This is a genomic window from Pseudomonas sp. PA27(2017) (assembly GCF_001945445.1).
Lineage (GTDB): Bacteria > Pseudomonadota > Gammaproteobacteria > Pseudomonadales > Pseudomonadaceae > Aquipseudomonas.
This window is the reverse complement of record NZ_MSXW01000005.1, coordinates 1-57,671: the sequence shown is the minus strand read 5'-3', so window position 1 is coordinate 57,671 and position 57,671 is coordinate 1. Positions and strand designations below refer to the sequence as shown.

Annotated in this window: 42 protein-coding genes, 1 tRNA gene and 1 pseudogene (1 of these 44 running past the window's edge); 24 read left to right on the top strand and 20 right to left on the bottom strand. The window is 63.3% G+C overall.

Features of this window, described 5'->3' with window-relative positions; translation table 11 throughout:
* A protein-coding gene (locus tag BVH06_RS01995; protein ID WP_075933007.1) for an ABC transporter substrate-binding protein crosses the window boundary here: on the top strand, positions 1–78 show its final stretch. It extends 1,521 nt beyond the left edge of the window; only the last 78 of its 1,599 coding nucleotides appear in the window; its start codon lies beyond the left edge, outside the window; it ends in the stop codon at positions 76–78.
* A 264-nt stretch (positions 79–342) separates the two neighbouring features.
* On the opposite strand, the gene BVH06_RS01990 is transcribed toward BVH06_RS01995, so the two are convergent.
* Positions 343–1,572: a Xaa-Pro peptidase family protein gene (locus tag BVH06_RS01990; RefSeq protein ID WP_075933006.1), complete on the bottom strand. Its 1,230-nt coding sequence runs from the start codon at positions 1,570–1,572 to the stop codon at positions 343–345.
* 188 nt (positions 1,573–1,760) lie between these two features.
* Here BVH06_RS01990 and BVH06_RS01985 point away from each other — a divergent pair, with 188 nt between their 5' ends.
* The 8 genes from BVH06_RS01985 to BVH06_RS01950 all read left to right on the top strand — a co-directional run bounded on the left by BVH06_RS01985 (position 1,761) and on the right by BVH06_RS01950 (position 12,659).
* A complete protein-coding gene (locus BVH06_RS01985) occupies positions 1,761–2,327 on the top strand; it encodes a cupin domain-containing protein (RefSeq protein ID WP_075933005.1) in 567 nt (188 codons plus the stop codon).
* Positions 2,328–2,503: 176 nt separating this feature from the next.
* On the top strand, positions 2,504–4,099 hold the full coding sequence (locus BVH06_RS01980; RefSeq protein ID WP_075933004.1) for an ABC transporter substrate-binding protein: 1,596 nt from the start codon (positions 2,504–2,506) through the stop codon (positions 4,097–4,099).
* 212 nt (positions 4,100–4,311) lie between these two features.
* Entirely contained in the window at positions 4,312–5,907 is a 1,596-nt protein-coding gene (locus BVH06_RS01975; protein WP_075933003.1) for an ABC transporter substrate-binding protein, read from the top strand.
* Positions 5,908–5,976: 69 nt separating this feature from the next.
* Positions 5,977–6,987 carry an ABC transporter permease subunit gene (locus BVH06_RS01970; RefSeq protein WP_074881438.1) on the top strand — a complete coding sequence of 337 codons (1,011 nt, stop codon included), beginning with the start codon at positions 5,977–5,979 and terminating at the stop codon, positions 6,985–6,987.
* 360 nt (positions 6,988–7,347) lie between these two features.
* Positions 7,348–8,256, top strand: a complete 909-nt coding sequence (locus BVH06_RS01965; RefSeq protein WP_070884376.1) for an ABC transporter permease subunit — start codon at positions 7,348–7,350, stop codon at positions 8,254–8,256.
* 57 nt (positions 8,257–8,313) lie between these two features.
* Entirely contained in the window at positions 8,314–9,288 is a 975-nt protein-coding gene (locus tag BVH06_RS01960; protein ID WP_075933002.1) for an ABC transporter ATP-binding protein, read from the top strand.
* Positions 9,288–10,259 carry a peptide ABC transporter ATP-binding protein gene (locus BVH06_RS01955; RefSeq protein ID WP_075933001.1) on the top strand — a complete coding sequence of 324 codons (972 nt, stop codon included), beginning with the start codon at positions 9,288–9,290 and terminating at the stop codon, positions 10,257–10,259. Before BVH06_RS01960 ends, BVH06_RS01955 begins: the two co-directional genes overlap by 1 nt.
* Positions 10,260–10,424: 165 nt before the next feature.
* A complete protein-coding gene (locus BVH06_RS01950) occupies positions 10,425–12,659 on the top strand; it encodes a TonB-dependent receptor domain-containing protein (protein WP_075933000.1) in 2,235 nt (744 codons plus the stop codon).
* A gap of 86 nt (positions 12,660–12,745) precedes the next feature.
* On the opposite strand, the gene BVH06_RS01945 is transcribed toward BVH06_RS01950, so the two are convergent.
* The 7 genes from BVH06_RS01945 to rtcR all read right to left on the bottom strand — a co-directional run bounded on the left by BVH06_RS01945 (position 12,746) and on the right by rtcR (position 23,504).
* Entirely contained in the window at positions 12,746–15,268 is a 2,523-nt protein-coding gene (locus tag BVH06_RS01945; protein WP_075932999.1) for a sulfite reductase flavoprotein subunit alpha, read from the bottom strand.
* A 158-nt stretch (positions 15,269–15,426) separates the two neighbouring features.
* Positions 15,427–17,649, bottom strand: a complete 2,223-nt coding sequence (locus tag BVH06_RS01940) for a TonB-dependent siderophore receptor (RefSeq protein ID WP_075932998.1) — start codon at positions 17,647–17,649, stop codon at positions 15,427–15,429.
* Between the two features lie 143 nt (positions 17,650–17,792).
* Complete coding sequence (locus BVH06_RS01935) at positions 17,793–18,887, bottom strand: alpha-hydroxy acid oxidase (RefSeq protein ID WP_075932997.1); 1,095 nt, start codon at positions 18,885–18,887, stop codon at positions 17,793–17,795.
* Between the two features lie 2 nt (positions 18,888–18,889).
* Positions 18,890–19,570: a Fe2+-dependent dioxygenase gene (locus tag BVH06_RS01930; protein WP_075932996.1), complete on the bottom strand. Its 681-nt coding sequence runs from the start codon at positions 19,568–19,570 to the stop codon at positions 18,890–18,892.
* A 148-nt stretch (positions 19,571–19,718) separates the two neighbouring features.
* Complete coding sequence (locus BVH06_RS01925) at positions 19,719–20,183, bottom strand: hypothetical protein (protein WP_139315540.1); 465 nt, start codon at positions 20,181–20,183, stop codon at positions 19,719–19,721.
* A gap of 186 nt (positions 20,184–20,369) precedes the next feature.
* The gene (gene gdhA / locus BVH06_RS01920; RefSeq protein ID WP_075932994.1) at positions 20,370–21,704 is read right to left on the bottom strand and encodes an NADP-specific glutamate dehydrogenase; all 1,335 of its coding nucleotides are present in this window, start codon (positions 21,702–21,704) and stop codon (positions 20,370–20,372) included.
* A gap of 195 nt (positions 21,705–21,899) precedes the next feature.
* Positions 21,900–23,504, bottom strand: coding sequence for an RNA repair transcriptional activator RtcR (rtcR, locus tag BVH06_RS01915; protein ID WP_075932993.1), 1,605 nt, complete (start codon positions 23,502–23,504; stop codon positions 21,900–21,902).
* Between the two features lie 276 nt (positions 23,505–23,780).
* On the opposite strand from rtcR, the gene BVH06_RS01910 reads away from it, so the two are divergent.
* From BVH06_RS01910 to rtcA, 6 genes are all read left to right on the top strand, one after another.
* Positions 23,781–24,170, top strand: coding sequence for a zinc-ribbon domain-containing protein (locus BVH06_RS01910; RefSeq protein ID WP_075929261.1), 390 nt, complete (start codon positions 23,781–23,783; stop codon positions 24,168–24,170).
* A 4-nt stretch (positions 24,171–24,174) separates the two neighbouring features.
* Positions 24,175–25,401 (top strand): RtcB family protein, encoded by a 1,227-nt coding sequence (locus BVH06_RS01905; protein WP_075932992.1) that lies wholly within the window; start codon positions 24,175–24,177, stop codon positions 25,399–25,401.
* A gap of 5 nt (positions 25,402–25,406) precedes the next feature.
* A complete protein-coding gene (locus BVH06_RS01900; RefSeq protein ID WP_083651826.1) occupies positions 25,407–26,759 on the top strand; it encodes a HEAT repeat domain-containing protein in 1,353 nt (450 codons plus the stop codon).
* Positions 26,760–26,806: 47 nt separating this feature from the next.
* The gene (locus BVH06_RS01895; RefSeq protein ID WP_075932991.1) at positions 26,807–27,385 is read left to right on the top strand and encodes a hypothetical protein; all 579 of its coding nucleotides are present in this window, start codon (positions 26,807–26,809) and stop codon (positions 27,383–27,385) included.
* Positions 27,386–27,401: 16 nt separating this feature from the next.
* Positions 27,402–28,190 carry a nucleotidyltransferase domain-containing protein gene (locus tag BVH06_RS01890; RefSeq protein ID WP_075932990.1) on the top strand — a complete coding sequence of 263 codons (789 nt, stop codon included), beginning with the start codon at positions 27,402–27,404 and terminating at the stop codon, positions 28,188–28,190.
* A 141-nt stretch (positions 28,191–28,331) separates the two neighbouring features.
* Entirely contained in the window at positions 28,332–29,357 is a 1,026-nt protein-coding gene (gene rtcA / locus BVH06_RS01885; protein WP_075932989.1) for an RNA 3'-terminal phosphate cyclase, read from the top strand.
* A 472-nt stretch (positions 29,358–29,829) separates the two neighbouring features.
* Here the strand turns inward: rtcA and ettA are convergent, their stop codons facing one another.
* Complete coding sequence (ettA, locus tag BVH06_RS01880; RefSeq protein WP_075929266.1) at positions 29,830–31,494, bottom strand: energy-dependent translational throttle protein EttA; 1,665 nt, start codon at positions 31,492–31,494, stop codon at positions 29,830–29,832.
* Positions 31,495–31,887: 393 nt separating this feature from the next.
* Here ettA and BVH06_RS01875 point away from each other — a divergent pair, with 393 nt between their 5' ends.
* Entirely contained in the window at positions 31,888–36,057 is a 4,170-nt protein-coding gene (locus tag BVH06_RS01875; RefSeq protein WP_139315539.1) for an EAL domain-containing protein, read from the top strand.
* Positions 36,058–36,179: 122 nt separating this feature from the next.
* Positions 36,180–37,433 carry a serine hydroxymethyltransferase gene (gene glyA, locus BVH06_RS01870; protein WP_075929267.1) on the top strand — a complete coding sequence of 418 codons (1,254 nt, stop codon included), beginning with the start codon at positions 36,180–36,182 and terminating at the stop codon, positions 37,431–37,433.
* 216 nt (positions 37,434–37,649) lie between these two features.
* Here glyA and BVH06_RS01865 read toward each other — a convergent pair whose 3' ends face one another.
* Positions 37,650–38,033, bottom strand: coding sequence for a hypothetical protein (locus BVH06_RS01865; protein WP_075929268.1), 384 nt, complete (start codon positions 38,031–38,033; stop codon positions 37,650–37,652).
* A gap of 189 nt (positions 38,034–38,222) precedes the next feature.
* Here BVH06_RS01865 and BVH06_RS01860 point away from each other — a divergent pair, with 189 nt between their 5' ends.
* Positions 38,223–39,851: a hybrid sensor histidine kinase/response regulator gene (locus BVH06_RS01860; protein ID WP_075932988.1), complete on the top strand. Its 1,629-nt coding sequence runs from the start codon at positions 38,223–38,225 to the stop codon at positions 39,849–39,851.
* Positions 39,852–39,999: 148 nt separating this feature from the next.
* On the opposite strand, the gene BVH06_RS01855 is transcribed toward BVH06_RS01860, so the two are convergent.
* The 9 genes and pseudogenes from BVH06_RS01855 to BVH06_RS01820 all read right to left on the bottom strand — a co-directional run bounded on the left by BVH06_RS01855 (position 40,000) and on the right by BVH06_RS01820 (position 49,200).
* The gene (locus BVH06_RS01855; RefSeq protein ID WP_075932987.1) at positions 40,000–40,653 is read right to left on the bottom strand and encodes a response regulator transcription factor; all 654 of its coding nucleotides are present in this window, start codon (positions 40,651–40,653) and stop codon (positions 40,000–40,002) included.
* Positions 40,654–40,823: 170 nt separating this feature from the next.
* On the bottom strand, positions 40,824–41,423 hold the full coding sequence (locus BVH06_RS01850) for an acyltransferase (protein ID WP_256575111.1): 600 nt from the start codon (positions 41,421–41,423) through the stop codon (positions 40,824–40,826).
* A 118-nt stretch (positions 41,424–41,541) separates the two neighbouring features.
* The gene (gene egtD, locus BVH06_RS01845; protein ID WP_075932985.1) at positions 41,542–42,504 is read right to left on the bottom strand and encodes an L-histidine N(alpha)-methyltransferase; all 963 of its coding nucleotides are present in this window, start codon (positions 42,502–42,504) and stop codon (positions 41,542–41,544) included.
* A 2-nt stretch (positions 42,505–42,506) separates the two neighbouring features.
* Positions 42,507–43,790, bottom strand: a complete 1,284-nt coding sequence (egtB, locus tag BVH06_RS01840; RefSeq protein WP_075932984.1) for an ergothioneine biosynthesis protein EgtB — start codon at positions 43,788–43,790, stop codon at positions 42,507–42,509.
* A gap of 536 nt (positions 43,791–44,326) precedes the next feature.
* The gene (locus tag BVH06_RS01835) at positions 44,327–47,146 is read right to left on the bottom strand and encodes a metallophosphoesterase (protein ID WP_168172876.1); all 2,820 of its coding nucleotides are present in this window, start codon (positions 47,144–47,146) and stop codon (positions 44,327–44,329) included.
* An 82-nt stretch (positions 47,147–47,228) separates the two neighbouring features.
* The gene (locus BVH06_RS26180) at positions 47,229–47,453 is read right to left on the bottom strand and encodes a lysozyme inhibitor LprI family protein (RefSeq protein WP_371915261.1); all 225 of its coding nucleotides are present in this window, start codon (positions 47,451–47,453) and stop codon (positions 47,229–47,231) included.
* A pseudogene (locus BVH06_RS26175) lies at positions 47,442–47,630 on the bottom strand (nuclease); the annotation flags it as partial. The pseudogene BVH06_RS26175 and the gene BVH06_RS26180, both read right to left, overlap by 12 nt.
* Positions 47,631–47,808: 178 nt before the next feature.
* Positions 47,809–48,930, bottom strand: coding sequence for a Fic family protein (locus tag BVH06_RS01825; protein WP_075932982.1), 1,122 nt, complete (start codon positions 48,928–48,930; stop codon positions 47,809–47,811).
* Between the two features lie 193 nt (positions 48,931–49,123).
* Positions 49,124–49,200, bottom strand: a tRNA-Ile gene (locus BVH06_RS01820).
* A 234-nt stretch (positions 49,201–49,434) separates the two neighbouring features.
* Here BVH06_RS01820 and BVH06_RS01815 point away from each other — a divergent pair.
* The 5 genes from BVH06_RS01815 to argE all read left to right on the top strand — a co-directional run bounded on the left by BVH06_RS01815 (position 49,435) and on the right by argE (position 54,714).
* Complete coding sequence (locus BVH06_RS01815; protein WP_139315537.1) at positions 49,435–50,973, top strand: diguanylate cyclase; 1,539 nt, start codon at positions 49,435–49,437, stop codon at positions 50,971–50,973.
* A gap of 170 nt (positions 50,974–51,143) precedes the next feature.
* On the top strand, positions 51,144–52,445 hold the full coding sequence (locus tag BVH06_RS01810; RefSeq protein WP_075932980.1) for an NAD(P)/FAD-dependent oxidoreductase: 1,302 nt from the start codon (positions 51,144–51,146) through the stop codon (positions 52,443–52,445).
* On the top strand, positions 52,445–52,870 hold the full coding sequence (locus tag BVH06_RS01805) for a RidA family protein (RefSeq protein WP_073262277.1): 426 nt from the start codon (positions 52,445–52,447) through the stop codon (positions 52,868–52,870). Before BVH06_RS01810 ends, BVH06_RS01805 begins: the two co-directional genes overlap by 1 nt.
* 10 nt (positions 52,871–52,880) lie before the next feature.
* On the top strand, positions 52,881–53,558 hold the full coding sequence (locus BVH06_RS01800) for a DUF1028 domain-containing protein (RefSeq protein WP_027903048.1): 678 nt from the start codon (positions 52,881–52,883) through the stop codon (positions 53,556–53,558).
* Entirely contained in the window at positions 53,551–54,714 is a 1,164-nt protein-coding gene (gene argE, locus BVH06_RS01795; protein WP_075932979.1) for an acetylornithine deacetylase, read from the top strand. Before BVH06_RS01800 ends, argE begins: the two co-directional genes overlap by 8 nt.
* Before the next feature lie 205 nt (positions 54,715–54,919).
* Here the strand turns inward: argE and BVH06_RS01790 are convergent, their stop codons facing one another.
* The gene (locus BVH06_RS01790) at positions 54,920–55,843 is read right to left on the bottom strand and encodes a LysR family transcriptional regulator (protein WP_075929294.1); all 924 of its coding nucleotides are present in this window, start codon (positions 55,841–55,843) and stop codon (positions 54,920–54,922) included.
* A 290-nt stretch (positions 55,844–56,133) separates the two neighbouring features.
* On the opposite strand from BVH06_RS01790, the gene BVH06_RS01785 reads away from it, so the two are divergent.
* The gene (locus BVH06_RS01785; RefSeq protein WP_075932978.1) at positions 56,134–57,186 is read left to right on the top strand and encodes an ABC transporter substrate-binding protein; all 1,053 of its coding nucleotides are present in this window, start codon (positions 56,134–56,136) and stop codon (positions 57,184–57,186) included.
* Positions 57,187–57,671 lie beyond the last annotated feature (485 nt).

Sequence of the window (57,671 nt, the reverse complement as noted above, 5' to 3'; positions counted from 1 at the left end):
CCGATGAGCACCCGGGTGAAGGACTTCAAGATCAGCCCGTTCGGCATCAACTCCTTCTACGGCGTGAGCATCGAGTAAACCAGCTGCATGAATGAAAACGCCCGGCCAATTGGCCGGGCGTTTTCGTTTCCAGGAGCCTGTTCATGATCGTGCGGATCGGCCCTGCAAAGTGGCGCAAGCGGCCGCCCGTAGGATGGACGACGCTTCACCTACGCGGCCCGACCCGTTCACCGCCCCGAGATCGCAGTGGTGGATGAAAAGAGCGTCATCCACCCTACGTTTGCCTCTGCCTTGCAGCAGTGTCTTTCATGTCGCCCGAAAAAAATCAGTTCCAGAGACGCTTCAGGCATTCAGCCCGAACGGGTCGTCCACCGAGTGGCTCGGCTGGGTAAACCAGCACGGGCCTTCGGACGTCATGTAGAAGTGATCTTCCAGGCGGATGCCGAACTCGCCCGGCACGCAGATCATCGGCTCGTTGCTGAAGCACATGCCCTCGGCCAGCGGCGTGTCGTCGCCACCAACCAGGTAAGGGCCCTCGTGAATGTCCAGGCCGATGCCATGGCCGGTGCGGTGCGACAGGCCCGGCAGCTTGTAGCCGGGGCCCAGGCCGGCGGCTTCCAGGCTGCGTCGGGCGGCGGCATCCACACTGGCGCACGGGGCGCCGAGCACGGCGGCTTCGAAGGCAGCCTGTTGGGCAGCCTTTTCCTTGTTCCAGAACTCGCGCTGGCGCTCGCTCGGCGTGCCGAAGACGTAGCTGCGAGTGATGTCCGACAGGTAACTGTGCACCTGGCAGCCGGTGTCGATCAGCACCATGTCGCCGTCCTTGAGGGTCTGCGCATGCTTGACGCCGTGGGGGAAAGCGCTGGCCGGACCGAACAGCACGATGCAGAAGATCGAGCCCGGCGCGCCGACCTTGCGGTGCGCCTGGCGGATGAACTCGGCGACTTCGGTGGTGGTGATGCCTTCGTGAAGGATGCTCGCCGCGGCCTTGTGCACCTCCAGAGTCATGTCCTTGGCACGTTGCATCAGGGCGATTTCGGCGGCAGATTTGCGCTGCCGGCACGCAGCAGTAATCACCCCGGCGTCGACGAAACGGTAACCGTTGGTCAGCTTGCGGATGCCTTCGAACATGAAAAAAGGCAAGGAAGAACAAAGACCTACCTGAGGCGGCGCACCATCATCGGGCATCACGCCGAGGCGCCGCAGGCACCTGAGCAGCAATGCATAGGGGCTCTCATGCTCCTCCCAGGTATTGATGGTGCCTGGCACCACCTGAAAGTCGCACACCGTGCCTTCCTCGAAGGTCGGCGCCAGGTATTCCAGCGCGCCACTGGCCGGCAGGATCGCCCCGACCATGCGCTCGCTGGGGTTCCATTTGACCCCGGTGAAGTACTGCAGATTGCTGCCCGCGGCGACGAACAGCGCGTCGATGCCCTGCTCGCGCATCAGCGCCTGGGCCCGCTCGATGCGCGCCTGATACTCCGCTTCGCCGATCGGCTGCGTGCCGGCCGTCATGTCCTGCAGGCGCGCCAAGGCCTGCTCCGGCGTGCTACCGCCCACTCCCAGTGTCATCTGCACATCCTCGTCTGGCGACGGCAACGGATATCGTTGCCGGGTCATTCACTGCGGCAAAATTTAAGTGCAACTTAAATTACGGTCAAAGCATTTTTCAGTGGGACTTAAAAAATGCCGTCAACTTCCGGCTGAAGTCCCTACTCGCCATCGGTATACTCCGCCCATTCGAACAGCGAACCTTACCCATGACCGCAGATCGCATCGGCGAACGCCTGCGCCGCTACCGGCGGGCCGCCGGCAAGACTCTCAATCAGGTGGCGGCGGACGCCGGCCTGACTGCCAGCTTCCTGTCCCAGGCAGAGCGCAACCTCACCGGCGTGTCGATCTCGTCCCTGGCGAGCATCGCCAAGTCCCTGAACGTGCCGCTCAACGCGCTGTTCGACCAGCCCGAGCAGGCGCAGCCCGACTCGCACGTCAACGAGCGCGTACGCTATACGGTCGGCGGCCAGTTGCTGGCCTACGAGCGGCTGTCCAGCTCGTTTCCCGGCAACTCGATCAATGCCGTGAAGATGAACATTCCGGTGGGCTACGAATCGGAGTTGATCGCCCATGAAGGCGTGGAGTTCTCCTACGTGCTGGCCGGGCAGATCGTCTATACCATCGAAGGCCGTGACTACCCGCTCGGCCCTGGCGACTCGGTGCACTTCGATGCCGGCAAGCTGCACCGCCTGATCAATGCCGCTGACGAGCCGGCCGAGGTGCTGACCATGACCACCATGGCGTTGTTTGGCGATCACCCTGCCAATAGCTGATTTTTTGCTCCAATTCAGGGCAAATATGCGCAATGTTAGTGCCGCTTAATTTTTGTTGACCGAAATTTCAGCATGACTTAATTTCGAGCCCGACCCGGTGAGTGAGCTATCCGCTTTCACCGCATTCCGAGCTCGCGCTGAACCCAAGCGCGAACAAAAAGAAAAAAGAGGTTCGCATGCGCATGTCTCTCCTGTGCAAGGCTCTGCTCACTGCAGGTCTGCTCTCCAGTGTTTCGCTCGCCCAGGCCAGCAATCTGGTGTATTGCTCCGAAGGCAGCCCGGGCGGTTTCGATCCGGGCCAGTACACCACCGGCACCGACTTCGATGCGGCCTCGGAAACCATCTTCAACCGCCTGGCCGAATTCGAGCGTGGCGGCACCAAGGCCCAGCCGGGCCTGGCGACGTCCTGGGACATCAGTGAAGACGGCCTCACCTACACCTTTCACCTGCGTGAAGGGGTCAAGTTCCACACCACCGACTACTTCAAGCCGAGCCGCGAATTCAACGCCGACGACGTGCTGTTCACCTTCCAGCGCATGCTCGATCGCAATCACCCGTTCCGCAAGGCTTACCCCAGCGAGTTCCCGTACTTCACCGATATGGGCCTGGACAAGAACATCGCCAAGATCGAGAAGACCGGTGACCACACCGTGGTCTTCACCCTCAAGGAAGTGGACGCCGCGTTCGTGCAGAACCTGGCGATGAACTTCGCCGCCGTCCATTCCGCCGAGTATGCCGACCAGCTGCTCAAGGCCGGCAAGGCCGCGCAGATCAACCAGCAGCCCATCGGCACCGGCCCGTTCGTGTTCAGCCGCTACCAGAAGGACGCGGCGATTCGCTACAAGGGCAACAAGGAATACTGGGCGCCTGATCAGGTGAAGATCGACAACCTGATCTTCTCGATCAATACCGACGCTTCGGTCCGCGCCCAGAAGCTGCGTGCCGGCGAGTGCCAGATCACCCTCAATCCGCGTCCGGCCGACCTCAAGAGCCTGCAGGCGGACAAGAACCTCAACGTGCCGACCGCCCCGGGCTACAACCTGGGCTACATCGCCTACAACGTGACCCGCGCGCCGTTCGACAAGCTCGAAGTGCGTCAGGCGCTGGACATGGCGGTCAACAAGCAGGCGATCATCGACGCCGTCTACCAAGGCGCTGGCCAACTGGCCGTCAACGGTATGCCGCCGACCCAGTGGTCTTACGACGAGTCGATCAAGGACGCCCCCTACAACCCGGAAAAAGCCAAGGAACTGCTCAAGGCCGCTGGCGTGAAGGAAGGCACCGAAATCACCCTGTGGGCCATGCCCGTGCAGCGCCCCTACAACCCCAACGCTCGTCTGATGGCCGAGATGCTGCAGGCCGACTGGGCCAAGGTCGGCGTCAAGGCACGCATCGTCAGCTACGAGTGGGGCGAGTACATCAAGCGCGCCCACGCCGGCGAGCACGACGCCATGCTGATCGGCTGGACCGGCGACAACGGTGACCCCGATAACTGGCTCGGCACCCTGTACGGCTGCGCTTCGGTGGACGGCAACAACTTCTCCAAGTGGTGCGATGCCGAGTACGACAAGCTGGTGGTGGCCGCCAAGCGCGTGACCGATCAGAACGAGCGCAGCGAGCTGTACAAGCAGGCTCAGGTAGTGCTCAAGCGTGAAGTGCCGATCACCCCGATCGCCCACTCCACCGTGTACCAGCCGATGCGCACCAGCGTGAAGGGCTTCCAGATCAGCCCGTTCGGGCGCAACAGCTTCATCGGTGTCAGCAACGACTGATTGGCGTAAGGGCCGCCTCGTGGGCAACCGCGAGGCGACCTGCCAGCCGACAGGCCCGAGTGTCGGGGCGCATCGAGCGCTCAGGTCTCGGGCTTATCCACTGGCTGAGCACGCCGCACGACCGATGATGCACGCATCCTTCTGACCACGGCTCACGGCCTGCCCCTTGCAGGCCGTACGTCTATGCTGACCTCATTCGCGAGGGATATCCGATGAAGACACTACCGCTACGTGCAGCGCTGGCCGCCCTGGTTCTCGGCGCCGCCGGCAACCTCGCAGCCAAGCCACTGGTGGTGTGTACCGAAGCGAGCCCCGAGGGCTTCGACATCGTTCAGTACACCACCGCGGTGACGGCCGATGCCTCGGCCGAGACGGTATTCAACCGCCTGGTCGACTTCAAGCCCGGCACCACGGACATCCAGCCGGCCCTGGCCGAGCGCTGGGCGGTCAGTGACGATGGCCTGACCTACACCTTTCACCTGCGCAAGGGCGTGAAATTCCACACCACCGATTACTTCACGCCGAGCCGCGACCTCAACGCCGACGACGTGCTGTGGAGCCTGAAGCGCCAACTCGACCCCAAGCATCCCTGGCACGCCAAGGCCAGCGTCGGCTATCCCTATTTCGAGAGCATGGCCTTCCGGCAACTGCTCAAGTCGGTGACCAAGACCGACGACCACACCGTGGTAATCACCCTGACTCGCCCGGAGGCGCCGTTCCTGCGTGACATGGCGATGGCCTTCACGTCGATCTACTCAGCCGAATACGCCGATCAGCTGCTCGCAGCCGGCAACACCGCCGACCTCAACAGCAAACCGATCGGCACCGGCCCCTTCGTGTTTCAGCGTTACAACAAGGACGCCCAGGTCCGTTTCCGGGCCAACCCCGATTACTTCCGCGGCAAGCCACCGGCCGACCCGCTGATCTTCGCCATCACCACCGACAACAACACGCGCCTGCAGAAGCTGCGCGCCAACGAATGCCAGGTGGCGCTGTATCCCAAGCCCGACGACGTGCCGGCGATCAAGGCCGATGCCAGGCTCAAGGTCGACGAGATCGAGGCCATCGTTACCGGCTACATCGCCATGAACACCGAGCACCAGTACCTGAGCGACGTGCGCGTGCGCCAGGCGATCAACCTCGCCTTCGACCGCCAGCGCCACGTCGAGCAGCTGTTCGGCAAGGGCAACGCGCTGGTGGCGGTCAACCCGTACCCGCCAACCCTGATCGGCTATAACGACGACAACCGCAACCCGCCCCGCGACCTCGACAAGGCCCGCGCCCTGCTCGAGGAAGCCGGCGTGCCGAAAGGCACCGTGCTCACCCTGTTCACCCGCAGCGGCGGCGGCCAGACCAACCCCAATCCGCGCCTGTCGGCAGAAATGCTGCAAGCGGATCTTGCCGAGATCGGCCTGAAGGTCGACATTCGGGTGATGGAATGGGGCGAAATGCTTCGCCGCGCCAAGAATGGCGAAGGCGATCTGGTATCCGCCGGCTGGGCTGGCGACAACGGCGACCCGGACAATTTCCTGGGCCCGCTGCTCAGCTGCGATGCGGCAAAAAACGGCGAGAACTATGCACGCTGGTGCAACCCTAAGTTTCAGGAACTGATCACCAGGGCCCGCGGCGTGACCGACAACGATGAGCGTGCCGCCCTGTATCGCCAGGCCCTGGCACTCTACGCCGAGGATCAACCCTGGATCAACGTGGCCCACCCGAAGCTGTTCACCGCCATGCGCAAGGACGTCGAGGGCTATCGGATCAGCCCGCTGACCACCAACAACTTCGCCACCACCCGAGTGAAGTGAATAAAAACACACCGCCGGCGCTACAGACGCCGGCGGGCTGCCTGACCGGCCAATGAGGTACCTACCACGATGTTGAGTTTTATAGCCCGGCGCCTGGGCCTGCTGATACCCACGTTCTTCGGGGTCACGCTGCTTACCTTCGCGCTGATTCGCATGATTCCCGGCGACCCCGTGGAAGTGATGATGGGCGAGCGTCGCGTCGATCCGCAGATGCACGCCGAAGCCATGGAGCGACTGGGCCTCAACAAGCCGCTGTACGCCCAGTACTTCGACTACATCGGCCAGTTGGCCCAGGGTGACCTGGGGGAATCGCTGCGCACCCGTACCCCGGTGTGGGACGAATTCACCACCCTGTTTCCCGCCACGCTCGAGCTGACCCTGGCCGCGCTGCTGTTCGCCGGCACGCTGGGGCTGATCGCCGGGGTGATCGCCGCTCTCAAGCGCGGCTCGCTGTTCGATCACGGCGTGATGGGCATCTCCCTGACCGGCTACTCGATGCCGATCTTCTGGTGGGGTCTGCTGCTGATCATGTTCTTCTCGGTGTGGCTCGGCTGGACGCCGGTATCGGGGCGTATCGACCTGCTCTACGACATCCAGCCGGTGACCGGCTTCATGCTGATCGACACCCTGCTGTCCGACGAGGAAGGCGCCTTCGTCAACGCCCTGCGCCACCTGATCCTGCCGGCGATCGTGCTGGGCACCATCCCGTTGGCGGTGATCGCCCGCATGACCCGTTCGGCGATGCTCGAAGTACTGCGCGAAGACTACGTGCGCACCGCCCGCGCCAAGGGCCTGTCGCCGGGCCGCGTAGTGTTCGTGCACGGCCTGCGCAATGCACTGATTCCGGTGCTCACCGTGTTCGGCCTGCAGGTCGGCACACTGCTCGCCGGCGCGGTACTGACCGAAACGATCTTCTCCTGGCCGGGCATCGGCAAATGGCTGATCGAGTCGATCGGCGCCCGCGACTACCCGGTGGTACAGAACGGCATCCTGCTGATCGCCTGCCTGGTGATCCTGGTCAACTTCGTGGTCGACATCCTCTATGGATTGGTGAACCCACGTATTCGCCACCAGCGCTGAGAACCGGCCATGACCTGCTGCGCGTCGGCGATGCCGCGTCAAAATCCCTCTCGAGATGCTCATTGGCTACAGCCAACTCCGCTCTCTCGACGAATTTTTCCTTGCCTCGCGCTAGCTCGCGAGGCCATGAACCGATTCTCCGGAGTCATGAATGGCAACTGATACCAACACAACCGTAGGGTGGATGACGCTTTTCTCATCCACCATGACCGCGCCGCGGTGGACGGATAAAGCGTCGTCCACCCCACAAACTACTTCCGTAGCCTGGGTTGAACAGCGCGATACCCAGATCGCTCTTTCCCGGGTGTCGATTCGCTCGACCCGGGCTACGCCAAAATCAGCTATCCATGAGGTGCGAGCATGACCTCGACCACTACCACGCCGCTCGACCAGAGCCTGGTCTACCCCTCGCCGCTGAAGGAATTCTGGCGCGCGTTCAGTCACAACAAGGGCGCCGTTGCCGGCCTCGGCTTCATGCTGCTGATGGTGTTCTGCGCACTGTTCGCGCCGTGGATCGCGCCCTACTCGCCCAGCGAGCAGTTCCGCGACGCCCTGCTGACCCCGCCGGTGTGGCTGGACGGCGGCCAGTGGCGCTTCATTCTCGGCACCGACGAAGTGGGCCGCGACCTGCTCTCGCGACTGATCCACGGCGCGCGCCTGTCGCTGCTGATCGGCCTGGCCTCGGTGGTCATCTCGCTGATTCCCGGCCTGCTGCTGGGGCTGGTCGCTGGCTTCTTCCCGCGCCTGATGGGCCCCTCGATCATGCGCCTGATGGACATCATGCTGGCCTTGCCCTCGCTGCTGCTGGCCGTGGCCATCGTCGCCATCCTCGGCCCAGGCCTGATCAACACCGTGATCGCCATCGCCATCGTCTCGCTGCCTTCCTACGTGCGCCTGACCCGCGCCGCGGTGATGGGCGAGCTGAACCGCGACTACGTCACCGCCGCCCGCCTGGCCGGCGCCAGCCTGCCGCGGCTGATGTTCATCACCGTGCTGCCCAACTGCATGGCGCCGCTGATCGTGCAGGCGACCCTGAGCTTCTCCTCGGCGATTCTCGATGCCGCCGCCCTGGGTTTCCTCGGCCTCGGCGTACAACCGCCAACGCCGGAGTGGGGCACCATGCTCGCCTCGGCGCGCGACTACATCGAACGCGCCTGGTGGGTGGTGACCCTGCCCGGCCTCGCCATCCTGCTCAGCGTGCTGGCGATCAACCTGATGGGCGACGGCCTGCGCGATGCGCTGGACCCGAAACTCAAGAACGCGATCTGAGGAGGCCGCCATGAACATCTCTCGCATTACGGCCTGCCATTCGATGGAGGCCGCCCGATGAGCCTGCTGGAAATAGACAACCTGAGCGTGCGCTTCGGCGACGCCAACGCCGTGCCGGTGGTCGATGGCCTCGACCTGAAAGTCGACAAGGGCGAAGTGCTGGCCATCGTCGGCGAGTCCGGCTCCGGCAAGTCGGTGACGATGATGGCGCTGATGGGCCTGATCGATGCCCCCGGCATCGTGCAGGCCGACCGCCTGACGTTCGACGGCACCGACATGCTGACCCTCAAGGGTCGCCAGCGTCGGCACATCGTCGGCAAGGATCTGTCGATGATCTTCCAGGATCCGATGACCGCCCTGAACCCCAGTTTCACCGTCGGTTTCCAGATCGAGGAAGTGCTGCGCCAGCACCTCGGCCTCAAGGGCAAGGCTGCGCGCCAGCGTGCCCTGCAACTGCTCGAACGCGTGGAGATTCCCGGTGCGGCCAGCCGCCTCGACGCCTTCCCGCACCAGCTGTCCGGTGGCATGAGCCAGCGCGTGGCGATCGCCATGGCGATCGCGGCAGAACCCAAGCTGCTGATCGCCGACGAGCCGACCACCGCCCTGGACGTGACCATCCAGGCGCAGATCATGGAACTGCTGCTCGACCTGCAACGCGAGCAGAACATGGGCCTGGTGCTGATCACCCATGACCTGGCCGTGGTCGCCGAAACCGCCAATCGGGTCTGCGTGATGTACGCAGGGCAAGCGGTGGAGCTGGGCCAGGTGCCGGCGCTGTTCGACGCGCCGACCCACCCCTACACCGAAGCGCTGATCAAGGCGATTCCCGAGCACAGCCTGGGCGCCACGCGCCTGTCGACCCTGCCCGGCATCGTTCCCGGCCGCTACGACCGACCCAAAGGCTGCCTGCTGTCGCCGCGCTGCCCCTACGTGCAGCCCAAGTGCCGCGAACAGCGCCCAGCCCTGGAACCCCACGAGCGCGGCGCGGTGCGCTGCTATTTCCCGCTCAATCTGAATGCCGAGGTGGCGTGATGACGACTGTCCTGAACGCACGCCAACTGACGCGTCACTATTCCGTGTCCCAGGGCCTGTTCAAGCCTGCCGCCACGGTGCAGGCGCTCAATGGTGTGTCCTTCGAATTGCAGGCCGGCAAGACCCTGGCCGTGGTCGGCGAATCCGGCTGCGGCAAATCTACCCTGGCCCGCGCCCTGACCCTGATCGAGGAGCCCACCTCGGGCTCGCTGCAGATCGCCGGGCAGGAAGTCAACGGCGCCAGCGCCCAGACCCGCAAGCAACTGCGCCGCGACGTGCAGATGGTGTTTCAGAACCCCTACGCCTCGCTCAACCCGCGGCAGAAGATCGGTGACCAGCTGGCCGAACCGCTGTTGATCAACACCAGCCTGTCGCGCGTCGAACGCCGCGAAAAGGTCCAGGCGATGATGAACCAGGTCGGCCTGCGCCCGGAGCACTACCAGCGCTACCCGCACATGTTCTCCGGCGGTCAGCGCCAGCGTATCGCCCTGGCCCGCGCCATGATGCTCAACCCCAAGGTGCTGGTGGCGGACGAGCCGACTTCGGCGCTGGACGTGTCGATCCAGGCCCAGGTGCTCAACCTGTTCATGGATCTGCAGGAAGAGTTCAAGACCGGCTACGTGTTCATCTCCCACAACCTGTCGGTGGTGCGCCACGTCGCCGACGACGTGCTGGTGATGTACCTCGGCCGCCCCGCCGAGATCGGCCCCAGCGAGCGGCTCTACGAGCGCCCGTTGCACCCGTACACCAAGGCGCTGCTGTCGGCCACGCCGACCATCCATCCGGACCCGAGCAAACCGAAGATCAAGATCGTCGGCGAGCTGCCCAACCCGCTCAACCCGCCACCGGGCTGCCCGTTCCACAAGCGCTGCCCATACGCCACCGAGCGCTGCCAGACCGAGCTGCCGCTACTGCGCCCGCTCGATGGCCGGGAAGTGGCCTGCCACCACGCGGAAACCATCAACAGCTGAGGCGAACGCTCGCGGCCCTTACAAAAGCTTACAACGCTGCAAGGGCCGCGTTCTCTCTATGCGGGAGCTGAAGATACAAGCGGTTACGATCAACTGAGAACCAAGTTCAACTAACAATAATTATCATCCCGAGCGGAATTCGCATAACCACTCAGGATGAATACGATGCACAGCCCTTCCCGCCGCTCCTTGCTGGCCACTGCCATCACCTTCGCCGGCACGCTAAGCGCTACCGCCCAGGCCAACGAGCCCATGGTCCTCGACAACGTGGTGGTCTCGGCTTCCGGGTTCGAGCAGAAAGTGGCCGAAGCCCCCGCCAGCATCAGCGTGATCAGCCAGCAAGACCTGCAACAGAAACGCTATGCCAACCTGGCCCAAGCCCTCGAAGATGTCGAAGGCGTGGATGTGCGCCAGGGCACCGGCAAGACGGGAGGGTTGGACATCAGCATTCGCGGCCTGCCCAGCGACTACACCTTGATTCTCATCGATGGCCGCCGGCAAAACACGGCGGGCAACGTCACCCCCAATGGTTTCAATGAGACCTCGACCAGCTTCATGCCACCGATGTCGGCCATCGACCGCATCGAAGTGATCCGCGGCCCGATGTCGACCCTTTACGGTTCTGATGCAATGGGTGGCGTGGTCAATATCATCACCCGCAAAGTGAGTGATCAATGGGGTACATCCCTGAGCGTGGATCACACGCTGCAGGAAAACAGCGACTACGGCGCCGCCAGCAGCACCAGCCTGTACACAAGCGGGCCGCTGGTCGAGAACCTGCTCGGCCTGACATTACGTGGCAGCTTCCACAACCGTGAAGAGTCCGACCTGACCTTCGACAATGGCAGCACCGTCAGCAAGCGCGGCGCATCGCCCGTGGAGGGTCGGAACACCACGCTGGGCGCGCGCCTGACGCTCACCCCCAACGAAGATCATGATTTTTCCGTGGATGTCGACAGAGCGCGCCAGGTGTACAACAACGACAACTGCCAGCTCGGCAACCTCGACGGCAAGAGCGGAGGCAGTGCCACTCAGGGATGCACCACGGATGCTCCCACCACCATCAACGGCTACAAGGATGAACTGCGCTTCGAACGCGAACAGGTCGCCCTCATCCATACCGGGCGCTTCAGCTTCGGCACCCTGGACAGCAGCTTGAGCCACAACACCACCGAAACTATCGGCCGCACCGTACCTGGCCGCCTTGGCGTCGCCTACACCGGCTACCCGAGGATCGTCGGCGGCAACGACCGCACGCTGAAGTCCACCGACCTCATATTCGACACCAAGCTGGTCAGCCCCATCGGGGACGCCCACACCGCCACCATCGGCGGCCAATACTGGGACGCCGAAGTCGAGGACGGTATCGCCAGCGAGAAATTCCAGCAGACCTCATGGGCGCTTTTCATCGAGGACGAATGGCGCCTGCGTGATGACCTGGCACTCACCCTCGGCGCCCGCTATGAAGACCACGAAGCGTTCGGAGGCCATGTGAGCCCAAGGGCGTATCTGGTATGGAACACCACCGACAACTGGACGATGAAGGGCGGCGTCAGCAGAGGTTACAAGACGCCGACGCTGAATCAGTTGCATGACGGCATCAATGGCGTCACCTCGCAGGGGGCACGTATCACCATCGGCAGCCCCGATCTCGAACCGGAAATCACGACCAATACCGAGTTCGGCGTTTACTACGACAGCCATGCAGGCTTCGATGCCAATGCCACGCTGTTCCACAACAAATTCGAGGACAAGATCGACGATGGATCGCCGATCCCCAACTGCTTCTCCGCCATCGATCCGAATCAACCGGGCTGCGTCAGTTACGGCTCTGCCTTCACCCAGGCGGATTTCTCGCAAAGCATCAACGTGGGCAAGGCTCAGACCAAGGGCCTCGAGCTGGCCGGGCGCTGGGAGTTCGTGCCCTCGTGGACGCTGGCCATGAACTACACCTACACCGACAGCGAGCAGAAAAGCGGTGACAACAAGGGCGCCCCGCTGACCAACACGCCCGAGCACATGGCCCATGCCCGCCTCAGTTGGTTGGCCAATGAGCGCCTGACGCTGTGGTTCAAGGGTGAATACCGCGGCGAGCGGGCACGCTTCACCGACCGCTACGAAAACCTAACCGCCGCCAACCGTGCGGTACAGGATCAGGTTGGCGACCTGAAGGCCTATCAGGTCTTCCATCTCGGCGGCTCGTACCGTGCCACGGACAACCTCACCCTCAACGCGACGCTGTACAACGCCTTCGACAAGGACTTCGCCAAAGGCAAGCTGTACACCACCAACACTGGCACCACGGCCTGGGCATCCGAGTACATTCAGACGGCTCAGTCCACCACGGGTACCCTGGAAGAAGGCCGGCGCCTTTGGCTTTCGGCCAATATCACCTTCTAACCTAAGGTGCCGTCACGGAGCCATCGCAGGCCCCGTGACGGCCCCTTCGTTCCGGGCATTAGCGCCGACAACTGTCGGCCTAAGCCTTAATAGACATCGCGCCGATAGCGGCCCTGCTCGAGCAACTCGTCGACGGCATCGTCACTCAGTACCTCTCGCAGCACTCGGTCCACGCCACCGGCCATTCCCTGCAAACTGCCGCATACGTAGACGGCGGCACCACCTGCAATCCACGCCCGCAGTTCATCGGCCGCCTCGCGCAGGCGATCCTGCACATAGAGCCGCTGAGCCTGGTCGCGTGAAAAGGCCAGATCCAGTCGCTGCAACTGCCCGCCTTCGAACCAGGCCTGCAACTCGTCACGGCAGTAGAAGTCATGCTCGGCATTGCGCTCGCCGAACAACAGCCAGTTGCGCGCGTGCCCGGCGGCGATGCGCGCCTTGAGCAGGCTGCGCAGGCCAGCGAGCCCGGTGCCATTGCCGATCAGGATCAGCGGGCGATCATCTTCAGGGGCATGGAAACCACTGTTACGGCGTACCCGCGCCAGCAACTGCGCGCCCATCGGCAGGTGCTCGGTCAGCCAGCCGGAACCGGCGCCCAGTTCGCCATTGGCCAGGTACTGCTGACGCACGATCAGCTCCAGCACGCCATCTTCGCGCAGCGAGGCAATCGAGTATTCGCGGCTCGGCAGAGGCACCAGCGCCTCGAGCAGCGCCTGAGCATGCAGGCCGACCAGATGACTGACGCTGTACGGCAACTGGCGAGCGGCCAATGCCTCAGCCAGCGTATGGCCCAGCGGTTCGATGACGACGGACGCCAGCGCCTGCAAACCGTGGGCTTGCAACCAGCACTGCACCTGCGCTTCACCGTTGCGCGGGAGGATTTCCAAGATATCGCCCGCCTGCCACTGGGCACCGGCCGGCGGCTGCAAGCCAACCAGCCAGGTTCCCGCGCCCTGGCTGCCCGGGTTCAGGCAGATACGCTCACGCAGCCCCCAGCCATCGAACGGCACCTGCTGCACGGCCAGAGGCTGCACGCCGGTCAGCTCGGCTAGCTGCCGCTGCCAATGCTGTAGCGCCTGCTGATCGTCACCATCCACCTCGATACGCTCGCCCAGGCGCTGCGCACCGCGGCTGGCCAGCCAGTCGTCGAGGCGCCGGGCGAAGCCGCAGAACTGCGTGTACTGGTGATCCCCCAGGGCCAGCACCGCATAGCGCAGGCCAGGCAGATCCAGCGTTGCCGTCAGCCACTGACGCTCTGCACCGCGGGCGCTGTCCGGCGCCTCGCCGTCGCCAAAGGTGCTGAGCACCAGCAAAGCGCGGGGTGTGGCGCTGAGCCTGGCGGTGTCGATACGCGCCAGCGGCTGCACTTCCACCGCCATGCCGGCGGCCTGCAACTGCCCGGCGGTTTGCCAGGCCAATTGTTCGGCAAAACCGCTCTGGCTGGCGAAGCCCACCAGCCAGGGCTCCCCGCCCTCGCCCCCTACAAGTGCCTGTCGAGCAGCCAGCGCTGCGCGCTTCTTGCGGCGACGGTCCAGGTACAGCAGCAGGCCGGTGACGAAGAACAGCGGCATCAGCATGCTGGCGACCATCATCAGGATGCGCCCGGTCATGCCGAAATATTCGCCGGTATGCAAGGCGTAAACACTGGCCAGCAACCGCGCCTTGAACGACTTGTCAGCGTAACGCTCGACCTGTTTCGCCTCGCCGGTCAGCGGGTCGAGCTGCATCTGGTCGAAGGCGCGGGTGTGCTCGGCGTCGCGCAGCATGAAGAATACCCGCGCCGGCTGGCCGGCCGCATTGGGCAACTGCAGGCTGTAAACGCCAAGCCGGTCCCCGGCCGTACGCTGGATGCCCTGCCAGAGGTTTGCGTAGTTCACCGGCGGCATTGCTTGCCCTTCGGGTGGTGGCCCGCGGCGACCGCGCTCTTCGCCAGCAACCCGGGGTTTGTCGCTGAGCAGGCTTTCCAGACCACTGCGGTACCAGTCGTAGGACCAATACAGCCCGGTCAGCGCCGCACACAGGTACAGTGGCAGGCACCAGGTGCCGACCACCGCGTGCAAGTCCCAATTGAAGGCGCGGCCCTTCTTGGCCCAATCGAACGTCAGCCAGGCGCGCCAACTCCACACCTTGCGCGGCCAGCGCAGGTAAAGCCCGGACAGGCAGAAGAACACCAGGGCGATGGTGCAGGCGCCGGTAATCTGCCGGCCGCTCTGGCCCATGGCGAGAAAGCGATGCAGCTGCAACATCAGGCCGAAGAACTGCAGGCCCCGCGGCTCACCCAGGGATTGGGCGCTGTAAGGGTCGACGAAGCGTATGCCGCCCCGCCGCTCGCCGGGCGGCGGGGTCAGGAACACCCGCGTCGGTTGGCCGCCCTCGGTGTCCACGTAGAGCCCGGATACGCTGAGCCCCTGAGCCTGCAAGCGCTCGACCATTTCGCCCGGTGGCAGCACTTCACCCGCCTGAGCGTTCACCGCCATCTCGGGGTTGATCGCCAGCAGGATCTCTTCCTGAAAGCTGTACAGCGCGCCGGTCACGCCCATCAGGGCCAGCACCAGCCCGGCGGTGATGCCGAAAAACCAGTGCAGTTGGAACAAGACTTTCTTGAACACGATTAACACTCAGCAGATGGACACGACTGAAAGCCGCGCGACTCTAGATGAGAAGCATTCGAAATGCTCGATATTTACTCGCCTTTTACAACCAGCCGACCGCCACACAGGCAAAAGCCCCGTCGACGCCAGGCGTCGACGGGGCTCGGCGGCGCCGGTCAGAAGCTGTAGGTCGCCGACAGCAGCGCCGAACGGCCATCGCCATACTCGATGGCCGACGAGCGTGCCGCGGCACCGGCCTGCTGACGCACGCGCTCGACATAATCCTCATCGAACAGGTTGTTCACGTTGAGCTGCAGGTCGAGGTTCTCGTTGACCTTGTAGCCGACCATGGCGTTGTGCAGCCAGTAGTCGTCCAGCTTGGCGCGAGTGCTGGACGTCACGTTGCGCTCGCTGACATAGCGAGCGCCGTAGCCGATGCTCCAGCCCGCCGGCAGCTCGTAGGTGGTCCACAGGTTGAAGGAGCGCGGCGGCGTGTTGCCCAGCGCCTGGCCTTCACGCGCGGCACCGGCAGGCGTGTCGGCGGCCTCGAGGGTTTCGCCATCAAGGAAGGTGTAGTTGGCGAACACGTCCCATTGCTCGGTCACGTGGCCGGTCAGGCCCAACTCGAAGCCGTCGACACGCTGCTTGCCGGCCAGTTGCGTGGAGCCGTCGGACATGGTTTCACGTGCGTTGCTCTTCTCCACACGGAACACCGCGGCGTCCAGCTCCACGCGGCGCTCGAACAGCTCCCACTTGGTGCCCAGTTCCCAGGTTTCGTTCTTCTCGGGGTCGAGGTTGGCGGTAGCGATGGTCAGGCCACCGCCCGACGAGGCCAGGTTTTCGGCCGACGGGTTGAAGGAGTTGCCCCAGGCGACGTAGAAGCGGCCGTTTTCCACCGGTTTGTAGACCAGACCGAGACGGCTGCTGGCCTTGCGATCATTGAAATCGAAGCGCGTGGTCGGCTGGTGAGTGGCGTCGAAAGCCCGCGCCTGGCCGTCCATCCAGTCCACCCGCACGCCGCCGTTGATGTCCCATTGCTCGTTGAGCGCGATGGTGTCGAACAGGTAGATGGCCTTATCGACCAGCTTGGTCTCGGTATAGCCGCTGTTCGCCTTGTTGGTGGCGCCGGCCCAGTGACCAGGTGGGTTGCCGAGATCGAAAATCGGATAAGGCGCCGCGCTCGTCAGGTTGTAACTGTAGGTGCGCAGGTCGAGGGTCTCGCGGGAGATCTCCGCGCCGACCACCAGGTTGTGGGCCAGCCCGAAGGTGTCGAAGGCGGCCTTGAGGTTGGTCTGGTTGATCCACATCTCGGTCTCGGCGTCACGGCCGTAACCCTGCGGGCCCGCCGGGCGATAGCTGCCGGCCGGCACACCGGTGGTGTTGACGTGGGAGGCGGAAACCGTGGTGTCGCGGTTGACCAGGCTGTAGCGGGTCAGGTTCTGGATGCTCAGGCTGTCGTTGAAATCGTGCTCGAAGTTGGCGGTGAATGCGCTCTGCTCGATCTCTTCCTTGTCGAGGTTCTTCCAGCCGAAGTAGGCCTCGCGATCGACACCGGCCAGGCGCTTGCCATCCAGGGCCGGCACGCCGTAATCGGGCAGGTTGTCGTCTTGCTGATGGTGCAGGCTGAGAGTCAGCCGGGTCGCCTCGCTGAAGCCCAGGCGCAGCGACGGGGCGATCCCCCAGCGCTCGCGATCGATCTCGTCGCGACCGGCGACGTCGTTCTGGTGGCCCATCAGGTTCAGGCGCACGGCGCTGTCGGTGCCCACACCGTCGAGCGGCTGGTTGGTGTCCAGGGTCATGCGGTAGTAGTTGTCGGTACCGACGCTGCCGCCGATGCGGGTGAAGGCGCGCTCCTGCGGCTGCTTGCTGATCACGTTGATGCTGCCGCCAGTGGTGCCGGCGCCACCGAATACCGAGTTCGGCCCTTTGATGACCTCGACCTGATCGATGTTGAACGTGTCGGTACGGCTGGTCTGGGCGCTGTCACGCAGGCCGTCGATCTGCATGTTGGCATTGGCACTGAAGCCGCGGATGTTGATGCTGTCGCCCGAACCACCGCCGCCCTCGCCGGCGTTGAAGGTGATACCCGATACGTTGGACAGCACCTGTCGCAGGCTCAGGGCCTGCTGTTCCTCGATGACTTTCTTCGGCACCACGGTGATGGTCTGCGGGGTATCCAGCAGCGGCGTGTTGATCTTCGCGGAGGCGGATTGCTCGACCTTGGAGCTTTCCGCTTCCTGGGCCTGGATCCGGACATCGCCCAGTTCCAGCGAGCCGGCCTTGGTAACGGTTTCGGCGGCCAGGGCGCTGCAGGCACAGGAGGCCAGGGCGAAGCCGATGGCAGAAGCGAGCAGGCAGGGTTGTGGACGGCGGGTCAGCGTTTTTCTTGTGTGTTGCATGATGTGTCTCCCCAGAAAGCCGGGAAGAATAATTGATAATTATTATCATGCAACAACAATAATCATTCGGATCCGTATGTATAGCGACCGTGTTTCGACCGGCCTGCTCCAGCACCAATCTCTTCGAATGAAATGCCCCGCGATCAGCGGGCCAGCACGCGCTTGTCGATGGCCGCCAGGTCGCGGCATCCGGTCAGGGCCATCGCCACTTCCAGCTCGGCGCGCAGCAGTTGAATGACATGCGCCACCCCCGCCGCGCCAGCTGCCGCCAGCCCATGGATGTAAGGCCTGCCGATCAGCACCGCGTCGGCGCCAAGGGCGAGGGCCTTGAGAACGTCGGTGCCGCGACGAATGCCACCGTCGAACAAAAGCGGCAGGCGACCCTGCAGCGCATCGGCAATCGGCTCCAGGCAGTCGAGGCTGGCCGCCATGCCGTCGAGCGTACGGCCACCGTGGTTGGATACGATCAGCCCGTCCGCGCCCTGCTCCAGCGCCTCGCGGGCGTCCTCCACGTCGGTCACGCCCTTGAGCAACAACGGCAAGCGGGTGATCGAGCGCAGCCAGCGAATGTCCGCCCAGGTTGGCGCCGCGGCGAGCAGGCTACCGCCCAGCAGCAGGGCGCCATTGCTTGCCGCCGGCTGCGCGACGGGCGCGCGCATGCCCTGCAGATTGACCGCCTGCACGTCGGCCGGCAGCACGAAGCCGGCACGTTGCTCGCGGTTGCGCACGCCATTGACCGGCGCATCCACGGTCAGTACCAACGCGCGATAGCCGGCCGCTTCGGCGCGCCGTACCAAGGCTTCGGTGAAGGCACGATCGGGCTGGATGTACAACTGGAACCACAGCGGGTTGCTGGCCGCAGCGGCGATGTCCTCGAGGCTCGTGCTGGCCTGGGTGCTGACGATCATCCCGGCCTGCAGAGCGGCGGCGGCCATCACCGTGGCCAGTTCGCCGTCCGGGTGGGCGAGCTTCTGAAAGGCCACCGGCGCCAGCAGAATCGGAAAATCGTGGGTCACCCCGAACAATTCCCGGCGCGTGTGCCCACCGCTCAGGTCGCGCAATATTCGGCTGCGCAAACGCAGGCGCTGGAACGCCTCCAGGTTGGCCTGCAGAGTCAGCTCATCGGCCACGCCACCGTTGACGTAGGCCCAGGCCGGCTCGCTCATGCGCGCCTGGGCGTAGGGTTGGTAATCACTGACCGAAGCGATGCTCGGGGGAATCTGCTGCAGCTTTTCCATGCTCAGGTGTTCGCCCAGTGCCGCAACAGGTTGTGGTACACGCCGGTCAGGCGAACCACCTCGGGGCTTTCCGGCAACTGCTGGCTGATGCCCTGGATGGCCTGATCCAGCTCGAACAGCATGCTGCGCTGGCCATCCTCGCGCACCAGGCTCTGGATCCAGAAGAACGAGGCAAAGCGTACGCCACGGGTCACCGGCATCACCCGGTGCAGGCTGGTGCCGGGATACAGCACCAGGTGCCCGGCAGGCAGCTTGACGCTGTGACTGCCGTAGGTGTCCTCGATCACCAGCTCGCCGCCGTCGTATTCATCCGGCTCGCTGAAGAACAGGGTGGCCGACAGGTCGCTGCGCACCCGGTGCGGCGTGCCTGGCACGCTGAAGATGGCGTTGTCCACATGGCTGCCATAGGTGCCGCCGCCAGCGTAGCGGTTGAAACGCGGTGGCAACACCTTGAGCGGCAGCGCAGCGGCGACGAAGCGCGGGTTGGCACCCAGGCAATCGACGATGAAGTCGCCGATTTGTATCGCCAGCGGATCATCCTGGGCCAGTTGCTGGTTGTCCTTGGCGCGCTGGGCGACATGCCCGGCCGTGCCGCGACCATCCTGCCAGGCGCCCTGCTCCAGCGCGACACGGCACTGGCGCAGCTGCTCGGGCGCCAGCACATTGGGGATGGTCAACATCATGAACGGACTCTCGCGAACGCCTAGTAGAGAATGATTCTAAGGCGCAACAATCCAGCGAGAGAAGCCAGCACATGAAAAATAAACGCCTGCACCGAATCCAGAGCAGGCGTAGCGGTAGCCAGGAAGGAAAAGCAGCGTCATCAGCGGATCAGCGCAAACGCCACATCTCGAACGGCTTGGCCAACACGAACAGATCGCGGGCGACGCTTTCCGGGTACTGGTCGCCCGGCGGGGCGTCGGGCAGGTACAGCGCCGCGGCGTCGAGGGTCGACAGCGAGAACTCCGGCTCCACACCAGCGGCCTGGAATAGCCCGATGACCGCCTCGACTTCCGCCGCGCAGCTGCAATTGACCCGGCGCCCGGCGTAGAAAGCGTTGAGCTGGTCGCAGACCTTCTCGGCAGCCAGGCCGGTGGCCTCGGCCTCGAGCAGCGACAGGCCGAGGTCTTCCTCGCAGGCCGCATCCAGGGTGATGGGGCTGGCCGTCGGTTTGACGATGGCGGACATGCTCGTGCCTGGCACCGCGGCACCGATTTCGATGGGGAAAGGCCCCTGCACGCTCTGGTAGAAGCGAACCGCCATGGCGCCTTCGAGCATTCCTGGGATCTGTTTCATGACACGACTCTTGTTGTTCCAGTGATGTTGCCAACAAGCGCGGCGCCATCCTGCGCCGCGACGGGAGGGCATTGTCGGCACCTTGTATGTACGAGTCGTGACAATGAGCGCATCTCGCCGACCAGCCGTCGGCAAGATGGCTGGGGTTGGCGGCGCAGCGGGGTTGCCCCACTGCGCGTATGGCGGTCAGACCACGCCTTGGGCCAGCATGGCGTCGGCCACCTTGACGAAACCGGCGATGTTGGCGCCTTTGACGTAGTTGATGCCGCCATTCTCCTCGCCGTGACGCACGCAAGCGTTGTGGATGGACTGCATGATGCCGTGCAGCTTCTCGTCCACCTCGCCCTCGCTCCAGTGCAGGCGCATGGCGTTCTGCGACATTTCCAGCCCGCTGACTGCCACGCCACCGGCGTTGGAGGCCTTGCCCGGGGCGAACAGGGTGCCGTGCTCGATGAACAGGTCCACCGCGTCCAACGTGGTCGGCATGTTGGCGCCCTCGGCCACGCACACGCAGCCATTGCCGAGCAGCGCACGGGCGTCGTCGAGGTTCAGCTCGTTCTGGGTCGCGCAGGGCAGTGCGATGTCGCACGCCAGGCCCCAGGGGCGTTGGCCGGCCTGGAAGCGCAACGCGCCGCCGTCCAGTTCGCTCAGGCGGCCACGCTTCTGGTTCTTCAGCGCCATCACGTCCTGCCAATGCTGCTCGCTGAAGCCCTCTTCTACATACAGCGTGCCTTCGGAATCGGAGAAGGAAACCACCTTGCCGCCCAGGTCCATGACCTTGCGCGCGGCGTACTGCGCCACGTTGCCGGAACCGGAGATGGCCACGCGCTGGCCATCGAAGTTACGACCGCGGGTCTTGAGCATTTCTTCGGCGAAATACACGCAGCCGTAGCCGGTGGCTTCCGGGCGGATTAGGCTGCCGCCGTAGGTCAGGCCCTTGCCGGTGAGCACCGAGGTGAACTCGTTGGCCAGGCGCTTGTACTGGCCGAACAGGTAACCGATCTCGCGGCCACCAACGCCGATGTCACCGGCCGGCACATCCAGGTTGGCGCCGATGTGACGATACAGCTCGGTCATGAACGACTGGCAGAAACGCATCACCTCGGCGTCGCTCTTGCCCTTGGGGTCGAAGTCAGCCCCGCCCTTGCCGCCGCCCATGGGCAGCGAGGTCAGAGAGTTCTTCAGGGTCTGCTCGAAGGCCAGGAACTTGAGCACGCTCAGGTTCACCGAGGGGTGAAAGCGCAGGCCGCCCTTGTACGGGCCTATGGCGCTGTTCATCTGGATGCGGAAACCACGGTTGACCTGCACACGCCCGCCATCATCGACCCACGGCACGCGGAACAGCACGGCACGCTCCGGCTCGACCAGACGCTCGACGATGCCTGCCTCCAGGTAACGCGGGTTGGCTTGCAGGAACGGCCACAGGCTACGCAACACTTCCTCCACCGCCTGGTGGAACTCGGGCTGGTGAGGATCGCGTTGTTTCAGGCGTTCGAGGAAATGATCGACGGACATGCTCATGGCAGACTCCCTGGCGTCTTGCTGCGCCGCGCAATGAAAAGTGGCGGGACTCTAACAAGAACGCCATGCCCTTAAAAAGGGCAAAATGACGCCTTTATGAAACTTTTTGGTGCTTTATTGTAAATAGCTTCGCAAAAGCAGGGCTTTCACAAACCAAAACAACGCACCAAATCAGCCTCATCGCGCACCATAAAATCACTCCTCCCGGATGGACTGCCAGCTCAAGCCGAAGCGCGCCAGGTACTTGCGCAGGCGATCCGCATCGTTGGGCTGCGCCTTGGCCTGGCGGCTGATATCGAACAAACGCCTGCCAGCCTCTGACAGGCTACCTGTCTGCCGACAGATATCGATCACCGCCTGCAATTGCAGACGGTCGAACAGGTCGGTATCACCTGCGGCCTCGCCCAGCAGAGTCGACAGGTCATCCTCCGCGCCCAGAACGCCCCAGGCACGCCGCAGCCGCTCGATCTCTTCCTGTACCTGGGCCTCGTCGATGCGGCCGCTGTCGGCCAGGGTCGCCATGCGCGTGATCGAGGCCGACAGCTCGCGGAAGTTGCCCTGCCAGGCGGCTTCGCCGGAGCTGGCGAAGGCCAGGTAGCGGCGCCGCGCCTCCAGGTTGAAGCGCACCATTCGCCCCTGTTCGCGCGCATGGCGCTCGAGCTCGAAGTCGATGTTCGGCTCGATGTCTTCGCGGCGCCCGGCCAGCCCCGGCAGCTCGAAAGTCCACAGATTGATGCGCGCATAGAGGTCTTCACGAAACAGCCCTTCGGCGACCCGTGCGCGCAAGTCGCGATGGGTGCCGGCGATCAGCAGGAAATCGCTGCTCACCTCCTTGTCCGCGCCCATGGGAAAGAAGCGTTTTTCCTCGACGGCCTTGAGCAGCATGGCCTGCTCGTCCAGGCCCAGTTCGCCGATCTCGTCGAGAAACAACATGCCGCCATCGGCGGCGCGCAGCAGGCCATCGCGGGCGTTCTGGGCACCAGTGAAGGCACCCTTGGTATGACCGAACAACGCCGACATGGCGCCGTCGCCGCGCAGGGTCGCGCAGTTGACCTCGACGAAACGGCCATCGACCAGATGGCGACTACGTTTGAGCTCGTAGACGCGCCGGGCCAGAAACGACTTGCCCGCACCGGTCGGGCCGATCAGCAGCATCGGTGCCGAGGAACGCACGGCAACCCGCTCGATCTGCTCGATGGAGCGGTTGAATGCCGCGTTGCGCGTGGCGATGCCCGACTTGAGAAACGCCAACCCTTCCAGCCGCTCGTGCTGGAAACGCGTGGCGATACGGTCGTACCGCGACAGGTCGAGGTCAATCAGCGCATGGGTACCGGTGACCTGCGCCTGTTCATCACGCTTGCGCGCCGGCGAGGTCTGCACCAACCGCGCCGGCAGGTAGCGCGCCTCGGTGAGCAGGAACCAGCAGATCTGCGCCACGTGGGTCCCGGTGGTGATGTGCACCAGGTAGTCCTCACGCTCGGTATCGAAGGCATAGCCGCTGGTGAAATCATGCAGCGCGCCATACACCTCTTCGAAATCCCAGGGGTTGCGCAGGTGCATCGGTTGCAGGCGCACCTCGGTTTCCGGGGAGATCTGCTCGATGTCGGCGCGAATGCGCTCGGCCAGGCTGATGTCGCGCGCATCGACGCCGTGAATCAGTTCCAGGCGATCGATCAGCAAATCCGCCTGCTGGCACAGGCCGATACTCGGGCGCCACTTGTTCCAGCGATTGGCGCCCTTGCCGACCCGATCCAGGGTGGCGCCGATGAAGCCGATGGCGACAGTTTTCTTTACTCTCATAGTTTATCCATAGAGATAAATCCTGATATCAGAATATCCAAAACATCAGACAAAACTAGTCCTCGATCACTTCATGAGAATCTTTTAACAGATAAAAATACATAAATATCAATAGCTTAAAGAATAAACAGCCACCTCTTAAAAAACTGGCACGTCTATCGCTATATCCATCCTGAGCTAATCGCTGATGCCCCCAAGCTCGCAAAAGCTGAATCAGCAATAACGGAGCGCTCGGCCAGGCCTGGAAAGAACCCGCGCAGCGCAGGAGAGGACGCCGTGAAAAGCAACAAACAACGCCGCCGGGAAATCCGCGAGGCACGCGCAAAACGCAAGCTGTGCCAGGCCGCATCGGCCAACTGGCCTGCATGCCAGATGCCGCCACCCGGCAGCATTGCGGTCTACCGCCCCAGCCTGGCGACTTACAACAGCTATGACGAACCGCTTTTCGTCCAGCGCGGTTGGTACCAGGACCTGCCGTTCACCTGCCGCGATTGCGGCGCTGAACAGATCTGGACGGCAACTCAGCAGCGCTGGTGGTACGAAGTGTGTAAAGGGCAGGTATTTTCCACGGCAGTACGCTGCCGGGCCTGTCGATTGAACAAAAGGATTCGCGATGGCCGGGAACGCCCCGACGCCGACCGGGCCATAACGCAAACAGGAGCATGACGATATGAGCGAGAAAACTTACAACCTGCTGGAAGTCGCGGGCGGCAAGCCGATCAAACTGTGGACGCAAGGCGTTCCGGTCGAGGAAGACGCCAAGCAGCAGTTGATGAACACCGCGAAGATGCCCTTCATCTTCAAGCACCTGGCCGTGATGCCGGACGTGCACCTGGGTAAGGGTTCGACCATCGGCAGCGTGATTCCCACGGTCGGCGCGATCATCCCGGCAGCGGTCGGAGTGGACATCGGTTGCGGGATGATCGCCGCACGTACCTCGCTGATGGCCCACGACCTGCCGGACAACCTGGCCGGCCTGCGCGCCGCCATCGAGAAGGGCGTGCCCCACGGGCGTAGCAATACCCGGGGAGGCCGCGACCGGGGCGCCTGGGAAAACGTGCCGGAGATGGCTGACCATGCCTGGTCGGCGCTGAGCGAGCGCTTCAAGGCGATCACCGACAAGTACCCACGGCTGGAGAAGACCAACAACCGCAAGCACCTGGGAACCCTGGGAACCGGCAACCACTTCGTCGAGGTGTGCCTGGACGAAGCGAATCGGGTCTGGTTCATGCTGCACAGCGGATCGCGCGGCGTGGGTAACGCCATCGGCAACCTGTTCATCGAACTGGCCCAGGCCGATATGCGCCAGCACATCGCCAACCTGCCGGACCGTGACCTGGCCTACTTCGAGGAAGGCAGCCAGCATTTCGCCGACTACGTGGAAGCGGTGGGCTGGGCCCAGGACTTCGCCAAGCAGAACCGCGCGCTGATGATGCACGCGGTGATCACGGCGGCACGCGGGGTGATCGCCAAGCCGTTCGAGGTGGCGCTGGAAGCGGTGAACTGCCACCACAATTACGTGCAGAAGGAGCGTCACTTCGGTGAAGAGGTGCTGGTAACCCGCAAAGGCGCGGTGTCGGCGAAAAAGGGCGAGCTGGGCATCATCCCCGGCTCCATGGGCGCCAAGAGTTTCATCGTGCGCGGCCTGGGTAACGAGGAGGCGTTCTGCTCCTGCAGCCACGGTGCTGGCCGCACCATGAGCCGCACCAAGGCCAAGAAGCTGTTCACCGTGGCAGACCAGATCAAGGCCACGGCCCACGTCGAATGCCGCAAGGACGCCGACGTGATCGACGAAATCCCGATGGCCTACAAGGACATCGACCATGTAATGGACGCCCAGCGCGAGCTGGTGGAAGTGGTGCACACCCTGCGACAGGTGGTGTGCGTTAAAGGATAGCGATTATGAAATACCTGAAAGAATGGCTGCGGCGATTGAAAAACCGCCCGGTCTCCGGCGACTACTGGGAAGACCGTCGCCATCACGAAGCATTGCAAGCCCTCGCTGGCTGTAAGGGCGAAGGCGACTGGCTCACGCTGAGCCGTCATGGCAACGGTTTCGTGCGCGAGGTGGCGGTGCGTGAACTGAGTGAGCTGCCTTCACCAAAAGCCCTGGCCGCTCTGCTCGAACGAGTCAACGATTGGGTGCACCAGGTACGCCAGTTGGCCGATGCAGGCGTACGGCGCTACCTCATAACCGAGCATGCACCGGCTTTACTGTATGCCCTGCAACCGCTGATGGCGCTTGCTGAGCGCCAGCGCGCCGACCACACAGAGACACTGGCGCTAGCCCGCACGGTACTGCAGGGCGCCGAGGTGCGCGATACAGTGCTGGCGGCATTCGTCGTGCATCACGGCAAAAGTGCGCGGTTCCTGTTCGACCTGCTGCTCGAGGCAAGCGACGAGCCCGTTAGCCTGCTAGGCAAGGCACTGGTACATCGCGAGATGACGGTACGCCAGATGGCGGTTTCGGCCTGCCAGAAGCTGCCCGCGGAACAGGCGGTACCGCTGTTGCAGCACGCACTGGCCACGCCCGGTGCCAGCGTGCGGGTCAAGGCCCTTCACGCATTGCTGAGCCTGCTCGACGACCCACGCGAGATGCTGCGCGGCGCCCTGCTGGACGCCTCGCCGGCGGTGCGCAGCCTGGCCCGCTGGGCGGCGCCAAGCTGGCAGCTTGATGCCGGTGAGGTGCTGACTAATCGACTGGACGCAGCCCTGCCAAAGTCCAAGCGCGAATGGCTGGGCGTGCTTGGTCTGGCCAGCGAACTGCAGGTCAGCCTGAATGAGCGCTGGCGCGCTGCTGCGCTACGCTCGCCCATGGCCAGCGTGCGCCTGGCGGCGCTGGCGAGTCTCGGCGACGAGCACCTGAGCGAGCAGTTGGTGATGCTGGACGATCCAGCCGACAAGGTTTTCGCCAAAGCCTGCGAACGTCTGAGCTGCCAGCCCTGGGATGCATTGCAAGCTGAGCTCGACGGCCGCCTGGATCGTGACTGGCAGAGCCTGCCTGACCACCGCCGCGCCGCCCTGATGGCGCTGCGACCACGCTGGCAACAACTGGCCTACCTGCTGCGTCGCCTGGATAGCGATATCCAGCAGCGCGACTACTGGCTGGTGTGGATCGTCAACTGGTGCCAGCAGCAATACCTGATGGTCGACCCGACCACAGCGCCAGCCGAACGGCGCAGGTTGCTTGCCCGGGTTAGAGAATTGCAGGACAGCGGCGCCCTGCCGCCAGGTTGCGTGACGCGCCTGACGTGAAACAACCGCCTGCTCGAGGCATGCGAATAACGGGATGAGGTGAGGCCATGCTGCAACCGATGCAAAGCCAGCGACTCGATGAACTGCGCACCCGCCTGGAAGAGGCGGGCTGCGTGTTCGACTTCGTGGTGACCACGCTCGACCCGACCGCCACACCTGGCGAGGCGGAGCATCGGCAGGCCCTGGAGTTGCTGTTCGAGGCCATCCAGGCACGCGCCCGGGTCTGGCAGCAGAAGCTGATCGCTCAGGATGCCCGTTACGCGAACCACCGCTGGCCCGAACCGACGGCGGATCTAGCTCAGGCCCGCCCACAGCCGCTCACGGTCGATGCCATTCGGGAGCTGGCCAGCGAGGAGGGTTCGCTATGCCGCAACTTCCGCGATCCCCCCTACGGCACTCAGTTGCAGGTGGCGGACTTTCGCGAGTGGCTACAAATGCTGCGGCTGTATCGCGATGAACCGCTGCAGGTGTTCGATTGGGTCGGCGATGCAGACAGAGAGCCGCAGCGCAGCACCTGGAGCGACTATTTCGACGACGGCAAGGAATGGTGGGGCATCTGGTGCCTCACGCTATACAACCCGCGACGTCGGACGTTGTCCGCGCTGGCCGCCAGCGCGACAGACTGAACAAGGATGGAAAAACATGGACATGCAACAACGCCACCCCCTCAGCGACGCCATGCGCGCGCGGGTGCTGGCTGAACTCGAACGGGTCGAGCGCGAACGCAACGTCAAGGTGCTGTATGCCTGCGAATCCGGCAGCCGCGCCTGGGGTTTCGCCTCGACGGACAGCGACTACGACGTGCGCTTCGTCTACGTGGAAAAACCGGACTGGTTCGTTCAGGTGGATGCTGGTCGCGACGTGATCGAGCGCCCACTGGACGACGAGCTGGACGTCAGCGGCTGGGAGCTGCGCAAGACCCTCGGCCTGCTGCGCAAATCCAACCCGACGCTGCTCGAATGGCTCGACTCGCCCCTGGTGTACCGTCAGGAAGATCAAGCCACGGCGCGCCTACGCGAGCTGGCCGAGCATTTCTACAGCCCGCCGGCGGCGCGCAATCACTACGTGTCGATGGCCAGAAAGAATTTCCGCGGCTACCTGCAGGACGAGACGGTGCGCCTCAAGAAATACTTCTACGTACTGCGCCCGCTGCTCGCCGTGCTGTGGATCGACCAGGGCCGTGGCCGGCCGCCGATGACCTTCGCCGATCTGCTGCAGACGGTGGACGACTCGGCGCTGCTGGCCGAAGTGGACGAGCTGCTGACCCTCAAACGTAGCGCCGACGAGTCCGCCTACGGCCCGCGCCGCCCTGCACTGCACGCTTTCATCGAGGCGCAGCTGGAGCGGCCGGTGCCGGCGTTGCCGCGTACCCAGGCGGACAGCGGGCTGCTCGACGTCTACCTGCGAGAAATGGTGGGTCGCTACGCCTGAGCCGCATTTGTAGCCCAGATGAGCGAGGCGATACTCCGGGTATCGCCTGTTCGATCCAGTCCACCGCTGAGCGGGACGCGGCGCGACCCGGTAGGAATTCCCACGCGGAGCGTGGGAACGATCAAGATCAAAGGATTCACCGTGAACAAGGATATTCTCGAACTCGACGGCGTCATCGGCGGCGGGCAAGTGCTGCGGACGGCACTGAGCCTGTCGATGATCACCGGCACACCGTTTCGCATCATCAACATTCGCGCCAGGCGTAGTCGCCCGGGCCTGCTGCGTCAGCACCTGACCGCCGTGCTGGCCGCTGCCGAAATCAGCGGTGCCGAGGTTGAGGGCGCCGAGCTGCATGCCACCAGCCTGGTGTTTCGCCCCGGCCCGATCCGCGGCGGAGACTACCGTTTCGCCATCGGCTCGGCGGGTAGCTGCACCCTGGTGCTGCAAACCGTTCTGCCGGCCTTGCTGCAGGCCGCCGAGCCAAGCCGCGTGCAGATCAGCGGCGGCACCCACAACCCGGCCGCGCCGCCGTTCGACTTCCTCGACCGGGCCTGGCTGCCGCTGCTACGGCGTATGGGTGGCCGGGTCGAGTTGCAGCTGCATCGCCATGGCTTCGTGCCGGCCGGTGGCGGCGCGCTGGAAGCGTTCATCCAGCCGTCGCCGCTGATGCCCCTGCACCTGACCGAGCGGGGCGAGGTGCTCGAACAACGTGCCGACGTGCTGCTGGCCGGCATTCCCGGCCACGTGGGCGAGCGCGAGCTGGCCCGCGTCGGCAAGCGCCTGCAATGGCCGGACGCCGACCTGCACTGCACCTGGCTGGACCAGGAGCACGGCCCAGGCAACATCCTGACCCTCACGGTGGCCTGCGAGCAGCTCACCGAGCAGTTCTGCGCCTTCGGCCAGAACGGCGTTCGCGCCGAGGCGGTGGCCGACCGCGCCGTCGAACCGCTGCGACAGTGGCTGACCAGCGGCGCAGCGGTGGCCGAGCACCTGGCCGACCAGTTGCTGCTACCGATGGCGCTGGCCGGCAGCGGCAGCTTCACCACAACGCATCTGAGCGAGCATCTGCAGAGCAATATCCAGGTGATCGAAGCCTTCTGCCCGGTGGCGGTTCATTGCACGCCGACGGGCAAGGTATTGCGGGTTGAAGTTGTAAGCCGGGCTTGAGACCTGATCGCGATCGTTGTGCACTGGCGAACACGTATCTCACGGATCGGCGGCAAGAGCGGCCACTCAAACCAACCTGTGGGAGCCCCGACCTCGGGGCGAAACGATTGCAGCCTGACTGCCTATCGGCGGTGCCTGACTCATTCGCCGCGAGGTCGCGGCTCCCACAAAAACGGGCCAAGTTCTCAGAGCCTGTTCAAAGTCTTATCTGCGCATGAAGCGGCAACTACAAGGCAGAAGCAGACACTCAAACCAATCTGTGGGAGCCCCGACCTCGGGGCGAAACGATTGCAGCCTGACTGCCTATTTCGGCGGTGCCTGAGCGATTCGCCGCGAGGTCGCGGCCACAATGGATCGGATAACGGCCGCTCCCGCCGCTTTGCAGTCATCGAAACGAAAGGAATTCGAAAACGCCCAAAAAACGCAGCCATAAAAAAACGGAGCCCTGAGGCTCCGTTTTCTACAACAGCGCTTACTGCGCCAGCTTCTTGTGCCGTACCCGGTGCGGCTGGGCAGCGGCGTCACCGAGGCGTTTCTTGCGGTCGGCTTCGTACTCGGTGTAGTTGCCTTCGAAGAACAGCACGCCGTCGTCCTCGTAGGAGAGGATGTGGGTCGCCACGCGGTCCAGGAACCAGCGATCGTGAGAGATCACGATAGCGGCGCCGGGGAAGTCCAGCAGCGCGTCTTCCAGCGAGCGCAGGGTTTCCACGTCGAGGTCGTTGGACGGTTCGTCGAGCAGCAGGACGTTGGCGCCCTCCTTCAGGGTCAGGGCCAGGTGCAGGCGGCCACGTTCACCACCGGAAAGGTCCTTGACGAACTTCTGCTGGTCGGCGCCCTTGAAGTTGAAGCGGCCCACGTAACCGCGGGACGGGACTTCGTAGTTGCCGATCTTGATCATGTCCAGGCCGTCGGACACCGCTTCCCAGACGGTCTTGCTGCCGTCCAGGTCTTCGCGGCTCTGGTCGACGCAGGCCAGCTGTACGGTTTCACCGATCTCGATGCTGCCCGAATCCGGCTGTTCCTTGCCCATCAGCATGCGGAACAGGGTCGACTTACCCGCACCGTTACCACCGATCACGCCGACGATGGCACCCTTGGGTACGCTGAACGACAGGTCTTCGACCAGTACGCGGTCACCGTAGCCCTTGGTGACGTTCTTGAACTCGATGACCTTGTCACCCAGACGCGCGCCGGCCGGGATGTAAATCTCGTTGGTCTCGGCGCGTTTCTGGAATTCCTGGGACTGCATTTCCTCGAAGCGTTGCAGACGAGCCTTGGATTTCGACTGGCGGGCCTTGGCGCCTTTGCGCACCCACTCCAGCTCTTCCTTCATGGCCTTCTCGTGGGCCGACTGCTGCTTGGATTCCTGGGCGAGACGGTCGGACTTCGCTTCCAGCCAGCCGGAATAGTTGCCTTCGTACGGAATGCCCGCGCCGCGGTCGAGTTCCAGGATCCAGCCGGCGACGTTGTCGAGGAAGTAACGGTCGTGGGTGATCGCCACCACGGTGCCCGGGAAGTCGTGCAGGAAGCGCTCCAGCCAGGCCACCGAGTCGGCGTCCAGATGGTTGGTCGGCTCGTCGAGCAGCAGCATGTCGGGGGCCGACAGCAGCAGGCGGCACAGCGCCACGCGGCGCTTCTCGCCACCGGAAAGGTGCTCGATCTTCGCATCCCAGGCTGGCAGGCGCAGGGCATCGGCGGCGACTTCCAGCTGACGCTCCAGGTTGTGGCCGTCGCTGGCCTGCAGAATGGCTTCCAGCTTGGCCTGCTCAGCGGCCAGCTTGTCGAAGTCGGCATCCGGCTCGGCGTAGGCGGCGTAGACTTCGTCGAGGCGCGCCTGGGCGTCCTTCACGACGCTGACGGCCTCCTCGACCACTTCGCGCACGGTCTTGGTCGGGTCCAGCTTCGGCTCCTGGGGCAGGTAGCCGACGTTGATGTCCGGCATCGGCCGGGCTTCACCGTCGAACTCCTTGTCCACGCCCGCCATGATACGCAGCAGGGTCGATTTACCGGCGCCGTTGAGGCCCAGCACACCGATCTTGGCGCCGGGGAAGAACGACAGGGAGATGTTCTTGAGGATCTCGCGCTTCGGCGGCACGACCTTGCTCAGCCGATGCATGGTGTAGACGTATTGAGCCAAAATTCAGACCTCACTAATAAATGGCGACGATGGCGCGCACCCTATGCCAAGACGCCGCCTCACGCAAACGGATAAATGCCGCGCCAGTTGGCGCGCCAGGCCGTACCGCACGCCCGGACATAATAGAGATGACCTGCCCGGATGACGGTACAGCGGTGACCGGGCATTTTCGGCGATCTGCCCGCGACTAGGAAGAGCCGGCGACGCATGACATTCGTCGCCTGGGCTGGCACTTCGCCACATTTGTGGCATGCTAGCCGCCCTGGGAAGCGGACGCCCTGAACACTCTTTCATCGCAGCGCCACCTGCCTACTCGACCCCGCCGTTGCAGGACGTCATCACGTGTCAGCCGCCGAAACCATTCGCCCTCAGCGCGATACCACGATCATTCCCATGCGTCGTTCCCTCAAGGGCGCGCTGGTCGTGCTGGTACTCGGGTTGCTGGTGCTGCTGTTCTGGCAACTGCAATTCGAGTTCCGCCAGCTGAAGGACGACCAGCGCGCTCTCAACCTGGCGGTCAGCGAACAACTGGCCAAGCAACTGAGCCTGAGCATGGCCTCGATGGCCAACGCCGGCTCAGCGGTGCTGCACGCCACCCGCGAGCCGCTGGATTCCGTCGACCAGCAGCAACGCTACCTGGACAACCTGCGCGTGGTTTTCCCGACCCTGCGGGACCTCGCCCATCTGGATGCCAGCGGGCAGCCGCGGCCGGGCAGCAGCCTGGCACAGGCCGAACAGGCGCTGCTCGCCGAGTTGATCGGCCGCAGCAGCAAGCACAGCTATTACTACGTATTCGACCCGATCGATGGCGGCCATCTCGACCTGCTGCTGCGCGTCGACGACGGCTACTGGGCGCTGCAACTCGATGCCAGCGCCCTTGGCGGCTGGCTGCTCAAGGCGCCCCAGCAAGACGTTTCCTGGCAACTCGAGGACGCCACCAACCAGCGGGTGATCGCCGACTCGCGCGGCGTCAGCGCCGAGGAGCGCAATTACCCGTCGGTCACCGCGGCCAACCAGGCGCAGACCATCGTGCTGCAGGACCTGCCGGGCTCCGACTGGCAACTGCGCGCGATGCTCGATGAAAGCAAGGTGCAGGCCCAGGTGCTGCCGGAGATGCTCGGCAAGATCCTGCTGTTCACCCTGTGCAGCCTGCTCACCCTGTTCGCCCTTTACCGCCTGGTGCGTGAACAGGGTCAGTTGCACGCCCTCAACGCCGCCTCGCGGCGTTCGCTGCATCAGGCCGCCAGCGCCTTGAGCGCCATCGAGGAGCGGGTGCTGGTCACCGACGCGACCGGCCGCCTGACCTACCTCAACCCCCAGGCCGAAGCGATGTTCGGCCTGACCACCCAGCACGCCCGCCAGTGGCACCTGCTCGAACTGCTGCCAGGCCTCGACCCGCTGCTGCTGCACGCCACGGCCTTTCACAGCGACCAGGGCCCGGACGTGGTGGAAATCCGCCAGAATGGCCAGACCCGCCTGTTCACCATCACCCGCAGCGACCTGCGCGACGCCTCCCGCCAGCTGGGTTTCGTCTGGGTGCTGCGCGACGTCACCGAGCAGCAGCAGGCCACCCGCGTGCTGCAGGAAACCCGTCGCCGCTACCAGGACATCTTCGACGGCACCGGCACGGCACTGTGCGTGCTCGACCTGGCCAGCCTCTATCACTTCCTGCGCGAGCAGGGCCTGAACAGCGGCGCCGAACTGAAACCCTGGCTGGACGCCAACCCGCAGCGCCATGGTGAGCTGCTGCAGCACATGCGCTTCACCGAAACCAACCAGATCGCCCTGCGCTTGCTCGGCGTGAGCACCACCGAACAGGCCTGGGAGCAGCTGATCGACCGCGGCGCGGTGCGCGCCGACGGCTTCCGCGCCCAGCTCAGCGCGGCCCTGCTCGATGGCGGCGGCCACCTGGAACTGGAAAGCCACATCGAAGGCGCCAACGGCATCACCCGCCACCTGTGGCTGGTGATGCGCCTGCCGGAAAGCCCCGAGGACCTGCACGCGGTCGCCCTGAGCATCAGCGATATCACCAGCCGCAAGCGCATGGAGCTGTCGCTGGTCGAACGCGAGCGTTTCTGGTCCGAGGTGGTGCGTGCGGTGCCGGACACCCTGTACGTCACCGACCTGCCCACCCGCACGCTGCTGTTCAGCAACCACGACTTCGCCAGCCGCCTGGGCTATGACGACAATTCCGTACGCGGCAAGGGCGACGACTGGTGGAAGCTGATCGTCCACCCCGACGACCACGACCTGCACCAGCGCGTGCGCAACCAGCAGCGCGTGCTGGGCAACGGCGTGCTGCTCGAGTCGCAGCTACGCGTGCGTCATCGTGACGGCTCCTGGCGCTGGTTCAGCATCACCGAGCAGGCCCTGGCGCGCGACGCCAATGGCTGGGTGAGCCGCCTGATCAGCGTGGCCAGGGATATCACCGAGCAGATCGCCCGCAACGAATCGCTGCGCGAGAACGAGCACCGCTACCGCATGCTCGCCGAAAGCATCAGCGATGTGATCTTCTCCACCGACAGCCAGTTGAACCTCAACTACGTCAGCCCCTCGGTGCAGACCGTGCTGGGCTATCCGCCGGCCTGGGTGCAGGCCCATGGCTTCGGCAGCCTGGCCACCAACCCACAGCAACTCGCCGCGGTGTACACCCTGCTCGAACGCATCCGTGGCGCCCTCGGCGTGCACCAACAAATGCACGAGCTGCGCCAGACCCTCACCCCGCAGCTGTTCATCCTCGACTTCCTGCGTGCCGACGGCCGCAAGATTCCCGTAGAACTGCGCCTGGTGCCGATGTGGGACGACAACGGCAAGTTCGAAGGCCTGCTCGGCGTGGGCCGCGACGTGGCCCAGCAGCGCCGTGCCGAGAAGGACCTGCGCATGGCCGCCACGGTGTTCGAGCACTCCACGGCGGCGATCCTGGTAACCGACCCGGCGGGCTACATAGTGCAGGTCAACAATGCCTTCAGCCGGGTCAGCGGCTACAGCGCCGAGCAGGTGCTCGACCAATTGCCAGGCATGCTCACCGCCGACAGCCAGCAGAGCACGCACCTGCATTACGTGCTCAACCAGTTGCACCAGCGCGGCACCTGGGAAGGCGAAATCTGGCTCAAGCGCCGCGACGGCGAAAACTTCCCGGCGTGGGTCGGCATTACCGCCGTGCACGACGAGGAAGGCGACCTGGTCAGCTACGTGTGCTTTTTCAGCGACATCAGCGAGCGCAAGGCCAGCGAGCAGCGCATCCATCGCCTGGCCTACTACGACGCCCTGACCCAGTTGCCTAACCGCACATTGTTCCAGGACCGCCTGCACACCGCCCTGCAGCACGCCGAGCGGCACCGCGAGTGGGTGGTGCTGATGTTCCTCGACCTCGACCGCTTCAAGCCGATCAACGATTCCCTCGGCCACGCCGCTGGCGACCGCATGCTCAAGGACGTGGCCGTGCGCCTGGCCGCCTGCGTGGGCGAAGACGACACCGTGGCGCGCATGGGCGGCGACGAGTTCACCCTGCTGCTGCACTCCAGCGCCAGCCGCGATGCGGCCCTGCACCGCGCCATCCACGTCGCCGAGCAGATTCTCGCCAGCCTGGCCCAGGCCTTCGTGCTCGAAGGCCGCGAGTTCTTCGTCACCGCCAGCATCGGCATCGCCCTCGGCCCGCAGGACGGCAACGAGCCGAGCCAGCTGATGAAGAACGCCGACACCGCCATGTACCACGCCAAGGAGCGCGGCAAGAACAACTTCCAGTTCTACCAGGCGGATATGAACGCCAGCGCCCTGGAGCGCCTGGAGCTCGAAGGCGACCTGCGCCACGCGCTGGAACAGGGCCAATTCCTGCTCCACTACCAGCCGCAGTTCTCCGGCAACGGCAAGCGCCTGACCGGCGTCGAGGCGCTGCTGCGCTGGCAACATCCCAAGCGCGGCCTGGTGGCGCCCGATGCGTTCATCCCGGTGCTCGAAGAACTCGGCCTGGTGGTGCAGGTCGGCGACTGGGTGCTGGCCGAGGCCTGCCGCCAGTTGAACATCTGGCACCACAACAAGATCCGCGTGCCCAAGGTGTCGGTGAACCTCTCGGCCCGTCAGTTCAGCGACGGCGACCTGCGCCAGCGCATCGAACGCATCCTGATCGACAGCCGCATCCCGGCTGCGTGCCTGGAGCTGGAGCTGACCGAAAGCATCCTCATGCAGGACGTCGGCGCCGCGCTACAGACCCTCACGGACCTCAAGAACCTGGGCCTGTGCATCGCCATCGACGACTTCGGCACCGGCTACTCGTCGCTCAACTACCTCAAGCAGTTCCCCATCGACGTGCTGAAGATCGACCGCAGCTTCGTCGACGGCCTGCCCCAGGGCGAGCAGGACGGGCAGATCGCCCGCGCCATCATCGCCATGGCCCACAGCCTGAACATGTCGGTGATCGCCGAGGGCGTTGAAACCCAGGAACAGCTCGACTTCCTGCGCACCCACGACTGCGACGAGGTGCAGGGCTACCTGCTGGGCCGGCCGATGCCCGCCCATCGCTTCGAGGCGCAGTTCTGCGGGCGCAGCCTGTTCATGCTCGAGTAAGCGCGGCGCGTCTTGAGCGCCACTTGTCCCGGTCATGATCACGCTTCATATGCCTGGCCAGCTCGGATGCGGTAGAATCCGCACCCTATTTCTTCCGCCCAGCTGACTTTCAGGGGATTGCCATGTTCAGCCGTGATTTGACCATTGCCAAGTACGACGCCGAGCTCTTCGAAGCCATGCAGCAAGAAGCTCTGCGCCAGGAAGAGCACATCGAGCTGATCGCCTCGGAAAACTACACCAGCCCAGCGGTGATGGAAGCTCAAGGCAGCGTGCTGACCAACAAATACGCCGAAGGCTACCCGGGCAAGCGCTACTACGGTGGCTGCGAGTACGTCGACGTGGTCGAGCAACTGGCCATCGACCGCGCCAAGGAACTGTTCGGCGCCGATTACGCCAACGTTCAGCCACACGCCGGTTCGCAAGCCAACGCCGCCGTCTACCTGGCCCTGCTGAGCGCCGGTGACACCATCCTGGGCATGAGCCTGGCCCACGGCGGCCACCTGACCCACGGCGCCAGCGTTTCCTCCTCCGGCAAGCTGTACAACGCCATCCAGTACGGCATCGACGCCAACGGCCTGATCGACTACGACGAAGTCGAGCGCCTGGCCGTCGAGCACAAGCCGAAGATGATCGTCGCCGGTTTCTCCGCCTATTCCCAGGTGCTGGACTTCCCGCGCTTCCGCGCCATCGCCGACAAGGTTGGTGCTTACCTGTTCGTCGACATGGCCCACGTGGCCGGCCTGGTTGCCGCTGGCGTGTACCCCAACCCGGTGCCGTTCGCCGACGTGGTCACCACCACCACCCACAAGACCCTGCGCGGCCCGCGTGGCGGCCTGATCCTCGCCCGCGCCAACGCCGACATCGAGAAGAAGCTGAACTCCGCCGTTTTCCCGGGTGCCCAGGGCGGCCCGCTGGAGCACGTCATCGCCGCCAAGGCAATCTGCTTCAAGGAAGCCCTGCAGCCCGAGTTCAAGGCTTACCAGCAGCAAGTGGTGAAGAACGCCCAGGCCATGGCCGAAGTGTTCATCGAGCGCGGCTTCGATGTGGTTTCCGGCGGTACCCAGAACCACCTGTTCCTGCTCTCGCTGATCAAGCAGGAAATCTCCGGTAAGGACGCCGACGCTGCTCTGGGCAAGGCCTACATCACCGTCAACAAGAACTCGGTCCCGAACGACCCGCGCTCGCCGTTCGTCACCTCGGGCCTGCGTTTCGGCACCCCGGCCGTCACCACCCGCGGTTTCAAGGAAACCGAGTGCCGCGAACTGGCCGGCTGGATCTGCGACATCCTCGCCGACCTGAACAACGAAGCGGTGATCGACGCCGTTCGCGAGAAGGTCAAGGCCATCTGCGCCAAGCTGCCGGTCTACGGCAAGTAAGCGTCAGCGCAGCAATGAGGAGCCCGGCTGATGCCGGGCTTTTTTATGCCTGCGGGAAAATGTGCTTGCGCCGCTCCCACAAAAGCAAATACGACACCCACTATCGCGTAGGAGCCCCGACCCGGGGCGAATGTCGGCCGCAACGAAAAAACCGCGCAATGGCGCGGCTTCTTCGGCGGGTCTTTCCAACGGGGTTGCGCGGCTAGGCCGCTTCCATCAACGCGATGCCGCGGCCGGTGCAACTGCCGCGGTGCAAGGCGAACCTGCGCCCAGGCCGGCGGTCATGCTTTCGACGTTGTTGAGCACGTCGTTGCCCTGATTGACGCGCTGAGCCTTCTCGGCGGCATCCATACGCTGGGCATAGGTCGTGGAGTTGCCCTGCATGCTCTGCTGGGTTTCCAGCACGGAGTTGGCGATGCTCAGCAGGCTGCGGCCCGTGGAGATCAGGCTGTCGGAGGTGCTCGGCGTGCACGGTGCGGCGCCATTGGCCACCTGGGAGCTGTGCAGCCCCTGGCTTTGCGTGTTCTGCGGCAGGCACCCGGCGAGTGTGGCCAGTACCGGGACAAAAAGCAGAGCCCCAAGCGTTCCTTTGATACTCATGTCTGTTCCCTCGATCACTGGGCTCCGGCCTGGTGCCGAAGCGATGGCGGGGATTCTAGGAAGCGTGCCTGCGCGGCGGAATAGTACGGGTGTGCTAGAGGCACTTTGTACCCCACGCGCGCCTTGCACCACCGAGCGGCGGCGGCCTATGGTGGGCGGATATCCGCGTTAGCGCACAGGGAAACCGTCATGCTGGCCACCGCATCTCCACAATACGATGTCGAACGCGCCCAGGCGGTGGTGCGCCTGATCATCGCGCCGATCGCCATCGGCTACACCCTGCTGATGCACCTGCGCTCGGCCATAGACCCCGCGCTGGCCGGTTGGATCCTGCTGCTCGAGTTCCTCTTCCTGGCCGCGTCCCTGGCCCTGTGGATCGACATCCGCCGGCGCCCCGGAAACCACCCGGTGCGCCGTGTGCTGACCATGCTCAGCGACTACACCTGCATCACCCTGACGATCGCTATCGGCGGCGAACCGATGCTGCCGGTGTACGCCATCCTGATCTGGGTCACCGTGGGCTACGGCCTGCGCTACGGCTCCAGCTACCTGCTGCTGGCAACCGTGCTGGCCACCCTGTCGCTGCTGATCATTGCCAGCATCTCGGCCTACTGGCAGTCGCAGCCTTACCTGATCGTCACCTTGCTGCTCACCACCCTGATGGTGCCGGCCTACATGCACGCTCTGCTCAAGCGCTCGCGCCTGGCGGCCGAGGCCGAGCAGGCCGCCAACCGCGCCAAGTCGCAATTCCTCGCCCAGGCCAGCCACGACCTGCGCCAGCCCATCCACTCCATCAGCCTGTTCACCGCCTGCCTGCGCGACAGCCGCCTGGACGGCGAGCAGCACCGTCTGGTGGAGAACATCGACAAGTCCCTGAACAGCGTTGCCCGGCTGTTCCGTACGATTCTGGACATGTACTCGCTGGACAGCGGCAAGGTCGTCGCGCACATGGAGCCCCTGCCCCTACAAGGCCTGCTGCGCCAGCTGATCCAGCAGAACCTTGAGGCGGCGCGCTGGGCCGGTGTGGAGATCCGCCTGCACTGCCCGGACGTGCATGTGCAGGCCGATCAGGGCCTGCTGACCACCATGCTGCAGAACCTGCTCTCCAACGCCCTCAAGTACGCCCCCGGCCAGCCCATGCTGATCGGCTGCCGTCAACGCGGTGCGCATCTCTCCATCGAGCTTTACGACAGGGGCCGCGGCATCGCCGAGGCCCACCTGGAAAACATCTTCGAGGAGTTCTACCGCGTGCGGCAGGCCCGCGACAGCGACGTGGAAGGCATGGGCCTGGGGCTGACCATCGTGCGCCGGCTGGGCAAGCTGATGAACCTGCAGGTGCGCATCCGCTCGGTGGAAGGCAAAGGCACCCTGGCGGCCATCGACGGCCTGCAACTGGTCAGTGCGCCCGCCCGGCAGGCGGCACCATCGGCCAGGCCACAGGCGCCAAGCATGCTCAACGGCCTGCGCGTATGCCTGATCGAGGATGACCACAACGTGCTGCTGGCCACCGCCACCCTGCTGAAGAAATGGGGCTGCGTGGTCGACACCTACACCTCACTGCCCGACGTGGCGGCAGATATCGACCTGGTGGTGACCGACTTCGACCTCGGCCTGGAAGCCTCCGGCGCCGACTGCATCGCCCACGTGCGGGCCCTCGCCGCCCGCCAGGTACCGGCCATCATCATGACCGGCCACGACGTGCGCCGCGTGCAGGAAGCAGTGGGCGACGACGCGATCCCGATTCTCTCCAAACCCGTGCAACCGGCCGAACTGCGCTCGTTGCTGGTGGCGCTGAAGCTCAAGGCCCAGGTGGCCTAAGCGGCCTAGGCTCCGTACGGAAAGTTGCCGAGCGAAGGTCAGGCAAGGCGAAATGGCTCGAAGAAGCGCAGTTTACGTGTTGTAAATGAGCATTCTGAGAGACATTTCAACGCAGCATCACCGAGCGCAGGCACTTTCCGTAGAGAGCCTAGCGCAGCCCGGCCTTGGCGCCCATCGCCGCTGCAGCCGCGCGGCTGCTCACATCCAGCGTACGCATCAGCGCTGACACATGGATGCGCACGGTAAAGGGCGAGATATCTAGCTCACGGGCAATCTCCTTGTTGGCCAGGCCGCGCACCAGCAGGCGTAGCACCTCCTGCTGCCGCGGCGTGAGCTGCTCCAGCAGGTGCCGCGCCTCGGCGAAGGCCGGCACCCCGGCCGGCCCCAGGGTCAGCACGAAATCGCCGTCGCGCACCGCCTGCAGCGCCTCGGCGATCTCGTCGGGCGGCGTCGCCTTGCCGATAAAGCCATCGGCACCGGCCGCCATTACCTCGTCGATCAACTCACGGTTGTCGACCATCGACACGATCACGATGGAGCTGCGCGTGAAGCGCTGCCGCAACGCGCCAATGGCCTCCGGCGATTGCCCGGGGAACAGCAGGTCGAGCATGAACAGGCTGGGCGGCACACCGGCAACGGCCAGGGCCAGCACCTCGTCCATGTCGCCGGCTTCGAGAATGCAGGCGCGGGGGAACACCCGCTGCGCGATGCGGCTCAGCCCCTCGCGGAACACCGGATGATCATCGGCGACGATGATGCGTTCTTGCGCGGATCGTTCGAGGTTGGGAGGCGTGTGGGTCATGGGCTCAGACTAAGGTCATCCACCCGCGCGTGCCAGCACTGGTTCACAGACTGAAGCGATGATGCGACGGAATGTTCGCCGCGAGCGCAGCGCCGACGGCACTGACGAATGCCCTCGGCGCCCGCTGCCAAGCCACGCTAATCCCACGCGTGGCTGGCAAGATTGCCGCGTTACCAGCCCATGTTGAAATGAATGCCCGGTCTGAAGCTGAAGCTCGGGTCGGCGACGATCAGTTCGTCCTTACCCTTCTCCCTGGCCACGCGCACGTTGAAGGATTGCGGTTCGACAATTTTCTCAAGCGAAGCACGGCTCGCCGCCTTGATGATCTCCGGGTTTTTGACCCACTCATCGACGCTGGCCGGGGCCACGGTGAAACTCACGGTCCAGGCACCGGAGAGCGCCGGCGGCAGGTCGCCCTCGGCCTCTTCGCCGATGACCTTGATGTCGCTGATCTGGTAGCTGTCCGTGTAGCAGAAGCCGGAGCGCTCGGCGTCGTACTCGGCTTGGCCCTTCTCGGTGAGCTGGTAGCCATCGGCGCCCTGCGCGATGAAACCGATGGTTTCGAACGGCCGGGTGATCGCCCCGTTTTTGCTGGCCATGTCGGGCGCAATCGGGAAGCTCTTGAACAGCGTCGAGGTGGCGCAGCCTTTGCGGGAAATGCTGTCGGCCAGCGTTTTGGAAATTTCCGACTCCGATGGCGCGCTTTGCCCACAAGCGGAGATAAGGGCGGACAGGGTGACGAGGGTTAGCAAGCGTTGCAAAGTTGGCATCCTTTTCGAGGGTAAGTGCAGTCGGCGCGGCGCCTGAAGGTAATCAGGCCCGCCGTGCCGATGCTTACAGACACCAACGCCGCGCAATCGTTGCCGAGATTTCCGACCGCCGCGCCCCTCACTCGCGCCGCAGAAAATGCACGCTGAACAGCTGCGCGGGGTCGCGCCACATGGCCACCGAGGCGAAGCCGCACTCACTTGCCAACGCCCGGAAGGTGCCAGGCGTGTATTTATAGGAGTTCTCGGTGTGCAGAGTTTCGCCGGCAGCGAAATCGAACACCCGGTCTTCAATGCGCACCTGCTGCTTCTGGCGGCTGACCAGGTGCATCTCGATGCGCGAGGCCTGCTCGTTGTAGAAGGCCCGATGCTCGAAGCGCTGCGGGTCGATGTCGCTGTCCAGTTCGGTGCGGATGCGCTCGAGCAGGTTGAGGTTGAACAGCGCGGTGACCCCGGCCGCATCGTTGTAGGCACGCTCCAGCACCTGGCGGTCCTTGACCAGATCCACGCCGATCAGCAAGCCACTGCCGGCCGGCAGCGCCTGGTGCAGATTACGCAAAAAGGCGCGCGCCTCGATGGGGTCGAAATTGCCGATGCTCGAGCCCGGAAAGAACGCCAACGGCCGCTGCCCCAATGCCTCGGCAGGCAGTTTCAGTGGCTGGCTGAAATCAGCGCACAGCGCGTGCACGTCCAGCCAGCGGTAGTCGGCGGCCAAGCGCCGCGTGCAGATATCGAGAAACTCGCGGGAGATATCGATGCCCAGGTAACGCGCCGGGCGCAGGGCTTCTAGCAGCAGGCGAATCTTGCGGCTGGCGCCACTGCCCAGCTCCACCAGGCTGGCGTTGCGCCCGGCCAGCTCGGCGATGGCGTCCGCGGCCAGGCGCAGGATGGTTTCCTCCGTGCGCGTCGGGTAGTACTCCGGCTGCTGGCAGATCAGCTCGAACAGTTGCGAGCCGCGGTGATCGTAGAAGAACTTCGGCGACATCGCCTTCGGGCTGGCCGCGAAGCCGCGCAAGGCTTCGTCACGCAGCGCCTGCTGTTCGAGGTTCTGGGGTTGTTCGTGGGTACGGATTGCCAGTGCCATGCTCAGAGCTCCTTGGCCAGGCGCAGGCCGGAAAACTGCCAGCGCATGGTGGGGTAGAAGAAGTTGCGATAGGTGGGGCGAACATGGTCTTCCGGCGTGGCGCAGCTGCCGCCGCGCAATACCATCTGCCCAGACATGAACTTGCCGTTGTACTCACCCAGGCTGCCGCCCAATGGGCGAAAGCCGGGGTACGGCCGGTAGGCGCTGGCGGTCCATTCCCACACATCGCCATACAGCTGCTGCAGGCCATCGCCCTGCCCCGCCGCCACCGGCTGCAGGTGATCGTTCTCCACGAAGTTGCCCCACACAGGCTCGTCCTGGGCGGCGACTTCCCACTCTTCCTCGCGTGGCAAGCGCGCTTGGGCCCAGGTGGCGAAGGCCTCGGCCTCGAAGTAGCTCAGGTGGCAGACCGGCGCAGCCAGATCCAGCTCACGCGGCCCGCCCAAGGTCAGCTCCAGCCAGTCGTCGCCCTCGCGCTGCCAGTACAGCGGCGCCTGCCAGCCGGCGCGCTGGATATGGTCCCAACCGTCCGCCAGCCACAGCGCCGTGCTGCGGTAACCGCCATCGCGGATGAACTCCAGATACTCGCCATTGCTCACTGGTCGATTAGCCAACTGAAAGGCCTCGACGAACACCCGGTGCTGCGGCCGCTCGCAATCGAAGGCAAAGCCCTCGCCGCTATAACCGACCTGGCGCAGCCCGGCGGGAAACTCGATCCAGCGCAGTTCGCTGGCTGCCCCGCCGCCCGGCTTGAGGTCATGCCGGTAAACCGGCCGCAGCGGGTTCTGCGCCAGGATGTGCTTGATGTCCATCAACAGCAGCTCCTGATGCTGCTGCTCGTGCTCCAGCCCCAGCTCGATGCGCTGCAAAACCTCGTCGGGCAACTCACCACCGCGATGGCTGAACAGCTGCTCCATGGCCAGATCGACATGGCTGCGATAGGCGTACACCTCGCTCACCGTCGGCCGCGACAACAACCCTCGCCGCGCCCGCTCGAAGGGCGTGCCGTGGGTCTTGTAGTAGGAGTTGAAGAGGTGGTCGTAGCGCTCGTCCAGCGGGCGGTAACCCGGCAGGAACGGCTGCAACACGAAGGCCTCGAAGAACCAGGTGACATGGGCCAGATGCCACTTCGGCGGGCTCACGTCTGGCATGCTCTGGATCACATGATCCTCGGCCTCCAGCGGCTCGCAAAGCCGCTCGCTGGCAGCGCGTACACGCTGGTAACGCTGCCATAGCTGCTCGACGTGCAACGGTGAAACGGCGATCCTGCTGGTGCGGTCTCGCATAACACGCATCCTGTGCCGGCGCCGCGAAACGCGACGGTTCTAGAGCCGACTGGATGGGGGTGGGAAAGGTTCAGGGAAAGTGGCTGGGTGGCGCGGATTGAAGCTAAAGCGCAGAGGTATAAACGCAAAAGCCGCGCAGTGCGTGGCTTTGAAGGTAGTGTTCCACACGGGCTCGAACTATGGATCAAAGGATTATGAGTTGACTCGAAACGCCGCGAGCCCAGTAAAATCGTGAAAAGCTCAGCGCAAGTAAAATAAGCTGAAGCCAGCGTCATTACTGGGCTTGAGCGTAATTTTGTAAAAGTGAAAGAAGCTAGGGACTGTACCGCCAGTGTACTGTTTTTTGTACCGCGACACGTTCAGGTTTTTGTGGGTTTCATTCTGCTAACTGTTAGCGCTCGATCCGAGCCTGCCATCTAGAGACAAATAAACCTGTCCCCCTTTATTTAGTTGTGGTGGCTTTAATTTAGTGTCCGTTACCAAGACTAAAGCACCCAGGTAGTCCTGGGTGCCTTTTTGAGTTTCCGTATTGCTACCTATCTTGACGCGTTTTTAATCAGCACCTTCAGCGAGTCAAACAACAGGTGCTGCACTTGGCAATTTTGCGGAAGAGTCAGTTGCGATTTGTAACTCCCGAGACGAGCACTCAATGTGATCAAGATGCTATGAGCCTCTATACCTTTATATAAAATCGCGCGTTTTTTATCGACTTTGTTCAGGAAGGCTTTTAGCCCAACGGGATATAGATCAGGCCGGAGAATTACGAAACAGTTAATTATCGACCATGCTGCATCAGAAGCTTTGACGAAAACCTCATCCGCATACCCCCTATGGAGCGTAGATAAAATATCTGTTAAGCCTACTAGATATGAGAGTGCTGTGTGAATATCTAGCTGAGAAGCATCTGTGTCGTCTGAGATCGAGAAAAGTGCCAGGGCAGCACTTTCCAAGGGGTTTCGTGCTTCAAGCTCACATAGCGACCACTCATAATAGAAGCCGCGCTCAGGGGGTGGGCCGCCGTATTTTCTGAATAATTCCAGAGCATCATCCGGGCTGTTTTCTTTTCGATAGAAGCTAGCAAGTTTTGTCAGTAGCTTGTAGTTGCTGGTATCAGTCTCCAGCAAGGCCCTTGATAACGAGGTGGCTACAGTATTTTTATCGTTTTCAAAGAACGTGTCGGCCATCTTAAAACGCCAAAACTCTAAATTTGCTACACGCTCGATCTTGGACTTTGCCTCTGCTGCAAGCGCCAAGTCGATAAATAGCGAGGCTGTATCCACTTCGAACTTTGTTTCTAAAACCTCAATAATCGCGTCGGCAATATATTTGTGTCTGGTGTAGATTGTCGTCGCTGTTCCTGTTGCGGCTGCTTCTTGTCCGAGCTTATTGATCACAACGTTTTTCAGCTTGGATATAGTCATACCCATTGCTGCTGCCAAAACATCGTAGGTGAGTTTCTCAAAGCCTTCAGCGTGCATTGCGGCAATATAAGCCAAAGCGTCCCTAAGCGTTTTCCCCAAGCTCACTTCTGTCTCTTCTAGCCTTGAAAGCATTTCTCCAGCATGGTCAAGTAACTTGCCATTATGCCGACTTAGCAAAAGAGCTCCGAAGAATGCACCAGATTTACTCCTAGACTCCTGTTTTGCAAAAAATCGCAGCTTTTCAACTCGGCTCGCAGTATCTAGGTTCGCCAAGCCACCTTCGCCTAGACCGCGGTCACCAAATGCCTCCCAGGCATGGATTATCTTTTCAGCATCGGCCTTATTCAAATCCTTGAGTACGATTTCTTTGTAGGTACAGGAGAAATTCCAAGGAATAGTATCGGCACCATTTGAACGCCAGTCTGAGTCCCTGCAAGCTAGTAAGAAATCGATTCTTCCTGTGTATCCAGCAAACCCGGATTCAGCAAAGCCCTGAATGTGTTTCGCAACTTGATCAGCCTCATCGACTACTATAAGCCAATTGTCATGTGTATTTAATACAGGTAGAAGGCTCTCCACATCAAATGGGCGTAGGTTATTTTTCCTGTACAAGATTCGTTTGGAAGGCTCTTGCTGGACTATTTCGTAGCTGGCTTGGAGTAGTGCCGTGGTTTTTCCTTCACAACCTGCTGCTAGCAATGTACAAACGCAAGGCAGGTTAGATACCTTAGCTACTAGTTTGTTGTAAGTGCTTACGATCTCGCCAACTATCTCTCTTCTGGGGATGGAGATTGACAACGAGACTTCCCAGGTTGGGCTTGCACCATCAAAGAAATAAATGGCTAGCTCTTCAGGGATAGGCTTTACGTATTCCTGTAGAATTTCAAGCTTTGTAATCTCCCAGCCTCCTGGGGGCGTAATTTTCTTTGGAGCTTGTATATCTAAGAGGGCAAACGGCTGGGGAAAATGAAAATGCCACTCATCGCGGACTCTATGTTCCTCTGGAAATCCATTCGAATTTAGCTTCCAAGTCTGCTCGTCGAAATTCCATGTGAATGGAGTGAGTGCAAGTGATTTTTTCTCCAGATTCGCGCGCCCCCACAGGATACTATTTTTCCATTTACTGGCTTCGCCAGCTTGGAATGAAGCTCCAGCCTGGATTGTCATAAAAGCCGAGCCATTCGCGTACTCAGGTTTCCCCCAGACTTTATGCATGTGCCCATATAAATATATAACATTGTGCCGAGCAAATAATGTTCTTATCGGCTCCGCATGCGAAGGAGAGTACCAGTCTAAAGGGTGGTGCCCTAACACGAACATGAGATCGCAATCGGCGCCTTGTTCCAAAGCATCTCTAACGAGTGGCACGCCAGGGGTCAACATTCCTTTATCGTCGCTATCCCGGCAAAGCCATGAGGTATTTATTCCGAGTATGCCAACTTTCTTATTACATAAATTGAACTCTCTGCGGTAGATTCCTTCTTTGCTCTCAAATGCAGATAAATCGCTAGCAAACGGAGATGTAATAAATCCTTTAATTCGTTCGACAAGACCGGAGCGATCTGTTAGCGACTCTATCGTAGGCTCGAAGTTACCGTTATCAAGTGATAGGTGTTCATTGCGGCCAAAATTCCGCTGTACCTCTCGCTGGACGTCGTGATTGCCTGGAACCAGGAAAATGTTGTCGATGAAGTCGTCACCAAAATGCGCTAAGAGTGGGAAGATCACGTAATCATTGAAGAGTGCGTATTCACGTGGCTGACCTGAATTAGCGATGTCTCCGGTGATAAATACCAGATCGGGTGGGCCTTCCTTTTTGCTCTGAGCGATAATGTGCTCAATGAGTTTTCGAGCCACCAGTGGTTGTTGGTAAGTGCTGTCTGGCTTTTTGCCAAAGTGAAAATCTGACAAGTGAAGCCATTTTAATTCGCTCACGCGCATCTCCTTTGCGTAACATCTATTTTATAAATTACGAGTGATAAGAGGACAGATTTATTTTCGATTACCTGTTGCCCAGTCAAAGGTTCGAATCGGTCAATCCAGCAAGGTCATCAGCACGCTGCTTGGTCATATCCAGAAAGCGCAAGGCGCTGTTGATGCGGTCGATACTGCTGCCCGTCAGGCTGTCTAGCAAGGTGCAATCAGCATCGCGGAGTTTCATCCATAGTCGCGTCGCGTCGCACAGTTGTGTTTGCTGTGCGAGTGTTAGCGCTTGCATTGCAGCTTTGTAGTTTAGGGTCAGGTTGTGCGGGCAGCGGTAGATTTGCTCATCCAGTTGCCGGTGGGCGAAGAAGCGCACCAAAAGCTCGCCGATATGGCCTTTGGCCCACGGCGATTTGAGCAGGCCGATAAGCAGGGCCGCGGGGATGAACCAGGCCAGCATGCCCCAGACCTGGCCGATAATCGGGCTGTAATCCATTTTCTTCCTTGAGCCGAGCGACTTGCAGAGCGCCCGGTTGCAGGGCGTGCAGGTGTGCCGAAATCCAATAGCCTGGCACTGGCCCGCATAATGGCTAATTGCTTTCAAGGACTCAAGGGGGGCGCGACCAATGTCCTATGCCGCGGTGGCCTACCAAGGGCTGGCAAGCTCAACGTATCTAAGGTGCTATCCGGTACCGCGTGCTGCGCCCGCCACCCGGCAGCCGCTCGATAAAGCCCTTCTCCAGCAGATCACTCAAGTGACGCGTCGCGGTGGCCTTGGAGACCTTGGCCACCGCCTGATATTGCGCTGCACTGATGCCGTCCTCGAAACCGCGCTCTCCACCGTCGAGCAGCCGGTTGAGTACTTTGATCTGCTGCGCCGATAGCGCTTGGCTGCGATGTGCTTGCCAAAAGCGTGCCTTTGCCAGCACTCGGTCGATACGCGCGAGCGCCTGCTGCAAACTCTGGAGCAATGTGTCGAGAAACCACTGCAGCCAGGCGGTGATATCCAGGCCGCCTTTCTGACTGAGTTCGAGGATGCGGTAGTAACCGGCACGGTCGTCGAGGATGCTCGCCGACATGGCGTAAAAGCGGATGGCCTGTTGCTCGCCCTGGGCCAAAGCCAGATCGGTGATGGCGCGAGTCAGCCGACCGTTGCCGTCATCGAAGGGATGCAGGGTGACGAACCAGAGATGGGCGATACCAGCGCGTAGAAAGGGGTCGAGGCCGGCATCGCGGCGGCTGCTCTCGAACCAGGCGAGAAAGCCGGCCAGTTGCGCTTCCAGCCCTGCACGGGGCGGCGCTTCGAAATGGACGGTTGGTTGGTCGATGCGACCGGAAACCACCTGCATGGGCTCTTCGCCACGCAGTGCGCCGATGTGCAGCGGGCGAGCCTGCAATTGGTCATCGCCCGGGAATAGCCAGCGGTGCCAGGTGAACAACCGTTGCTCGTCCAGCGCCTCGCGATGCCCACACGTGGCATCGAACAGCAAGTGCACCAGGCCTTCGGAGCGTGAGGTGGTGCGGCCTTCTTCTTTCAGACCCAGGCGCCGCGCCAGCGATGAACGCACCGAGCCGACATTCAGCTGCTCGCCCTCGATAGCTGATGAGGTGACGATGTTCTGCAGCATGGCATCCAGGCTGCTCTGAACTTCGGTATCAACGCCCAGCGCGCCGAGCATGCCCAACAAACGCCCCTGCGCCTGACCACAAGCGCGCAGCAGTGGCGCAAGCGTTTCCGCTTGCCAGCTGAAATGCGGCCAGTCGGACTGCTGCCAGATCCAGAGGGGGTCATTCATGGGCTTGCTCATTTGTGAGCCGATTAACGAGCCTATTCGGCTCATATGATGAGCCGATAATGCCGGCTATTCGGCTCACTGTCTAACGAGCAGTACAGCGGTGTGGACACTTTGTGGCCAGCATGTCGAGGCGAGACGCGTCGAAGCTCATATGCCATAAACGCAAAAGCCGCGCAGTGCGCGGCTTCGAAGGTGGTGGGCCCACACGGACTCGAACCGTGGACCAAAGGATTATGAGTCCTCTGCTCTAACCAACTGAGCTATAGGCCCCCAGAAGGCTGGCGGAGTATACCGATGCACTCTGCCGAGTGCCAATCCGATACGCCGTGGCGCGTGCGAACGCCCGAGCGGGCGCGTCCGGAGGCAAACGATTGCGTGCTCAAAGCGCAGCAAAACCGCGTGCAATCCCCCCGTTGCTTTGTTCATAATTTGCACGACGTTCCTATCCCGCCGTGCCTTTCACGCTGACGATACGAGCCCAACCAGCCTAGCCGGGCCCGTACCTTGACGAGTCAGACCTCCAAGATCACTTACCTCAGACGCCTGGTCGCGATCATGACCAGCGTGGTGGGCGTGGCCGTGCTGCTGCTCACCTACCTTCAGGTCGAGTGGGACAAGCACGAGGCGCTGCGCCAGCACGTGGCCGATATGGAGAACCTGTCGACGGCGCTGACCCGGCAGGCCGAGTCGACCATTCGCGATGCGCATACGGTGTTGATCGGCATTCAGCGCAAGCTGCAGATATCCGGGTATGACGCAGAGAACCTGCAGGAAGTGCTTGAGGTGGCACGCGCTCAATCGGCGATCCTGGCCGATGTGGAAGGCTTTACCGTGCTCGACGCAAACGGCCATCCGTTGCTCACAACGGTGCCCAACGCCACCACCAACTATACGGCGCTGGATCGGGACTATTTCACGGTACACAGCACCAATCAGGTCAAAGGCCTGCATATCGGCGCGCCCATCCAGAGCCGCATGAGCGGCGACTGGGTGATATCTCTGACGCTGCGCCTGAGCGATGCCGACGGCGAGTTTCGTGGCGTGGTGCTGGCCACGCTGCTGGTCCAGCACTTCGTGGATTTCTACCGCAGTATCGAGGTCGGCAGCGAGGGCGTGATCGGTATGGTCAAGCGCGACGGCACCTTGCTGGTCAGGTCGCGAGAGTCAGCGCAAAACGCCGGCCTGAACATGTCCAAGAGCCCGGTGCTGCGTGCGGTCAATGACGACGGCGTGAAGCGCGGCAGCATGGTGCTCACGGCGATGATCGATGGGGTGAAGCGCATCTATGGCTTCGACACCAGCGACGAGTACCCGATCCTGGTGGCCGCCTCCCTGGGCGAAGAGCAGGCGATGGCCGCCTGGCGCAGCCGCGCACTGCAAACCTGGTCACTGAGCGGCGGTGTACTGGTCATCCTGCTCTCCATGGGCTGGCTGATCTGGCGTGCCCTGGGCCGCCAGGGGCGCATGGAGGCGCGCCTGCAGAGCATGCACCGCGACCTGGCGCTGGCCAACCACGCGCTGGAGATCATCGCCGGTGAGGACGCGCTGACCGGCCTGGCCAACCGCCGGCGCCTGGACGAAGCGCTGCGCGTCGCCTTCCAGTCCGCTGCCGCCCAGCGCCAGCCACTGTCGTTCGCGCTGCTGGACGTGGACTACTTCAAGCGCTTCAACGACCAGTACGGCCACCCGGCCGGTGACGAAGCGCTCAAGCAGGTCGCCGCGGTGCTCAAGCGCCACGCCCGGCGCAGCGCGGACACCACCGCGCGCTACGGTGGTGAGGAACTGGCGCTGATTCTGCCGGCTGCCGAAAGCGCCTCGGCCATGGCGGTGGCCGAGCGCATCCGCGCCGATGTCGAGGCGTTGGCGATCGCCAACCAGGGCTCGCCGTACGCCAACCTCACCCTGAGCATCGGCGTCGCTTCCTGCATTCCGGGGCAGACGATGCAGGCACCTGCCGAGCTGGTCGCCGCAGCCGACGTCGCCCTGTACGCAGCCAAGAGCGCAGGCCGCAACCGCGTGGCGCTGAGCGAACAGCCCGGCTGATCTGCCCTCTCGGCGATGCCCAGCTTTTTGCTGGGCAACGACTACAAAAACGCTAATTTCGCTATCCCCCTCCTCTGAACACAATGGCCTCAACGCACGAACGGCTCGTGCGCCCCGGCCAGGGCCATCCCTGTGCACGGGCGCCGGGCCTCCTTCAGAGGGACGCAACGATGGCTGTCGAAACAACCCGAACAGACACCCTGGTGGTGGGCGCCGGCCAGGCCGGCGTGGCGATGAGCGAGCACCTGACCAAACTCGGTGTGCCACACCTGGTGCTGGAGCGCGAGCGCATCGCCGAGCGCTGGCGCACCATGCGCTGGGATTCGCTGGTGGCCAACGGCCCGGCCTGGCATGATCGCTTTCCTGGTCTGGAATTCGACATCGACGATGACGCCTTTCCGGGCAAGGAGCAGGTGGCCGCCTACTTCGAAGCCTATGCGCGCAGCTTCGACGCACCGATCCGCACCGGCGTGGAAGTGCACAAGGTCCGCCGCAACGCCAATCGCCCCGGCTTTACCGTGGAAACCTCCGAGGGCGTGATCGAGGCCAATCGCGTGGTGGCCGCCACCGGCCCCTTCCAGCGCCCGGTGATTCCGGCCATCGCGCCGCAGGACGAACGCCTCACGCAGATCCACTCCGCCGAGTACCGCAACCCGCAGCAACTGCCCGCAGGTGCCGTGCTGGTGGTGGGCGCTGGCTCGTCGGGCACGCAGATCGCCGATGAGCTGATGCAGTCCGGCCGCCAGGTTTACCTCTCCGTCGGCGCCCATGACCGACCGCCGCGCAGCTACCGCAACCGAGACTTCTGCTGGTGGCTGGGCGTGCTCGGCGAGTGGGACCAGGAGACGCCGAAAGCCGGCCGCGAACACGTGACCATCGCAGTCAGCGGCGCCTATGGCGGCAAGACCATCGACTTCCGCCGCCTGGCTCACCAGGGCATGACGCTGGTCGGCCTGACCCGCTCGTTCGACGACGGCGTGGTGCAGTTCGCCGACGACCTGGCCGACAACATCCGCCGCGGCGACGAGAACTATCTGGCGCTGCTCGATGCGGCGGACGCCTACGTGAAACGCAACGGCCTCGACCTGCCGGAAGAACCGCAAGCGCGCATCATCCCGGCCTATCCCGCGTGCATGAGCGAGCCGCTGCGCGAGCTGGATCTGATCGCGGCCGGGGTGACGTCGATCATCTGGGCGACCGGTTTCGCCACCGATTTCAGCTGGCTGGAAGCCGACACCTTCGATGCCAACGGCAAGCCCCAGCATCAACGCGGCGTGTCCCGCGAGCCGGGCATCTATTTCCTCGGCCTGCCGTGGCTGTCGCGCCGTGGCTCGTCGTTCATCTGGGGCGTGTGGCACGACGCCAAGCACGTCGCCGACCACATCGCCACGCAGCGCAAATACACCGCCTACCGCGATGCCGAGCAGCGCCAGGCCGACGCCCCCATCACCCGCCTGCAGGGAGTCAAATGATGCCCACCCATACCCGTATCCGCATGTTCAACACCAAGGACACCTACCCCAACCAGGCCCTGGACAACGATCTGTGCCAGGCCGTGCGCGCCGGCAACACGGTGTACGTGCGCGGCCAGGTGGGCACCGACTTCGACGGCAACCTGGTCGGCCTCGGCGACCCGCAGGCGCAGACCGAGCAGGCCATGAAGAACCTCAAGCAGTTGCTCGAAGAAGCCGGCAGTGACCTGTCCCATATCGTCAAGACCACTACCTACATCATCGACCCGCGCTACCGCGAGCCGGTGTACAAGGAGGTCGGCAAATGGCTCAAGGGCGTGTTCCCGATTTCCACCGGGCTGGTGGTGTCGGCCCTCGGCCAGCCGCAGTGGCTGATGGAGATCGACGTGATCGCGGTGATCCCGGACGACTGGCAGGCCAAATAAGGAGGCGCGCATGACCTTTTCCATCGTCGGGCGCTGCCCGGAAACCGGCCAGCTGGGCATCGCCATCAGCTCGTCGAGCATCGCCGTCGGCGCCCGCTGCCCCTGGCTAAGGGCCGGAGTCGGTGCGGTGGCCACCCAGAACGTCACCCTGCCCGCCCTCGGCCCGCAGATTCTCGACCTGCTGGAGCAGCAGGCACTGGAACCAGGCGACGCCTTGCAGCGCGCGCTGGGCGCCAATGGCTGGAGCCAGTATCGCCAGGTGACGGTGATCGACAGCCAGGGTCGCACCGCCTTGTTCAGCGGTAAGGAAGCGCTGGGGCTGTACAACGCGGTGGCCGGCGAGCAGTGCGTGGCAGCCGGCAATCTGCTGGCGAGCGAGGCGGTGATCCAGGCCATGGTCGAGGCCTTCGAGAACGCCAGCGGGCAACTGGCCGACCGCCTGCTCGCCGCCATGCACGGGGCGATGGCCGCCGGCGGCGAGGCCGGCCCGGTGCACTCGGCGGCGCTCAAGGTGGTAGGCGATCTGGTCTGGCCGATCATCGACCTGCGTGTCGACTGGGCGGACGAAGACCCCATCGGCCAGCTCGACGGTCTGTGGCAAGCTTACCGGCCACAGATGCAGGATTACCTGACCCGCGCCCTCGACCCGACGGCAGCGCCAAGCTATGGAGTACCAGGTGATGAATGAGCCGACCAGCCGCGCCCTGCTCGAGCGGCTGATCGGTTTTGCCACGGTCAGCCGTGATTCCAACCTGGAGCTGATCGAATTCATCCGCGAGTACCTGGCGGGCTTTGGCGTGGACAGCGAGCTGTTCCATAACGCCGAAGGCACCAAGGCCAATCTGTTCGCCACCATCGGCCCGAAGGATCGCGGCGGCGTGGTGTTGTCCGGCCACACCGACGTGGTGCCGGTCGACGGCCAGGCCTGGACGGTTGCGCCGTTCCAGCTGAGCGAGCGCGACGGGCGCCTGTACGGCCGCGGCACCGCGGACATGAAAGGTTTCATCGCCTGCGTGCTGGCCGCGGTGCCGAGCCTGGTGCAACGGCCGCTGCAGGTGCCGGTGCACCTGGCGTTTTCCTATGACGAGGAAGTCGGCTGCCTGGGCGTGCGCTCGATGCTCGCCGAACTGGAAAAACGCCCGCACAAACCCACCCTGTGCCTGATCGGCGAGCCCACCGAACTCAAGCCCGTGCTCGGCCACAAGGGCAAGCTGGCGATGCGCTGCGAAGTGCACGGCGCGGCCTGTCACTCGGCCTACGCGCCCTATGGCGTGAACGCCATCGAATACGCGGCGCGGCTGATCGGCCATCTGGGTGACATCGGCGCGCGCCTGGCCCAGCCCGAGCACCACGATGCGCGCTTCGACCCGCCCTTCTCCACCGTGCAGACCGGCGTGATCAAGGGCGGTCGCGCCCTGAACATCGTGCCAGCTGAGTGCGAGTTCGATTTCGAGGTGCGCGCACTGCCAGGCTTCGACGCGCAGCGCGTGGCGGACGAGCTGCAGCGCTACGCCGCCGAGCAACTGCTGCCGAAGATGCAGACGGTGAGCGCCGCCAGCGATATTCGGCTACAGCCACTGAGCGCCTACCCGGGCCTCGCCACACCGCCGGATAGCGAAGCGGCGCGGTTGCTGGCCAGGCTCTGTGGCTCGAACGATTTCGGCACCGTGGCCTTCGGCACCGAAGGCGGTCTGTTCGAAGGCGCAGGCATCCCAACAGTAGTCTGCGGCCCCGGCAGCATGGACCAGGGCCACAAGCCCGACGAGTTCGTCAGCCTGGAACAGCTGCGGGGCTGTGATGCGCTACTGCAGCGGTTGGCGGATTACCTCTGCGAGCCGGGCTGAACCGCAACCTGTAGCCCGATGTTGAGCAACGCGATACCCGGGGCATGTTCACTGGGTATCGCTGCGCTCAACCCAGGCTACGAAACGGCAGGCTATCTACGCGCTCCGAGATGAACTCCAACCCGTAGCCTGGGTTGAGCAACGCGATACCCAGGGATTTTTCCCGGGTTTCACTGCGCTCGACCCGGGCAGCCCGAGCACCGCCCTATCGCGCAGCTTGCTCGCTCAGTTCGCCCAACCGTTCCCGGCAAAAATCCACGAACAACTGCGCCGGCTTGGTCAGTTGGCTGCGCTTGAGGCGAGCCGCCACCAGCCCGGAGGTGGCGACGGGTTCGGTGATGTCCACGGTGACCACGCGCTTGCCATCGTAGGTGCATTCGGAATGCGGCTTGGTGACCAGCAGCGAGAAGCCGAAGCCCTGGCCGACCATGCCGCGCACCATCTCGATGGACGGTGAGCTGAAGACGATATTGGGCGTCAGCCCCAGTTCGTGGAACAGGCTGACGAAGTAGGTTCGGCTGGGCTGCACGTCGAGCAGGATCATCGGCTCCAGGCACAGGTCGCGCAGTGATACCTGAGCCTGGCCGGCGAAACGGTGCTGCTCGGGCAGCAGCACGTAGGGTTTCTGCGGCGGCATCAGTGGCTCGGTGGCGATGGTGCCATCGAGGTCGTGCTCGTAGAGAAACGCCAGGTCGAACGAGCCGGCGGTGAGGCCCTGCACCAGCTCCTGCTGCTCACCATCGCGAATGCGGATATCCACGCCCGGGTAGCGCTCGCGAAAGCCGGCGATCAGTTGCGGCAGGTACAGCGGCGCGACGGTTTCGAAGCAGCCGATGTCGATCTGCCCGGCGACGATATCGTTGTCGGCCAGGGCGTTCTGCTCGAACTCGCGGGCCATGCGCAGCAATTGCTGGGCCTTCTCGTAGAAGCGCGCGCCGCTGGGCGTCAACGACACGCCCTGGGCGTGATGGCGGATGAACAGTTGCACGCCGAAGCTTTCTTCCAGCCCCTTGATCGCCGTGGAGATGGACGGCTGGGCGATGTACAGCTGGCGTGACGCCTCGGCCACGCTGCCCGCTTCCACCGTGGTGACGAAGTACTTGAGTTGCCGCAGGGTATAGGAAGCCACGTGTCCGATCTCAGCGTGATGGTTGCCTGCACCTTACTCCAACACGGCGCCCTGGCGGGGCTCTGCCTTGCAAAGGTTTTTCGTAAGTCCCGAGCATATTTTTACTAATTTTCCTTCGCGCCGGACTGACGCACCATGGCCCTCACCTGAACGACAGTTCCCGCCCAGCACGCACTCAGGGCGGCACAACAACAAAGATTCTGCTGACGCGTGACACAACGCGCAGCTTCGCCGCTTCGGCCCTACTGCCCCTGTTCTCACTACAACGAAAAAACAGCGAGGGAGTTTCCATGTTCAAGCACTTGCGTCCATCCATCCGCGCCGCCATCGGCCTGTCCCTGCTGGCGGGCGCCAGCAGCGCTGCACTGGCCGCCGACAGCATCACGGTGATCTCCTTCGGCGGCGCTACCAAGGTCGCGCAGACCGCCGCCTACTTCAAACCCTTCGAGCAGAGCGGCGCCGGCCGTGTGGTGGCCGGCGAGTACAACGGCGAACTGTCCAAGGTCAAAGCCATGGTCGATGTCGGCCAGGTGACCTGGGATGTGGTCGAGGTGGAAAGCCCCGAGCTGCAGCGCGGCTGCGAAGAGGGCCTTTTCGAGCGCATCGACCCGGCCATTCTCGGCGATGCCAACCAGTACATTCCCGGCACCGTGAGCGAGTGCGGCGTGGCCACCTACGTATGGTCGATGGTGATGGCCTACAACGGTGACAAACTTAAAACCGCACCCACCTCCTGGGCGGATTTCTGGGACCTGGAGAAATTTCCCGGCAAACGTGGCCTGCGCAAGAGCGCCAAGTACACCCTGGAAGCCGCCCTGCTGGCCGACGGCGTGAGCCGCGAGGACCTCTACAAGGTGCTGGGCACGAAGGAAGGCGTCGACCGCGCCTTCAAGAAGCTGGACGCCATCAAGGGTTCGATCCAGTGGTGGGAAGCCGGCGCGCAACCGCCGCAGTGGCTGCTGGCCGGTGACGTGACCCTGTCCGCCGCCTACAACGGCCGTATCGGTGTGGCACAGAAGGAAGGCGCCAACCTGAAGATCTCCTGGAACGGCAGCCTGTACGACCCCGAGCACTGGGCCATCGTCAAGGGCAGCCCGAACAAGGCGCTGGCCGAGCGCTTCATCAAGTTCGCCAGCCAGGCCGACACCCAGAAGGTGTTCTCCAGCCAGATCCCCTATGGCCCGGTGCACAAAGAGACGCTGCCACAACTGCCGGCCGATGTGCAGGCGCAACTGCCGACCGCCGAGGCCAACATGGCCGGCGCGCAACTGGTCAACGCCGAGTTCTGGATCGACCATGGCGAGGAGCTGGAGGAACGCTTCAACGCCTGGGCCGCGCGCTGATCGACTAGCTTCATGAACGAAAACGCGGGCCATGGCCCGCGTTTTTTCGTCTCAGTCGGGCTGGCGAGCATCGGCACTCCTCGCAGGAGCGTCGACCTCGGCGCGAATTCGATTGTGGCCTTGCTGCAAAAACGACGTCGTACACACGATTCGCCGCGGGGCGCAGCTTCCATAATGATCGTGAGCAACCCAACGACCGCGTAGGAGCGTCGACCTCGGCGCGAATTCGATTGTGGCCTTGCTGCAAAAACGACGTCGTACATACGATTCGCCGCGGGGGGCGGCTCCCACAATGATCGTGCGCAACCCAACGACAGCGTAGGAGCGTCGACCTCGGCGCGAATTCGGATTGTGGCCTTGCTGCAAAAACGACGTCGTACACACGATTCGCTGCGGGGCGCAGCTCCCACAATGATCGTGAGCAACCCAACGACCGCGTAGGAACGTCGACCTCGGCGCGAATTCGATTGTGGCCTTGCTGCAAA

Excerpts from the sequence above, each read along its gene's own strand:
- BVH06_RS01990 (WP_075933006.1), bottom strand. The coding sequence starts at position 1,572 with ATGACACTGGGAGTGGGCGGTAGCACGCCGGAGCAGGCCTTGGCGCGC.
- BVH06_RS01985 (WP_075933005.1), top strand. The coding sequence starts at position 1,761 with ATGACCGCAGATCGCATCGGCGAACGCCTGCGCCGCTACCGGCGGGCC.
- BVH06_RS01980 (WP_075933004.1), top strand. The coding sequence starts at position 2,504 with ATGCGCATGTCTCTCCTGTGCAAGGCTCTGCTCACTGCAGGTCTGCTC.
- BVH06_RS01975 (WP_075933003.1), top strand. The coding sequence starts at position 4,312 with ATGAAGACACTACCGCTACGTGCAGCGCTGGCCGCCCTGGTTCTCGGC.
- BVH06_RS01970 (WP_074881438.1), top strand. The coding sequence starts at position 5,977 with ATGTTGAGTTTTATAGCCCGGCGCCTGGGCCTGCTGATACCCACGTTC.
- BVH06_RS01965 (WP_070884376.1), top strand. The coding sequence starts at position 7,348 with ATGACCTCGACCACTACCACGCCGCTCGACCAGAGCCTGGTCTACCCC.
- BVH06_RS01960 (WP_075933002.1), top strand. The coding sequence starts at position 8,314 with ATGAGCCTGCTGGAAATAGACAACCTGAGCGTGCGCTTCGGCGACGCC.
- BVH06_RS01955 (WP_075933001.1), top strand. The coding sequence starts at position 9,288 with ATGACGACTGTCCTGAACGCACGCCAACTGACGCGTCACTATTCCGTG.
- BVH06_RS01950 (WP_075933000.1), top strand. The coding sequence starts at position 10,425 with ATGCACAGCCCTTCCCGCCGCTCCTTGCTGGCCACTGCCATCACCTTC.
- BVH06_RS01940 (WP_075932998.1), bottom strand. The coding sequence starts at position 17,649 with ATGCAACACACAAGAAAAACGCTGACCCGCCGTCCACAACCCTGCCTG.
- BVH06_RS01935 (WP_075932997.1), bottom strand. The coding sequence starts at position 18,887 with ATGGAAAAGCTGCAGCAGATTCCCCCGAGCATCGCTTCGGTCAGTGAT.
- BVH06_RS01930 (WP_075932996.1), bottom strand. The coding sequence starts at position 19,570 with ATGATGTTGACCATCCCCAATGTGCTGGCGCCCGAGCAGCTGCGCCAG.
- BVH06_RS01925 (WP_139315540.1), bottom strand. The coding sequence starts at position 20,183 with ATGAAACAGATCCCAGGAATGCTCGAAGGCGCCATGGCGGTTCGCTTC.
- gdhA (WP_075932994.1), bottom strand. The coding sequence starts at position 21,704 with ATGAGCATGTCCGTCGATCATTTCCTCGAACGCCTGAAACAACGCGAT.
- rtcR (WP_075932993.1), bottom strand. The coding sequence starts at position 23,504 with ATGAGAGTAAAGAAAACTGTCGCCATCGGCTTCATCGGCGCCACCCTG.
- BVH06_RS01905 (WP_075932992.1), top strand. The coding sequence starts at position 24,175 with ATGAGCGAGAAAACTTACAACCTGCTGGAAGTCGCGGGCGGCAAGCCG.
- BVH06_RS01900 (WP_083651826.1), top strand. The coding sequence starts at position 25,407 with ATGAAATACCTGAAAGAATGGCTGCGGCGATTGAAAAACCGCCCGGTC.
- BVH06_RS01895 (WP_075932991.1), top strand. The coding sequence starts at position 26,807 with ATGCTGCAACCGATGCAAAGCCAGCGACTCGATGAACTGCGCACCCGC.
- BVH06_RS01890 (WP_075932990.1), top strand. The coding sequence starts at position 27,402 with ATGGACATGCAACAACGCCACCCCCTCAGCGACGCCATGCGCGCGCGG.
- BVH06_RS01875 (WP_139315539.1), top strand. The coding sequence starts at position 31,888 with ATGCGTCGTTCCCTCAAGGGCGCGCTGGTCGTGCTGGTACTCGGGTTG.
- glyA (WP_075929267.1), top strand. The coding sequence starts at position 36,180 with ATGTTCAGCCGTGATTTGACCATTGCCAAGTACGACGCCGAGCTCTTC.
- BVH06_RS01865 (WP_075929268.1), bottom strand. The coding sequence starts at position 38,033 with ATGAGTATCAAAGGAACGCTTGGGGCTCTGCTTTTTGTCCCGGTACTG.
- BVH06_RS01860 (WP_075932988.1), top strand. The coding sequence starts at position 38,223 with ATGCTGGCCACCGCATCTCCACAATACGATGTCGAACGCGCCCAGGCG.
- BVH06_RS01855 (WP_075932987.1), bottom strand. The coding sequence starts at position 40,653 with ATGACCCACACGCCTCCCAACCTCGAACGATCCGCGCAAGAACGCATC.
- BVH06_RS01850 (WP_256575111.1), bottom strand. The coding sequence starts at position 41,423 with ATGCCAACTTTGCAACGCTTGCTAACCCTCGTCACCCTGTCCGCCCTT.
- egtD (WP_075932985.1), bottom strand. The coding sequence starts at position 42,504 with ATGGCACTGGCAATCCGTACCCACGAACAACCCCAGAACCTCGAACAG.
- egtB (WP_075932984.1), bottom strand. The coding sequence starts at position 43,790 with ATGCGAGACCGCACCAGCAGGATCGCCGTTTCACCGTTGCACGTCGAG.
- BVH06_RS01825 (WP_075932982.1), bottom strand. The coding sequence starts at position 48,930 with ATGAATGACCCCCTCTGGATCTGGCAGCAGTCCGACTGGCCGCATTTC.
- BVH06_RS01810 (WP_075932980.1), top strand. The coding sequence starts at position 51,144 with ATGGCTGTCGAAACAACCCGAACAGACACCCTGGTGGTGGGCGCCGGC.
- BVH06_RS01805 (WP_073262277.1), top strand. The coding sequence starts at position 52,445 with ATGCCCACCCATACCCGTATCCGCATGTTCAACACCAAGGACACCTAC.
- BVH06_RS01800 (WP_027903048.1), top strand. The coding sequence starts at position 52,881 with ATGACCTTTTCCATCGTCGGGCGCTGCCCGGAAACCGGCCAGCTGGGC.
- argE (WP_075932979.1), top strand. The coding sequence starts at position 53,551 with ATGAATGAGCCGACCAGCCGCGCCCTGCTCGAGCGGCTGATCGGTTTT.
- BVH06_RS01785 (WP_075932978.1), top strand. The coding sequence starts at position 56,134 with ATGTTCAAGCACTTGCGTCCATCCATCCGCGCCGCCATCGGCCTGTCC.